This is a genomic window from Nonomuraea endophytica (assembly GCF_014203235.1).
GTDB lineage: Bacteria > Actinomycetota > Actinomycetes > Streptosporangiales > Streptosporangiaceae > Nonomuraea > Nonomuraea endophytica.
The window spans coordinates 1-54,757 of the sequence record NZ_JACHIN010000029.1 but is presented as its reverse complement, the minus strand read 5'-3'; the positions used below and the strand labels follow the sequence as shown (position 1 = coordinate 54,757).

At 69.8% G+C, this 54,757-nt stretch carries 46 protein-coding genes, 2 tRNA genes and 1 riboswitch; of the genes, 26 read left to right on the top strand and 22 right to left on the bottom strand.

The genetic code is table 11. The features are described 5' to 3' along the window. Positions 1 to 427: 427 nt before the first annotated feature. The 6 genes from HNR40_RS52075 to HNR40_RS52050 all read right to left on the bottom strand — a co-directional run bounded on the left by HNR40_RS52075 (position 428) and on the right by HNR40_RS52050 (position 8,624). Entirely contained in the window at positions 428 to 2,992 is a 2,565-nt protein-coding gene (locus HNR40_RS52075) for a valine--tRNA ligase (RefSeq protein ID WP_184976102.1), read from the bottom strand. 92 nt (positions 2,993 to 3,084) lie between these two features. After that, positions 3,085 to 4,365 (bottom strand): ATP-dependent Clp protease ATP-binding subunit ClpX, encoded by a 1,281-nt coding sequence (gene clpX, locus HNR40_RS52070; protein WP_184976099.1) that lies wholly within the window; start codon positions 4,363 to 4,365, stop codon positions 3,085 to 3,087. A 183-nt stretch (positions 4,366 to 4,548) separates the two neighbouring features. After that, positions 4,549 to 5,172: an ATP-dependent Clp protease proteolytic subunit gene (locus tag HNR40_RS52065; protein ID WP_184976096.1), complete on the bottom strand. Its 624-nt coding sequence runs from the start codon at positions 5,170 to 5,172 to the stop codon at positions 4,549 to 4,551. Between the two features lie 11 nt (positions 5,173 to 5,183). Beyond that, positions 5,184 to 5,816: a ClpP family protease gene (locus HNR40_RS52060; protein WP_184976093.1), complete on the bottom strand. Its 633-nt coding sequence runs from the start codon at positions 5,814 to 5,816 to the stop codon at positions 5,184 to 5,186. 391 nt (positions 5,817 to 6,207) lie between these two features. Next, positions 6,208 to 7,590: a trigger factor gene (tig, locus tag HNR40_RS52055; protein ID WP_184976090.1), complete on the bottom strand. Its 1,383-nt coding sequence runs from the start codon at positions 7,588 to 7,590 to the stop codon at positions 6,208 to 6,210. A gap of 167 nt (positions 7,591 to 7,757) precedes the next feature. Then, positions 7,758 to 8,624: a Sco1979 family transcriptional regulator gene (locus tag HNR40_RS52050; protein WP_184976087.1), complete on the bottom strand. Its 867-nt coding sequence runs from the start codon at positions 8,622 to 8,624 to the stop codon at positions 7,758 to 7,760. A 228-nt stretch (positions 8,625 to 8,852) separates the two neighbouring features. Here HNR40_RS52050 and HNR40_RS52045 point away from each other — a divergent pair, with 228 nt between their 5' ends. Then, complete coding sequence (locus HNR40_RS52045) at positions 8,853 to 9,320, top strand: ATP-binding protein (protein ID WP_184976084.1); 468 nt, start codon at positions 8,853 to 8,855, stop codon at positions 9,318 to 9,320. A 66-nt stretch (positions 9,321 to 9,386) separates the two neighbouring features. Here the strand turns inward: HNR40_RS52045 and HNR40_RS52040 are convergent. Next, positions 9,387 to 9,460, bottom strand: a tRNA-Pro gene (locus HNR40_RS52040). A gap of 89 nt (positions 9,461 to 9,549) precedes the next feature. Here HNR40_RS52040 and HNR40_RS52035 point away from each other — a divergent pair. Next, positions 9,550 to 9,623 (top strand) — tRNA-Gly (locus HNR40_RS52035). Positions 9,624 to 10,052: 429 nt separating this feature from the next. Continuing rightward, entirely contained in the window at positions 10,053 to 10,661 is a 609-nt protein-coding gene (locus tag HNR40_RS52030; RefSeq protein ID WP_184976081.1) for a nucleoside/nucleotide kinase family protein, read from the top strand. A gap of 5 nt (positions 10,662 to 10,666) precedes the next feature. On the opposite strand, the gene HNR40_RS56970 is transcribed toward HNR40_RS52030, so the two are convergent. Beyond that, a complete protein-coding gene (locus HNR40_RS56970) occupies positions 10,667 to 12,442 on the bottom strand; it encodes a trypsin-like peptidase domain-containing protein (RefSeq protein WP_184976078.1) in 1,776 nt (591 codons plus the stop codon). A gap of 57 nt (positions 12,443 to 12,499) precedes the next feature. On the opposite strand from HNR40_RS56970, the gene HNR40_RS52020 reads away from it, so the two are divergent. Beyond that, positions 12,500 to 13,360, top strand: coding sequence for an LLM class flavin-dependent oxidoreductase (locus HNR40_RS52020; RefSeq protein WP_246510872.1), 861 nt, complete (start codon positions 12,500 to 12,502; stop codon positions 13,358 to 13,360). Between the two features lie 28 nt (positions 13,361 to 13,388). Here the strand turns inward: HNR40_RS52020 and HNR40_RS52015 are convergent, their stop codons facing one another. Next, a complete protein-coding gene (locus HNR40_RS52015; protein WP_221341885.1) occupies positions 13,389 to 13,643 on the bottom strand; it encodes a hypothetical protein in 255 nt (84 codons plus the stop codon). A 17-nt stretch (positions 13,644 to 13,660) separates the two neighbouring features. After that, positions 13,661 to 14,470: an alpha/beta fold hydrolase gene (locus HNR40_RS52010; protein WP_312896869.1), complete on the bottom strand. Its 810-nt coding sequence runs from the start codon at positions 14,468 to 14,470 to the stop codon at positions 13,661 to 13,663. Positions 14,471 to 14,604: 134 nt separating this feature from the next. On the opposite strand from HNR40_RS52010, the gene HNR40_RS52005 reads away from it, so the two are divergent. Next, positions 14,605 to 15,924, top strand: coding sequence for a TrpB-like pyridoxal phosphate-dependent enzyme (locus HNR40_RS52005; RefSeq protein ID WP_221341884.1), 1,320 nt, complete (start codon positions 14,605 to 14,607; stop codon positions 15,922 to 15,924). 42 nt (positions 15,925 to 15,966) lie between these two features. Beyond that, positions 15,967 to 17,244: a dihydrolipoyl dehydrogenase family protein gene (locus HNR40_RS52000; protein ID WP_184976067.1), complete on the top strand. Its 1,278-nt coding sequence runs from the start codon at positions 15,967 to 15,969 to the stop codon at positions 17,242 to 17,244. 3 nt (positions 17,245 to 17,247) lie between these two features. Here HNR40_RS52000 and HNR40_RS58075 read toward each other — a convergent pair whose 3' ends face one another. Continuing rightward, on the bottom strand, positions 17,248 to 17,325 hold the full coding sequence (locus HNR40_RS58075) for a 50S ribosomal protein bL37 (protein ID WP_376773618.1): 78 nt from the start codon (positions 17,323 to 17,325) through the stop codon (positions 17,248 to 17,250). 134 nt (positions 17,326 to 17,459) lie between these two features. On the opposite strand from HNR40_RS58075, the gene HNR40_RS51995 reads away from it, so the two are divergent. The 5 genes from HNR40_RS51995 (at position 17,460) to HNR40_RS51975 (ending at position 22,147) form a co-directional block, all read left to right on the top strand. Continuing rightward, positions 17,460 to 18,239 carry a DeoR/GlpR family DNA-binding transcription regulator gene (locus HNR40_RS51995; protein ID WP_184976063.1) on the top strand — a complete coding sequence of 260 codons (780 nt, stop codon included), beginning with the start codon at positions 17,460 to 17,462 and terminating at the stop codon, positions 18,237 to 18,239. Then, positions 18,236 to 19,297: a galactose-1-phosphate uridylyltransferase gene (gene galT / locus HNR40_RS51990; RefSeq protein ID WP_184976060.1), complete on the top strand. Its 1,062-nt coding sequence runs from the start codon at positions 18,236 to 18,238 to the stop codon at positions 19,295 to 19,297. Before HNR40_RS51995 ends, galT begins: the two co-directional genes overlap by 4 nt. Positions 19,298 to 19,363: 66 nt before the next feature. Then, a riboswitch (cyclic di-AMP (ydaO/yuaA leader) is annotated at positions 19,364 to 19,500 on the top strand. Between the two features lie 6 nt (positions 19,501 to 19,506). Beyond that, a complete protein-coding gene (locus tag HNR40_RS51985) occupies positions 19,507 to 20,460 on the top strand; it encodes a coiled-coil domain-containing protein (RefSeq protein ID WP_184976057.1) in 954 nt (317 codons plus the stop codon). 74 nt (positions 20,461 to 20,534) lie between these two features. Beyond that, on the top strand, positions 20,535 to 21,587 hold the full coding sequence (locus tag HNR40_RS51980) for a scabin-related ADP-ribosyltransferase (protein ID WP_184976054.1): 1,053 nt from the start codon (positions 20,535 to 20,537) through the stop codon (positions 21,585 to 21,587). Continuing rightward, the gene (locus tag HNR40_RS51975; RefSeq protein ID WP_184976051.1) at positions 21,584 to 22,147 is read left to right on the top strand and encodes a type VII secretion system-associated protein; all 564 of its coding nucleotides are present in this window, start codon (positions 21,584 to 21,586) and stop codon (positions 22,145 to 22,147) included. The genes HNR40_RS51980 and HNR40_RS51975 overlap by 4 nt, the downstream gene beginning before the upstream one ends. On the opposite strand, the gene HNR40_RS51970 is transcribed toward HNR40_RS51975, so the two are convergent. The 4 genes from HNR40_RS51970 to HNR40_RS51955 form a co-directional block, all read right to left on the bottom strand. Continuing rightward, positions 22,133 to 22,480 (bottom strand): hypothetical protein, encoded by a 348-nt coding sequence (locus tag HNR40_RS51970; protein WP_184976049.1) that lies wholly within the window; start codon positions 22,478 to 22,480, stop codon positions 22,133 to 22,135. The two genes, HNR40_RS51975 and HNR40_RS51970, sit on opposite strands and share 15 nt — an antisense overlap. Next, entirely contained in the window at positions 22,477 to 22,872 is a 396-nt protein-coding gene (locus tag HNR40_RS51965) for a YbaB/EbfC family nucleoid-associated protein (RefSeq protein ID WP_184976046.1), read from the bottom strand. Before HNR40_RS51965 ends, HNR40_RS51970 begins: the two co-directional genes overlap by 4 nt. 54 nt (positions 22,873 to 22,926) lie before the next feature. Continuing rightward, entirely contained in the window at positions 22,927 to 23,598 is a 672-nt protein-coding gene (locus HNR40_RS51960) for a GAP family protein (RefSeq protein ID WP_184976043.1), read from the bottom strand. A 111-nt stretch (positions 23,599 to 23,709) separates the two neighbouring features. After that, complete coding sequence (locus tag HNR40_RS51955; RefSeq protein WP_184976040.1) at positions 23,710 to 24,066, bottom strand: MmcQ/YjbR family DNA-binding protein; 357 nt, start codon at positions 24,064 to 24,066, stop codon at positions 23,710 to 23,712. 11 nt (positions 24,067 to 24,077) lie between these two features. On the opposite strand from HNR40_RS51955, the gene HNR40_RS51950 reads away from it, so the two are divergent. Further along, positions 24,078 to 24,578, top strand: a complete 501-nt coding sequence (locus HNR40_RS51950) for a DinB family protein (protein ID WP_184976037.1) — start codon at positions 24,078 to 24,080, stop codon at positions 24,576 to 24,578. A gap of 5 nt (positions 24,579 to 24,583) precedes the next feature. Here the strand turns inward: HNR40_RS51950 and HNR40_RS51945 are convergent, their stop codons facing one another. After that, positions 24,584 to 25,891 (bottom strand): M50 family metallopeptidase, encoded by a 1,308-nt coding sequence (locus HNR40_RS51945; RefSeq protein WP_184976035.1) that lies wholly within the window; start codon positions 25,889 to 25,891, stop codon positions 24,584 to 24,586. Between the two features lie 154 nt (positions 25,892 to 26,045). Here HNR40_RS51945 and HNR40_RS51940 point away from each other — a divergent pair, with 154 nt between their 5' ends. After that, positions 26,046 to 26,648 carry a response regulator transcription factor gene (locus HNR40_RS51940; protein WP_184976032.1) on the top strand — a complete coding sequence of 201 codons (603 nt, stop codon included), beginning with the start codon at positions 26,046 to 26,048 and terminating at the stop codon, positions 26,646 to 26,648. Between the two features lie 481 nt (positions 26,649 to 27,129). On the opposite strand, the gene HNR40_RS51935 is transcribed toward HNR40_RS51940, so the two are convergent. Further along, the gene (locus HNR40_RS51935) at positions 27,130 to 28,245 is read right to left on the bottom strand and encodes a PP2C family protein-serine/threonine phosphatase (protein WP_184976029.1); all 1,116 of its coding nucleotides are present in this window, start codon (positions 28,243 to 28,245) and stop codon (positions 27,130 to 27,132) included. Positions 28,246 to 28,363: 118 nt separating this feature from the next. Between HNR40_RS51935 and HNR40_RS51930 the strand changes: the two genes are divergently transcribed. Then, positions 28,364 to 29,590, top strand: coding sequence for a GNAT family N-acetyltransferase (locus HNR40_RS51930; protein ID WP_184976026.1), 1,227 nt, complete (start codon positions 28,364 to 28,366; stop codon positions 29,588 to 29,590). A 489-nt stretch (positions 29,591 to 30,079) separates the two neighbouring features. Here HNR40_RS51930 and HNR40_RS51925 read toward each other — a convergent pair whose 3' ends face one another. Both HNR40_RS51925 and def read right to left on the bottom strand, forming a co-directional pair. Then, positions 30,080 to 30,589 carry an SDR family NAD(P)-dependent oxidoreductase gene (locus tag HNR40_RS51925; RefSeq protein ID WP_184976023.1) on the bottom strand — a complete coding sequence of 170 codons (510 nt, stop codon included), beginning with the start codon at positions 30,587 to 30,589 and terminating at the stop codon, positions 30,080 to 30,082. 10 nt (positions 30,590 to 30,599) lie between these two features. Continuing rightward, a complete protein-coding gene (gene def / locus HNR40_RS51920; protein WP_184976020.1) occupies positions 30,600 to 31,085 on the bottom strand; it encodes a peptide deformylase in 486 nt (161 codons plus the stop codon). A 100-nt stretch (positions 31,086 to 31,185) separates the two neighbouring features. On the opposite strand from def, the gene HNR40_RS51915 reads away from it, so the two are divergent. Next, a complete protein-coding gene (locus HNR40_RS51915) occupies positions 31,186 to 31,662 on the top strand; it encodes a ribose-5-phosphate isomerase (protein WP_184976017.1) in 477 nt (158 codons plus the stop codon). A 350-nt stretch (positions 31,663 to 32,012) separates the two neighbouring features. On the opposite strand, the gene HNR40_RS51910 is transcribed toward HNR40_RS51915, so the two are convergent. Genes HNR40_RS51910 through HNR40_RS51900 form a run of 3 tightly spaced genes read right to left on the bottom strand, consistent with a single transcriptional unit; the run spans position 32,013 to position 35,413 of the window. Then, positions 32,013 to 33,416, bottom strand: coding sequence for an aldehyde dehydrogenase family protein (locus tag HNR40_RS51910; RefSeq protein ID WP_184976013.1), 1,404 nt, complete (start codon positions 33,414 to 33,416; stop codon positions 32,013 to 32,015). A gap of 25 nt (positions 33,417 to 33,441) precedes the next feature. Then, positions 33,442 to 34,782 (bottom strand): DUF2254 domain-containing protein, encoded by a 1,341-nt coding sequence (locus tag HNR40_RS51905; RefSeq protein WP_184976010.1) that lies wholly within the window; start codon positions 34,780 to 34,782, stop codon positions 33,442 to 33,444. A 10-nt stretch (positions 34,783 to 34,792) separates the two neighbouring features. Then, a complete protein-coding gene (locus tag HNR40_RS51900; protein ID WP_184976007.1) occupies positions 34,793 to 35,413 on the bottom strand; it encodes a mycothiol-dependent nitroreductase Rv2466c family protein in 621 nt (206 codons plus the stop codon). A 91-nt stretch (positions 35,414 to 35,504) separates the two neighbouring features. Here HNR40_RS51900 and pepN point away from each other — a divergent pair, with 91 nt between their 5' ends. The 11 genes from pepN to HNR40_RS51845 all read left to right on the top strand — a co-directional run bounded on the left by pepN (position 35,505) and on the right by HNR40_RS51845 (position 54,556). After that, positions 35,505 to 38,069: an aminopeptidase N gene (pepN, locus tag HNR40_RS51895; protein WP_184976003.1), complete on the top strand. Its 2,565-nt coding sequence runs from the start codon at positions 35,505 to 35,507 to the stop codon at positions 38,067 to 38,069. A gap of 380 nt (positions 38,070 to 38,449) precedes the next feature. Then, positions 38,450 to 39,667 (top strand): ROK family transcriptional regulator, encoded by a 1,218-nt coding sequence (locus HNR40_RS51890; RefSeq protein WP_184976000.1) that lies wholly within the window; start codon positions 38,450 to 38,452, stop codon positions 39,665 to 39,667. Then, on the top strand, positions 39,664 to 40,602 hold the full coding sequence (locus HNR40_RS55875) for a carbohydrate ABC transporter permease (RefSeq protein ID WP_221341882.1): 939 nt from the start codon (positions 39,664 to 39,666) through the stop codon (positions 40,600 to 40,602). Before HNR40_RS51890 ends, HNR40_RS55875 begins: the two co-directional genes overlap by 4 nt. Next, a complete protein-coding gene (locus HNR40_RS51880; protein WP_184975997.1) occupies positions 40,595 to 41,416 on the top strand; it encodes a carbohydrate ABC transporter permease in 822 nt (273 codons plus the stop codon). Before HNR40_RS55875 ends, HNR40_RS51880 begins: the two co-directional genes overlap by 8 nt. Positions 41,417 to 41,429: 13 nt before the next feature. Beyond that, positions 41,430 to 42,686 carry an ABC transporter substrate-binding protein gene (locus HNR40_RS51875; protein WP_184975994.1) on the top strand — a complete coding sequence of 419 codons (1,257 nt, stop codon included), beginning with the start codon at positions 41,430 to 41,432 and terminating at the stop codon, positions 42,684 to 42,686. Between the two features lie 31 nt (positions 42,687 to 42,717). Next, positions 42,718 to 43,788, top strand: coding sequence for a glycoside hydrolase family 15 protein (locus HNR40_RS51870; protein WP_184975991.1), 1,071 nt, complete (start codon positions 42,718 to 42,720; stop codon positions 43,786 to 43,788). Then, the gene (locus HNR40_RS51865) at positions 43,785 to 45,986 is read left to right on the top strand and encodes a glycoside hydrolase family 31 protein (RefSeq protein ID WP_184975988.1); all 2,202 of its coding nucleotides are present in this window, start codon (positions 43,785 to 43,787) and stop codon (positions 45,984 to 45,986) included. The genes HNR40_RS51870 and HNR40_RS51865 overlap by 4 nt, the downstream gene beginning before the upstream one ends. Before the next feature lie 14 nt (positions 45,987 to 46,000). Continuing rightward, positions 46,001 to 49,240 (top strand): TIM-barrel domain-containing protein, encoded by a 3,240-nt coding sequence (locus HNR40_RS51860; protein ID WP_221341881.1) that lies wholly within the window; start codon positions 46,001 to 46,003, stop codon positions 49,238 to 49,240. Beyond that, complete coding sequence (locus HNR40_RS51855) at positions 49,237 to 52,080, top strand: TIM-barrel domain-containing protein (protein WP_184975985.1); 2,844 nt, start codon at positions 49,237 to 49,239, stop codon at positions 52,078 to 52,080. The genes HNR40_RS51860 and HNR40_RS51855 overlap by 4 nt, the downstream gene beginning before the upstream one ends. A gap of 76 nt (positions 52,081 to 52,156) precedes the next feature. Continuing rightward, positions 52,157 to 53,428, top strand: a complete 1,272-nt coding sequence (locus tag HNR40_RS51850; RefSeq protein WP_221341880.1) for a serine/threonine-protein kinase — start codon at positions 52,157 to 52,159, stop codon at positions 53,426 to 53,428. 177 nt (positions 53,429 to 53,605) lie between these two features. Then, entirely contained in the window at positions 53,606 to 54,556 is a 951-nt protein-coding gene (locus HNR40_RS51845; protein WP_184975981.1) for a hypothetical protein, read from the top strand. Positions 54,557 to 54,757 lie beyond the last annotated feature (201 nt).

Sequence of the window (54,757 nt, the reverse complement as noted above, 5' to 3'; positions counted from 1 at the left end):
AGCAAAAACTCATCATATTCCAGACGAGGTGTTGCATGAAATACTTCATGCACTGGCTTTTAACACACTGTTGAGTTCTCAAGAAACGGACGCGTACTCTCCAGTACTGCGAGAGGCGCACATTTCGTCTGCCTCTATCTTACCAGATCCAGATGACCCTGTCAAATCGGCCATCTGGGTGGATTTGAGGCAACCCCGCTAACTTACTCCAACATCGGGCCCTTGTCCAATCAAGCGGACGCAGCCGGAAGATCCGGATCAGTCGTTGGGATGGTCCAGAGCCTAGCAGCGTTCCGATGAGCTCCGAACCCGGAGGCTCATCGGGGCGTGCTCACCCTGCGTTGAAAACTGTAGCAGCCCAACACAGGTACAACGTCCAACTTCCCGGTAACGAATGAGTCTTCCCTCCATGCGTTACCGCCAAACATCATCCAGCCGGCAGGGCCGCGAGCTGCGCCTCCAGGCGCGCGATGTCCTCGCCGGACTGCGTCGCACGTGCCCTGACCTTGGCCACCACGTCTTCGGGAGCCTTGGCCATGAACTGCTCGTTGCCCAGCTTGGCCGACACCTGGGCGGCCTCCTTGCGTGCCACGGCGAGATCCTTCTCCAGGCGCTTGCGCTCGGCCACCACGTCGATGGCCCCGGCGGTGTCGATCTCGACGCTCACCCCGGCCACCGCGAACCGCGCGGTGGCGGAGAACCCGTCACCCGGCTCCTCCAGCCGCAGCAGCGACCGGATCGCGGCCTCTTGCGCGGCGAGAGCCGTACCGGAGAGACCGAGACGTGCGGCGACCCGCTGGCCCGGCTTGAGTCCCTGGTCGGAGCGGAAGCGGCGGACCTCGGTCACCAGCTCCTGGAGCGCGGTGATCTCGGATTCGGCCGCCGGATCGCGATAGCGCGGGTCGGCGACCGGCCACTGCGCCACCATCACGGACGTGCCGCCGGTGACCGCCTGCCACAGTTCCTCGGTGACGAACGGGACCAGCGGGTGCAACAGCCGCAGCAGCGCGTCGAACACGTGGCCCAGGACCAGGCGGGTGCCCGTGCGGCCCTCGGCGATCTGGATCTTCGCCAGCTCCAGATACCAGTCGCAGACCTCGTCCCACGCGAAGTGGTAGAGCAGGTCGGAGACCTTGGCGAACTCGAATTCCTCGAAGGCGGCGTCGGCCGCCTCGATCGTGTGCTGGAGCCGGGACAGGATCCACCGGTCGGCCGCGGTGAGGTCGGAAGGGAGCTCCCCGACCGCGGCGCCGTTCATCAGCGCGAACCGCGTGGCGTTCCAGATCTTGTTGCAGAAGTTGCGCGAGCCGGCCGCCCACTCCTCGCTGACCGCCACGTCGGCGCCGGGGTTGGCGCCGCGCAACAGCGTGAAGCGGGTCGCGTCGGCGCCGAAGCGGTCGATCCAGTCGAGCGGATCCACCACGTTCCCGAAGGACTTGGACATCTTCTTGCCGTATTGGTCGCGCACCATGCCGTGCAGGGCCACCACCTGGAACGGCGGCTGCCCCTCCATCGCGTAGAGGCCGAACATCATCATCCTCGCGACCCAGAAGAACAGGATGTCGTAGCCGGTCACCAGCACCGAGGTCGGGTAGAAGCGGGACAGGTCCGCGGTCTTCTCCGGCCAGCCCAGTGTCGAGAACGGCCAGAGCGCCGAGGAGAACCAGGTGTCCAGCACGTCAGGATCCTGGGTATACCCCGCCGGAGGCTGCTCGTCCGGACCCACGCAGACGACTTCGCCGGCCGGGCCGTACCAGACCGGAATGCGGTGACCCCACCACAGCTGCCGGGAGATGCACCAGTCGTGCATGTCGTCGACCCAGTCGAAGTAGCGCTTGGCCAGCTCCGGCGGGTGGATGCGGGTACGCCCGTCGCGCACCGCGTCACCGGCCTCCTTGGCCAGCGGCCCGACGTTGACGAACCACTGCAGCGACAGGCGCGGCTCGACCACGGTCTTGCACCGCGAGCAGTGTCCGACCGAGTGCACGTAAGGCCGCTTCTCGGCGACGATGCGGCCTTCCGCGCGCAGGGCGGCCACCACGGCGGGCCGCGCCTCGAAGCGGTCGAGCCCCTGGAACGGGCCGTGGGCGGTGATGACGCCGTGCTCGTCCATGACGGTCAGCGACGGCAGCGAGTGGCGGCGGCCGATCTCGAAGTCGTTGGGGTCGTGGGCCGGGGTGACCTTGACCGCGCCGGTGCCGAAGGCCGGATCGACGTGCTCGTCGGCGACGATCGGGATGCGCCGGCCGGTGAGCGGCAGCTCCACGTACGTGCCGACCAGGTGGGTGTAGCGCTCGTCGGCGGGATTGACCGCGACGGCGGTGTCGCCGAGCATCGTCTCGGCCCGCGTGGTGGCGACGACGACCTCGTCGGAATAGCGGATGGAGACGAGCTCGCCGTCGTCCTCGCTGTGCTCGACCTCGATGTCGGAAAGTGCGGTGTGACAGCGCACGCACCAGTTGATGATGCGCTCGGCGCGATAGATGAGCCCGTCGTCGAAGAGCCGCTTGAAGATCGTCTGGACGGCGCGCGACAGGCCCTCGTCCATCGTGAACCGCTCGCGGGACCAGTCGACGCTGTCACCGAGCCGCCGCATCTGGCCGAGGATGGCGCCGCCGGACTCCTCCTTCCACTGCCAGACCTTCTCCACGAAGGCCTGGCGGCCGAGGTCGTGCCGCGACAGGCCCTCCGCGCCGAGCTTGCGCTCGACGACGTTCTGGGTGGCGATGCCCGCGTGGTCCATGCCGGGCACCCACAGCGCTTCCTTGCCGCGCATCCGCGCGCGGCGCGTCAGCGCGTCCTGGATGGAGTGGTCGAGCGCGTGGCCGATGTGCAGCACGCCCGTCACGTTCGGCGGGGGCAGGACGATGGAGTACGGCTCGCGGGAGCTGCCCGGATCGGCGCGGAAGTAGCCTTCGGATTCCCAGCGTGAGTAGCTCCGGGTCTCGACGTCGGCCGGGGTGTACTGGGTAGGCAGCTCTGGCGTTGTCACCCGGCCAAGTTTAGTGCCGCCGTTGACGGGATCGTCTCCACATGGAGAAGCGCCCCACCAACAGGCGGGGCGCTTCGTCGTGCCGGGACGAGCTAGGCCGACTTCTCGCGCGGCGGACGCTGCTGCTTGGCCAACTGGTCACGCGGGACCAGCGTCGGGATCGCGTGCTCCAGCACGGACTCGCGGGTGATGACCACCCGGGCGACGTCCTGGCGGGAGGGCACTTCGTACATGACCGACAGCAGGACCTCTTCGAGGATCGCGCGAAGACCTCGGGCACCGGTGCCGCGCAGGATCGCCTGGTCGGCGATGGCCTCCAGCGCGTCGTCGGTGAACTCCAGCTCGACGCCGTCGATCTCGAACAGCTTGCGGTACTGCTTCACCAGGGCGTTGCGCGGCTCGGTGAGGATCTGGATGAGCGCCTCGCGGTCGAGGTTGTGCACGCTGGTGATGACCGGCAGGCGGCCCACGAACTCGGGGATCATGCCGAACTTCAGCAGGTCCTCGGGCATCACGTCGCCGAAGATGTCGACGGTGTCGACCTCTTCCTTCGAGCGGATGATGGCGTTGAAGCCGATGCCCTTCTTGCCGATGCGCGACTCGATGATCTTCTCGAGGCCGGCGAAGGCGCCACCGCAGATGAACAGCACGTTGGTGGTGTCGATCTGGATGAACTCCTGGTGCGGGTGCTTGCGGCCGCCCTGCGGAGGAACCGAGGCTGTGGTCCCCTCCAGTATCTTCAGCAGCGCCTGCTGCACGCCCTCACCGGAGACGTCGCGGGTGATCGACGGGTTTTCGCTCTTGCGGGCGATCTTGTCGACCTCGTCGATGTAGATGATGCCGGTCTCGGCCTTCTTGACGTCGTAGTCAGCGGCCTGGATCAGCTTGAGCAGGATGTTCTCGACGTCCTCGCCCACATAGCCCGCCTCGGTCAGCGCGGTGGCGTCGGCGATGGCGAACGGCACGTTGAGCATCTTGGCCAGCGTCTGCGCCAGCAGGGTCTTGCCGGAGCCCGTGGGCCCGAGCAGCAGGATGTTGGACTTCGAGAGCTCTATGCCCTCGTCTCTGCCGCGGTCGCCGGACTGCACCCGCTTGTAGTGGTTGTAGACCGCCACCGAGAGCGCCTTCTTCGCCTGGTCCTGACCGATGACGTAGGCGTCGAGGAACTCGTAGATCTCCCTCGGCTTCGGCAGATTGTCCCACTTGAGTTCGGAGGACTCGGAAAGCTCCTCCTCGATGATCTCGTTGCAGAGATCGATGCACTCATCGCAGATGTATACGCCGGGACCGGCGATGAGCTTCTTGACTTGCTTCTGGCTCTTCCCGCAGAAAGAGCACTTCAGCAGGTCTCCCCCGTCGCCGATGCGTGCCACCCCAGATACTCCTTTGCGTGGGACCGCCCTGCTCCCAAGAGCAGTGTTTCCGGACTTCCTCCGGACTTGGCCGAACCGCTCAGGTTTCGACGTTACCGTCTTCTGGGCCCTCAGTGAGCCCCCTAGCGGCGAGTCGCACCGGAACGTGCCCTATTGGGCAGCGCTCCGGTGCCTCACATCACATCAGGAAGCTACGGCCTGTGCCCGCTTCTTCCTGGTCGGGATGATGTCATCGATCAGACCATACGCCTTTGCCTCTTCCGCGTTGAGAATTTTGTCGCGTTCAATGTCGCGGCGGACTTCGGCGGGTTCCTTGCCGGAGTGCTTCGCCACCATCTCCTCGAGGAGCGTGCGCATGCGAAGGATCTCGCGGGCCTGGACCTCGATGTCGCTGGCCTGGCCGCCGCCCTCGGTGGAGGGCTGGTGGATCAGGATGCGCGCGTTGGGCAGCGCCAGGCGCTTGCCCGGCGTGCCGCCGGCGAGCAACACCGCGGCGGCCGAGGCCGCCTGTCCGAGGCAGATGGTCGAGATCTCCGGCCGGACATATTGCATCGTGTCGTAAATCGCCGTCATCGCGGTGAAGGAGCCACCGGGCGAGTTGATGTAGATGCTGATGTCCCGGTCGGGGTCAAGCGACTCCAGCGTCAGCAACTGGGCCATGACGTCATTGGCCGACGCGTCGTCGATCTGCACGCCGAGGAAGATGATCCTGTCCTCGAAGAGCTTGTTGTACGGGTTCATCTCCTTCACGCCGTAAGACGTGCGCTCGACGAAGGAGGGGAGAACGTAGCGGCTCTGGATGTTCACTTCAGCTCCCCCTAGGAGACGGCGCCCGCGGAGGGCACCTGCCGTGCGTTGCGCACGACCTGGTCGATGAAGCCGTAGTCCTTGGCCTCCTCGGCCGTGAACCACCGGTCTCGGTCGGAGTCGGACTCGATCTGCTCCAGCGTCTGGCCGGTGTGCGCGGCGATCCGCTCGGCCAGCGTCTTCTTCACGTAGAGCATCTGCTCAGCCTGGATGGCGATGTCGGCGGCGGTGCCGCCGATGCCGCCGGAAGGCTGGTGCATCATGATGCGCGCGTGCGGCAGCGCGTAGCGCTTGCCCCTGGCGCCGGCCGACAGCAGGAACTGGCCCATGGAAGCGGCCAGGCCCATCGCCACCGTCGCGACGTCGTTCGGCACATACTCCATCATGTCGTATATCGCCATGCCGGCGGTCACCGAGCCGCCAGGCGAGTTGATGTAGAGCCAGATGTCGCGGTCCGGGTCGTCGGCCGCGAGCAACAGGAGCTCCGCACAAATGCGGTTGGCGATCTCGTCGTTGACCTCCTGCCCGAGCACAATGATGCGCTCACGCAGCAGGCGCTGGTAAAGCTGGTCCTCAAGCCGGAAGGACGAGCCGTTCTCACGGCCTCGCGACTCGGGCTGATTGAAGGTCGGCGGGCTGGTCACAGCTTCACCTTCCGATGCGTCGTAACGATTGGCTTTGCTTGTGACCTTAACGCGCCTCGGCTAGCGGTCATGCCCCGTCTCCCCACCTGTTCGCTGTCGGCGCAGGTGGTTGGATGCCCATACTTTACGGCGCAGCCAGCTGAGCGCCTCCCACTTCAGCTAAGTTGCTCCCGATCTGCGGGCGCTTCTCACGTCGGACATGGTTCCCGCCGTTACGACGCACTCTTGACCGGTCTCCGTGCCCCACCCTGAGCCCGCCGGAAGGGCGCCGAGCCCGCCGTCCACCCTCCCGCCGCCCGGCGCCCTCCTGCGCCCCTCCGGGGCGCCGCGAGGACCGGGAACGGCGAAAGCCCCCGGCCATGACGACCGGGGGCTTTCGTGAGCCTTGGGATCAGGCGTCGGCCTTCTCCTCGGCCGGCGTGTCGGCCGGCTCCTCGACGACCTCTTCACCGTTGATCTCGGTGTAGATGGCCTTGAGGTCGATCTCGGCGCCCTCGGAGTCGACGATCTTGGCGGCGTCACCCACGACGGCCTTGGCCTTGTCGCGGACGATCTCGACCATGGCCAGCGTGAGCTGGTCGTTGTCGGCGAGGTGCTGGGCCAGCTGGTTGGGCTGGACGCCCATCTGCATGGCGCGGCGGACGACGAAGTTGGTCAGCTCCTGCTCGGAGACGCCCAGTTCCTCGGCCTTGACGATCTTGTCGAGGACGAAGCCGGTCTTGATGGCCTTCGCGGAGTTGGTGTCGAACTCGGCGAAGCGCTCCTCCTCCGTCGTCTGGTAAAGACGGAAGAAGGCGTCGCGGCTGAGGCCGGACTCGGCGATCTGGTGGTCGAGGTTGTGCTTGCGGGCGTCGACCTCGGCCTTGAGCGCGCTGTCGGGGATCGGGATGTCGATCTTCTCCAGCAGGGCGTCGAGGGCGTTCTCGCGCGCCTGGACGACCTGGTCGACCAGCTTGTTGCGGCGGGCGGTCTCGCGGATGCTGTCCTTGAGCTCCTCCAGCGTGTCGAACTCGCTGGCCAGCTGCGCGAAGTCGTCGTCGAGCTCGGGAAGCACCTTCTCCTTGACCGACTTGACGGTGATGATCACGTCAGCCTGCTCGCCGGCGTTGTCGCCGCCGACCAGCTCGGTGCCGAAGGTCTTCTCCTCGCCCGCGGACATGCCCACGAGCGCCTCGTCGAGGCCCTGGAGCACGGAGCCTGCGCCGACCTCGTAGGAGACCTCGTTGGCCTGCTGCTCCTCGATGTTGTTGCCGTCGATCTCGGCGCGCAGGTCCATGACGACGAAGTCGCCGTCGGCGGCCGCGCGCTCGACGCCGGTCAGCGTCGCGAAGCGCTGGCGCAGGCCGTCGAGCTGCCCGTCGATGTCCTCGTCGGAGACCGTGGCCGCGTCGACGGTGACCTCGGCGCCCGCGTAGTCGGGGACGTCGAAGTTGGGGCGGATGTCGACCTCGGCGGTGAACTCGATCTGCTCACCGTCCTCGATCTTCGTGACCTCGATGTCGGGCTGGCTGACCGGGAAGACGTCGACCTCGTCGACAGCCTGGCCGTAGAGCTTGGGCACCGCGTCGTTGAGGGTCTCCTCCAGCACCACCGCGCGGCCGAAGCGCTGCTCGATGATGCGGGCCGGCACCTTGCCAGGACGGAAGCCGGGCACGCGGACCTGCTGCGCGACCTTCTTGTATGCCGCATCCAGGCTCGGGCGCAGCTCTTCGAACGGCACCTCGACAGTGAGCTTCACCCTGGTCGGGCTGAGCTCCTCGACAGCGGTCTTCACGGGGTGGTCTCCTTGATCAAGCTTCGAGTGATGCGCGGGCGCGTCCATTCGGTACGGCTCACGCGCCGCGCCCACATGAGCGGCGCCGGGCATGCTCCGCTACGGCGGGATCCAACGCCGTTGGCCAGTCTAGGGCAGATGCGTACCCAACAACGACGTGACGGCGCTCAGAACTCGTCGGCGATCGTGCGCAGCAGCTCCACCGTCTCGTCCGGGGTGGTGCTGACGGCGCACAGGCGCTCCATGACCTCGGTGTAGCGGTCGACGTCCTCTCGCTTGTCGAGGTAGAGAGCGCTGGCGAGTTGTTCCACGTAGACCACGTCGGGCAGCTCGCGGTCGGGGAAGCGCAGGATGCTGAACGCGCCGCCCTCGGCGCTGTGCCCGCCGAAGTCGAAGGGCATCACCTGGACGGTGATGTTGGGCTGGCGCATCTGCTCGATGAGGTGCTCCAGCTGGGCCCGCATGACCTCCGCGCCGCCGATGGGACGGCGCAGCGCCGCCTCGTCGATCACCGCCCAGAAGACCGGGCCGTCGGGGCGGTCGAGCACGCGCTGCCGTTCGAGGCGCACGTCGACACGGCGGGAGATCTCCTCGGCGCTGATGCCGGCCGAACCGGCGGTGACCACCGCCTTGGCGTATTCCTTCGTCTGCAGCAGTCCGGGGACGAACTGCACCTCGTACGTCCTGATGCGCTCGGCGGCCTCTTCCAGCCCGACGTACGCCTGGAACCAAGAGGGCAGGATGTCGTTGAAGCGGTGCCACCAGCCCGGTTCGTTGGCCGTGCCCACGAGGTCGAGGACGGCGGAACGGGCCTGGTTGTCGCTGACGCCGTAAAGGGTCAGCAGGTCGGCTACGTCGCGCTCCTTGAAGCCGACGCGGCCCAGCTCCATCCGGCTGATCTTGGATTCCGAGCCCCTGATCAGGTGGCCGGCCTCCTCACGCGTGACGCCCTTGGCCTCCCTCAGCCTGCGGAGCTGGGAGCCGAGGAGGATGCGCAGCGCCGTAGGTCCGGAACCCGGCTGGTTCTGCGTCACACTGCCTCCAATACGTCCGGACACACAGTGACATCCCTCCGCCGGGTATGACAAGGTCTCAACCTCGTGTCCGGTTCGGCATATCCGGCCGAAGCGCCCATGCGGTTGCACATTGCACATGCACGTGCATTTGGGTCTTGCAGCTACGCGCGTCGTGACCCATGATGGCCTAGTGCATATTGGGCCAAACATGCACTAACCGATGGGCAAGCGGGAGGTAGCGGCGGGATGGTGGAGGACCCCCTGGCCACTGCCGACTGCCTGCAGATCACCCGCGAGGTCGGCTTCGACAGCCTGCTCAGCCGGGCCCATCCGTACACCACCTCGTGCCCGCTTCCCTTTCAGGCCGATTCGGTCAAGACCGCGCGTGACGTCACCCGCGATACCTTGCACAACTGGGGTCTTCCCGAACTGAGCGACGACGCCGCGCTGGTGGTCTCCGAACTCGTCACCAACGCCGTCCGCTACACCCGCGGCCACCACGGTCTCACCCTGCTGCTGATGCGCGTCGCCCCCCACGTACTGCTGGCGGTGGCCGACCCGAGCGACGAGGTGCCCACCCGCAAGGAGCCCGACTTCATCTCGGAGAACGGCCGCGGCCTCTACATCGTCGAGACCTACAGCCAGTGCTGGGGCTGGGACCCCCTGGACCGGGGCGGCAAGGCCGTCTGGGCCCTGTTTCGCACCGAACGCTGATCCTCAGCCGCGCAGTTAGACGAGCACGCCCCGTTCCTTGATCAAGGAACGGGGCGTTTCCGCAAGTCGGGGCGACAGGATTTGAACCTGCGACTTCTTGCTCCCAAAGCAAGCGCGCTACCAAGCTGCGCCACGCCCCGCTGCGCCCGGTGCGCAAGCTGCCCGAGACTCCGGTACGCTTACGCCCTGACGACCGGATGAAGTCTAGACCAGACTTGGACCGGCTCGCGCGGACGTAGCTCAATGGTAGAGCCCTAGTCTTCCAAACTAGCTACGCGGGTTCGATTCCCGTCGTCCGCTCCACCAGCCGAAAGGCCAGGTCAACCGCAATGGGTGACCTGGCCTTTCGGGTTCGTCAAGACGTCTTTTCGATCTTGCGTGCCCGATGGCCTCTCCTCGTGCCCGCTCCCCCACGCCGGCTCGTACCTTGTCCCAGATGCGACGGAAGCCCGCCGTTGAGTTCGGCCAGCGTGCCAGTCACGCGGACCGTCCGCGCGTCCAGGGGACATGCCGAGCAGACGGGATGATCAGGCAGGAGGGGAGTGTGCGTGCCGCGCGAGCCTGGGTGGCCGAGGTACCACTGTCCGTCCAACGTGACCATGAGTTGCGGCCACCGCGGCTCGCAGGAGCACGCCACATGCGGCATCGATCTCTCCACGTGTGATCCGATCCAGGGTCACGCCCGGGCACACCGGACCTCTGGTGAGGTCGAGGGGGCAATAGGGTCGTGGCATGGGGGTGCGGCCGATTTCGCCGGAATCGCTGGTTGATGAGCTGGTTCAGCGCATCGTGGAGTTGCCTCGGGACGTTCCCGCGCGGGTGATCGTGGACGGGGCGCCCGCCGCCCGGCCGGAGGTCTACGCGGACGCGCTGGCCGAGCCGCTCAGGGTGCTGGGGCGGCCGGTGATCAGGGTGTCGGCCTGGGACTTTCTGCGGCCCGCCTCGCTCCGGCTCGAGTACGGCAGGACGGACCCGGACGCCTTCTACGACGACTGGCTGGATGTGAAGGCCATCTCCAGGGAGGTCTTCAACGGCTCCGGCCAGGTGCTTCCCCGGCTCTGGGACAGTGTGGCCGATCGGGCGTTTCGCGTGCCGTACCAGGAGGTGCGGCCTGGCGGGGTGGTGGTGCTGGACGGGACGCTGCTGCTCGGCCGGGGGCTGGCGGCCGAGCTGAGCGTGCATCTGTGGATGTCCTCGGCGGCGCTGGAGCGGCACACCGCCGGGGAGGAGCGGTGGCGGCTGCCCGCTTATGAGCGGTACGAGCGGGAGGTCGGTCCGGTGCGGGCGGCGGACGTCGCGGTGAAGGTGGACGACCTTCGGCATCCTGCTTTGCTTGAGTAGCCGACCTACGTGAGGTGGCGTAGCAGGGCTCTGGCCACGTGCGGGTGGGACAGGTACTCGGCGACGTCGTGTGAGCGTTGCAGCGGGTTGTCGGCGGCGCGTTCGTCCACCTGGCCCTTCCAGTCGTCCTCCAGCGGGCAGCCGATGCTCACCGGGTCCGACTGTGACCAGACGTTGAGCCACTGGCCGACCCGGTCGGGGCGGTGCGGGCCGCCCGACAGCAGGCGGCCCTGGACGGCGTCCAAGCCCAGCGGGCTGCCCAACGTGACCAGGAGGGGGACCTCCAGGGCGTCCGGCAGGCGGGTGAGCAGGTCCATGGCGACGACGGTGCCCAGGCTGTGGGACACCAGGACCACCTGGCCGGAGGCCGGGAGGGTGCGTTCGACCGCGGCCAGTACGGCCTGCCGTACCGAGGAGTCGTCGAGATAGGCGGCCACGTCGCGGAAGACGGCGGCGATCAGGAGGTGGTCGAGGTTCGTGGCGGAGGCCAGCCAGGACAGGGCGCCCTGCACGCCGGTCAGCAGCCCTTCGCGGCGGCCGTCGGCCGGGCGGCCGGCGAGCGCGGCGGCCTCGCCGACGAGCTGCTCGTAGACGACGCGGGTGGTCGGGGAGGCGGGGGCCAAGGATTCCAGGGGCTCGGTGAGGGTGTCGCCGTAGAAGGGGAACCACGCGTCGGCGGGTTCCACCGTTGGCAGGCCGGCCAGGGTGAGGCCCTTGTTGAGGCCGGCTATCCATTCGCGGCGCATGGTCTGGGGGTCGCGGCCCGTCTGGCCCCGGCCGTGGAGGAAGACGAGGTGGCGGGTGCCGCCGAAGGCGGAGGGGCGGGCGGGTGCGCCGGCCTGCCGTACCGGGGCGATCGATTCCGTGGCGAGCGGGGCGGCGCCCAGCTCGGACAGCAGGCCGACGGGCAGGCCGGACAGGATGGAGCTGACGCGGACACCCTCGTTGGCGACCCAGGCGCCGTCCTCGCCGGGGACGCCGGAGTGGTGGAGCGCGACGACCTCCCACTGGTCGTTGAAGACGGGGGAGCCGGAGCTGCCAGGTTCGGTGTCGGCGCTGTAGTGGAGGAAGTGGTCGAGCTGCATGGTCAGCTCGTTGCGGCGGATCGTGATCTCCTTGAGGCGGCCGTTGGGGTGGCCGACGAGGTTGACCGGCTCGCCGGTGACGATCTTGCCCTGGCGGGCCATCAGGCGGTTCCAGCCGTACAGGTCGCCGGCGGTCCTGCCGTCGGCGGCGGGGACGACGCGGACGAGCGTGAAGTCGAGGTCCTCGTCGGTGGCGAACGCCGCCGACGGGTCGAGGCGGAAGCGGGTCCAGGCGGGCGGGTCGTTGTCGATGCTCATCTCGGCGCCGAACTCGACCTCGGCCTCGCCCGCGCTGTCCTGGTCGGGCAGCACGTGGTTGTTGGTGAGCAGCAGCGAGGGCGCGACCAGGAAACCGGTCCCGACGGGGATGGCGCGGCCGTTGGAGCCCTGGGTGATGCGGCCCACGGAGGTGATGGCCCGCGCTCCCCTGGCCAGGAAGTTGGCGGGCTGGAAGTCGGCCGAGACGCCGACGATGCGTTCGAGCAGGCGGTCGGGGCTCTGCTCGGAGAGGCGTTCCACGGTGGCGACGGAGACGGTACCGCGCTGGACGAGCCGCTCGGCCCTGGCGGTCACCTGGTCGGCGTCGTCCACGATGCGTTGCCCGGTCTGCTCCCGGCGGCGCTGGATGCGCGCGCGGTCATCCCGCTTGCTCGCGTATCGCGCCGCCGCTGCCCGGGTCTGTGACATGGCGTCCATGAGGCCACGGTGAGCCCGCTCCCGGCCGGGCGCATGAGTAGTCCCATACTCAGAGTCATGACGGACTTCGGGTACTTCCTGGTGCCGAACAGCGCCGATCCCCTCATCGAGTACGCGCAGCTCGCCGACCGGCTCGGCCTTGACCTGATCGGCGTGCAGGACCATCCCTACCAGCGCCGGTACGTGGACACCTGGACCCTGCTCAGCGTCATCGCGGCCAAGACCGAGCGGATCACGGTCTTCCCCGACGTGGCGAACCTGCCGTTGCGCCAGCCCGCCGTGCTGGCCAAGGCGGCGGCCAGCCTCGACCTGCTGAGCGGCGGGCGGGTGGAGCTCGGTCTTGGGGCCGGTTCGTTCTGGGATGCGATCGACGCGTACGGCGGGCCGCGCCGTAGCCCCAAGGAGGCGCTCGGCGCGCTGGAGGAGGCGATCACGGTGATCAGGGCCGTGTGGAGCGGCGAGCGCAACCAGCGCTTCGAGGGCGAGCACTACCACCTGCGCGGCGCCCAGACGGGACCGGCGCCCGCGCACGACATCGGCATCTGGTTGGGCACAGGCGGGCCGAGGGCGCTCGCGCTGACGGGGCGGCTGGCCGACGGCTGGGTGCCGTCGTCGGGGTGGGCGAAGCCGGAGCGGCTGGCGGAGATGAGCGCCCGGGTCGACGAGGCGGCGCTGGCGGCGGGCCGTGAGCCGTCCGACATCCGGCGTGTATACAACGCGGGCGGCACGATCACCGATGGCGCGACGGAGGGGTTCCTGAAGGGTCCGGCCGACCAGTGGGTGGACGAGCTGACGGATCTGGCCGTCGGCTACGGCATCGACGCGTTCGTCTTCTGGCCGGAGGGCGATCAGCGGGAGCAGCTCACGCGCTTCGCCGAGCAGGTGGTGCCGGCGGTGCGCGAGCAGGTGGCCCTGTGACCCAGGACCTTCCGGGGCCGCGGGTAGCTCAGGGAGCCGAGCGGGCGGTCCGTCCTTGATCCGTCTCCGTGGTGACGGCGGAGGCGGACAGGAGTGTCGCACCGGCGAGGCCGCCCCAGAGGGCGGCCGGGCCGTGGGCGGCGAGTGCGGTGATGACCGCCGGGGAGACGGCCAGGCCGAAGCCCGTGGAGAGCTGAAAGCGGGCGAGGGCGCGTCCCAGGTCGGGGCGAGCGCGCGGACCCCTGTCGAAGGCGGCGCCTGCACGCTTCCCGCAGGGGATCACTCCAGGGGAAGGGGGCTTCAGGGCCGGTCGAGGGCGGCGACCTCGCGTATGGCGGCGGCGACGGCGCGGAAGTCCTTGCGCAGGATGTTGCCGTGGTTGCTGGAAACCTTCGCGCTGATCTTGATGTTCGGGTTGCGGGCGGTCACCGCGGGGAGGCTGGCGCGGATCCGTTCCTGCTCGTCCCCCTTGCTCCCGAGAGACGCCCCCGACGCGAGCACGTAGCGGGCCGGGACGGTGATGTTGTCCAGCACGGGGCCGAGTTTTCGCTCGCGGGCGATCTCACCCGCCTCGATGTTGCTGTTCGCCAGCTGCTCGGCGGTCATCCTCGGGGCCACGCCGAACGGGCGCAGCAACAGCAGGAACCAGCTCAGCCGCCGCCACAACTTACGGATCCGCTTCTCCAGGGCCTCGTCGAGCCAGTCGTACGGCTGCGCGCCCTCGACCAGGATCGCGCCCACGGCACGGCCGGGATGGCGGCTGACCCAGTGCGCCGCGACGAACGCCCCATACGACCAGCCCACCAGCAGCGCCCGTTCCACACCCCTGGCCGCCAGAACGGCATCGACGTCCCGCACGTTCGTCTCGAACGAGTAGTCCGCCGAACGCTTCGATCTGCCGCGCGCCCGCATGTCGTAGGTGATGTGCCGCCACTCCGTCCCCAGGTCGGCGATGACCCGCCGCCATTGGGGCTGAACGCCGGCGTGGCCGTTGAGGTAGAGCACGGGGATGCCGGGACCGCCGGTGTCGGTCACGGCCAGGGCCGTATCGCCGACCGGCACCATGCCGGTCCACTTCGGAGGGGCGGGGGAAACGCTGTTCTTGCCCACGGAACACTCCCTTCAGCTATTCAGCGTTGCTATCTACCGGTATAAAGTAGCACTTACTACCGGTAGATAGCAACGTTGAATAGCTGAAGGACTGGGTCTGACCAACCGGGCTGCGCCGCAGTTCAATGGACCACATGGCACAAGAACCAATGCTTCCCGGCCACTGGTACAACATCGTTCCCGACCTCACCACGCCCCCTCCCCCACCGCTGCACCCCGCCACAGGGCAGCCGGTGGGCCCGGACGATCTGGCGCCGCTGTTCCCGATGGAGCTGATCGGCCAGGAGGTGAGCGGGGAGCGGTTCATCGAGATCCCGCAGGACGTGCTGGACGTCTACCGGCTGTGGCGGCCGACGCCGCTGATCCGGGCGCACCGGCTGGAGAAGGCGCTGGGCACCCCCGCGCGCATCTACTACAAGTACGAGGGCGTCTCCCCCGCCGGCTCGCACAAGCCGAACACCGCCGTCCCGCAGGCGTACTACAACAAGCGCGAGGGCGTGCGCAGGCTCACCACCGAGACCGGGGCCGGGCAGTGGGGTTCGGCGCTGGCGTTCGCGTGCGCGCAGTTCGGGCTGGAGTGCGAGATCTGGATGGTGCGCGCCTCCTACGACCAGAAGCCCTACCGCCGCTCTCTCATGCGCGTGTACGGCGCCGCCGTCCACGCCAGCCCGTCCCCGCTGACCAGCGCGGGCAGCAAGATCCTGACCGAGCACCCCGACTCCACCGGCAGCCTGGGCATCGCGATCAGCGAGGCGGTCGAGGTGGCGGGAGCCGCGGCCGACACCAGGTACGCGCTGGGCTCGGTGCTCAACCACGTGCTGCTGCACCAGACGGTCATCGGCGAGGAGGCGCTCAAGCAGATGCCGGAGATGCCGGACCTGGTCATCGGCTGCACCGGCGGCGGCTCCAACTTCGCCGGGCTGGCCTTCCCGTTCATGCGCGAGAGCCCGCGGACGTCCTACCGCGCGGTGGAGCCGGAGGCCTGCCCGTCGTTCACCCGCGGCCGCTACGCCTACGACTTCGGCGACACGGCCGGGTTCACGCCGCTGCTGAAGATGCACACGCTCGGCCACGACTTCGTGCCGGACCCGATCCACGCGGGCGGGCTGCGCTACCACGGCATGTCGCCGCTGCTGTCGCACATGTACGAGCTGGGCCTGTTCGAGGCGGTCACCAGGTCGCAGAGCGAGTGTTTCGAGGCCGGTGTGCGCTTCGCGCGTACGGAGGGGATCGTGCCGGCGCCGGAGCCGACGCACGCGCTGGCCGAGACGATCGCCGAGGCGCTGCGGTGCAAGGAGAGCGGCGAGGAGAAGGTACTGCTGACCGCGCTGTGCGGGCACGGCCACTTCGACCTCGGCGCCTACGACCGCTACCTGGCGGGCGAGCTGGAGGACTACGCGCTGCCGCAGGAGCGGGTCGACCAGGCACTGGCGAATTTGCCACATTCCGGGTGATCCCTGCGGTTTTCCGGGAGCCGGCGCGGTTATGTTCGTGAGATGGATGTCGATGTGATCGTGCTGGGGATGGGTCCGGGCGGCGAGGACGTGGCCGGCCGGCTGGCCGAGGCGGGGCTGCGGGTGGCCGCCGTCGAGTCGAACCTGGTGGGCGGCGAGTGCCCCTACTGGGGCTGCATCCCCTCGAAGATCATGATTCACGAGGCGGAGACCTCGCGCGAGTGGCCGGCGCTGGTACGCCGGGTGCGCGAGGCCACCGACTCCTGGGACGACAAGGTGGCCGCCGACCGCTTCACCGGCAAGGGCGGCCACCTGGTCAGGGGCCACGGGCGCGTCACCGGGCCGGGCGAGGTGACCGTCGGCGACCAGGTGCTGCGCGCGGCGCGCGGCATCGTGATCGCGACCGGTTCGCAGGCGGCCGTGCCGCCGATCGAGGGGCTGGCGGGCACGCCGTACTGGACCAACCATGAGGCGATCGAGAACGCCGAGCTGCCCGAGTCGATCATCGTGCTGGGCGGCGGCGCGATCGGGGTGGAGCTGGCGCAGATGTTCCGGGCGTTCGGCGTGGCGGTGACGGTGGTCGAGGCGGCCGACCGGCTGATCGCCCTGGAGGAGCCGGAGGCCGGCGCGCTGCTGGAGAAGGTCTTCACCGGACGTGGCATCGACGTGCGTACCTCGGCCAAGGTCGCGCGCGTGGACTACGCGGACGGCCGCTTCTCGCTCGCCGGCGCCGAGGCGGAGCGGCTGCTGGTGGCGACGGGCCGCCGGGTGGACCTGAAGGCGCTGGGCGTCGGCGCGATCGGGCTCGACGAGAGCGCGCGGGCGATCCCCGTGGACGCGCGGATGCGCGCGGCCGAGGGCGTCTGGGCGATCGGCGACGCGGTGGGAAAGGGCGCTTTCACGCACATGTCGATGTACCAGGCGAACATCGTGGTCAAGGAGATCCTCGGCGAGCCGGTGCACGAGGCCGAGTACCACGCCGTGCCCCGGGTGACCTTCACCGATCCCGAGGTGGGCGCGGTGGGCCCGACCGAGGCGCAGGCCCGCGAGCGGGGCCTGGACGTGCGGATCGCCGTGGGCGACCTGGGCACGCGCGGTTACATCGCCCAGGCCGAGGGGCTGGTCAAGCTGGTGGCCGCCGACGGCGTCCTGGTCGGCGCGACCGTCGCGGCGCCGCCGGGAGGCGAGGTCCTGGGCCTGCTGACGCTGGCGGTGCACGCGCGCGTCCCGCTCACCAGGCTCGACGAGATGATCTACGCCTACCCGACGTTCCACCGGGCGGTTTCGGCCGCCGTGAAGGAGCTCACCGCGGCCGGGTGACCGTCAGCGCGACGCGGGGCGCTTGCCGTGGTTGGCCTTCTTCTTCTTGCGTGCTCGGGACTTGCGGGCGCGCCTTGCCATCCGTCGTCCTCCTTTGAGCGGGCCGTTTTCCGGGTACGGCATGCGTATCCCAGACCAGGGCCCCCGGCAAGCGACCTCACATTCTTCAACATGTTCATGTCATAATCTGTTTGAACTTGTTGGAAGGAGGGCGCGTGCTCGCCCAGCAGCGGCAACAGACGATCCTCGAACGGGTCCGGGCCAGCGGCGGCGTCCGCGTGGCCGACCTCGTGCGCGAGCTCGGCGTCTCCGACATGACCGTCCGGCGCGACCTGGAGTCCCTGGCCGAACGCGGCCTGCTGGAGAAGGTGCACGGCGGCGCGACCACGCTTGGCCCCGGCTCCACGGAGGAGCCGGGCTTCACCGCCAAGTCCGCCCGCCAGCAGCAGGAGAAGGAGGCGATCGCGCGCCGCGCCGCCCAGCTGGTCGGGCCCGGCACCGCGGTCGCCCTGTCGGCGGGCACCACCACGTGGGCGCTGGCCCACCACCTGGTCTCGGTCCCCGACCTCACCGTCATCACCAACTCGGTCCCGGTCGCCGACGTCTTCCACCGCACCCCGCGCACCGACCGCACGGTGGTGCTCACCGGCGGCGTCCGCACGCCCTCCGACGCGCTGGTCGGTCCGGTCGCCGTCGCCGCGATCCGCAGGCTGCACGTGGACACGCTGTTCCTGGGCGTGCACGGGATGAGCGTGCGCGCCGGGTTCACCACGCCGAACCTGCTGGAGTCGGAGACCGACCGGGAGCTGGTGGCCGCCGCCCACCGCCTGGTCGTGCCGGTCGACCACACCAAGTGGAACATCGTCGGCATCAGCACGATCGCCGACCTGGCGGAGGCCGACGTCGTCATCAGCGACCAGGGCCTGCCCGCCGAGGCGCGCGCCGAGCTGACCGAGCGCGTCGGGGAACTGATCATCGCGGAGGGCACGCAGTGAAGCGCACCATCACACACCTGGCCGACGGGCGAGAGCTGATCTACTTCGACCGGCGCGACGACGCCGACCGCGGCGCGGTGGACCAGCGGCCGCTCGACCCCCGGCCGCTCGCCTCCGAGCTGCGCTACGACCCGCTGACCGAGGAGTGGATCGCGATCGCGGGGCACCGGCAGACGCGGACGTTCCTGCCGCCGGCCGACGAGTGCCCGCTGTGCCCGTCGTCCGACACGCGGGCCTCGGAGATCCCGGCGCACGACTATGACGTGGTGGTGTTCGAGAACCGCTTCCCCTCTTTCAGCGGAAATTTTGGGACTTATCACGACGTGGGCGGCTTGAGTGAGGTTCGGCCGGGTGCGGGGAGATGTGAAGTGGTGTGCTTCACCTCCGAGCACTCCTCGTCGTTCTCGCGGCTGAGCGACGCGCAGGTCGAGCTGGTCATGGAGGCGTGGGCGGACCGCACCGCCGAGCTGTCCGCGATCGACGGCGTGGAGCAGGTCTTCATCTTCGAGAACCGGGGCGAGGAGATCGGGATCACGCTGCCCCACCCGCACGGGCAGATCTACGCCTACCCCTATGTGACGCCGCGGACCAAGCTGCAGCTCACGGCGGCGCAGCGGCGGCCGGGGCTGTTCGCCGACGTGCTGGCCGCCGAACGGGCCGGGGAGCGGGTCGTGGCGGCCAACGAGCTGTGGACCGCCTTCGTGCCCGCCGCGGCGCGCTGGCCGTACGAGGTGCACGTCTATCCGCACCGGCAGGTGCCGGATCTCGCGGCGCTGACCGAGGCGGAGCGGGCGGCCTTCGCGCCGCTCTACACCTCAGTGCTGCGGGCGCTGGACGGGATCTTCGGGATGGCCATGCCGTACATCTCGGCGTGGCACCAGGCGCCGGTGCGGCACCTGCGTGAGCTGGGATATCTCCACCTGGAGCTGTTCTCGATCAGGCGCGCGCCCGGCAAGCTCAAGTACCTGGCGGGGTCGGAGTCGGCGATGGGGGCCTTCGTCAACGACGTGCTGCCCGAGGAGGCGGCGCGACTGCTTCGATCACAGGTAGATCACTAATTGGTTTCCTCTTGGAGTCGCGTTACCCGCCATTTACTACTAATATCCCTCACGCACCGGTTGTCACAGCCGTTGCCGCCTAATCCCGGGCGTGTTGCCCGGGAGCCGGGGACCCACCCTCACCTGGGGTGAATCCACTTCGGTGGTAGGGCATCTCCTGCCCGAACCCGTCAGCTAACCCGGCCGGCAGATGGAGAGGAATGCCCCACGTGGCGGTTGCGTCCCCCGCGACTTTGGCCATCGGTCTCATCACCGCCGCAGCTCTGGCGCTCACCCCCGCGACCGCGCAGGCCGCGCCCAAGCCGAGTGAGAAGCAGCTGCGGGCCGAGCTGAAGAAGCTCAACACACAGGTCGACAAGCTCATCGAGAGTTACAACGGCAAGCGCGTGGCCCTCGCCAAGGCGAAGGAGGCGGAGAAGGCCGCCCAGGGCCGCCTGGCCGCCGCCGAGACGGCGCTGGTCGAGGCCGAGCGGCGGGTGGCCGAGATCGCCCAGCTGCGCTACCAGGGCACCGGCACCTCGCTGCCCGGCTTCCTTTACACGCCTGACGCGCCGGGCGCGGCCGTACTGGAGCAGCTCACCGACGAGGAGCAGGCGGTCATCGCGGGCGTCGCCGCCGCCCGCGACGAGAAGAAGAAGGCCGCCGACGCGGCCGCCGCGCTCACCACCCAGATCGCCGGACAGGCGGACGAGGTGGACAAGGAGCGCGACGAGGCCGAAGGCGTCATCAAGGACATCAAGGACAAGCTCCAGGACCTCATGCCGTACGGCACCGGCAAGCGCAACAACGGCACCTGGTCCCCCGAGCTGCCCTCCGGCTCCGACAACATCACCTCCCGCATGCGGATCATCCGCGACGAGATCAAGAAGACCTTCAACCTGCCCTTCGAGGTCGGCTGCTACCGCTCGGGCGGCGGCGGCGAGCACCCGCTCGGCCGGGCCTGCGACTTCATGATGAGCACCGGCGGCTCCATGCCCACGGCCGCCAACCAGGCCCTCGGCGACCAGATCGCGGCCTGGGCGATCAAGAACAAGGACCGCTTCGGCGTGAAGTACGTGATCTGGAAGCAGCGCATCAACATGGGCTCGGGATGGCGGGCGATGAGCGACCGCGGCAGCATCACCGAGAACCACTTCGACCACCCGCACATCTCCATGAACTGAAGACCCGGCCCCGCGCGGCCCCGTCCCACTACAGTGACGCCTCGGATGTGATCACCGGGGCAAGGAGGGGCACAGTGGCGCTGCAGCCACCGCCGGGGCTGGCCATGCTGCTCAACATCGTCGTCTCGTGGCCGCTCGTCGACGAGGACCGGCTCTACGCGGCCGGAACGCAGTGGATCTCCTTCGCGATGACGGCGGTGCGCGTCTCCACGACCGCGGCCACGCACGCCGCCCGGACCACCGCGCGCAACGCGGGTGAGGGCGTCCGGGCGTTCGACGGCGAGTGGCGTGACACCTCCGGCCGCTCCGGCGACGCGGTCACCGCCGCGCTGCTCATCGGCGGCGCGTTACAGATCTCCGCGATGATCGTGCTCGCCATGAAGGTGGCGCTGATCGTCCTGCTCATGCGGCTCGCCCTGCACCTGTCGCGGCTGGTCGTGGCCTCGGGCCCCACCGCCGGCGCCTCGCTGGCCGCCGTGGGTCCCGCCGTGGGCGACGCCAGGACGGCCGCGCGGGAGATCATCCGCCGGATGGTCGAACTTCTGGAACGCAGCGCGCTGCGCCTGTTCGGACGCGCGTCCGCGCTGCTGCGCAAGCCGGCCACCAAGACGGGGTCCGGCGCGATCCCGCCGGGCAAGCGGCCGCCGACGCCCGTGCGCGGCCCCGGCAACCACCTCGAGTCGGCGGCCGACAAGAACGTCGACGTCGCGTCCATCACGCCGTACCCGATCTGGCGGCGTGACCGCCCGCCGGTCTACCGCGCCGAGGACAAGGCTCCCGACGAGGTCTTCGAGCGAGGGCTACGGCCGCGCGACCCGTCGATGACGAACCTGTCCGACTACGTGCTCAAGGCCAAGCCGTCCGCCTTCGTCGGGACCAGCACGCGCATGGACATCGACAACGTCGTCCCGCGCCGCTACGTCTACGAGGTCGACGCCCCCGGCGGGATCGACGTCCAGGACACCGTGAAGGCCGCGAGCCATCTGTCCCACGAACGCGAGATCGCCTTCCCCGGCGGAGTGCATCGGAGATACATCACCGGCGCCTGGCCGCAAGGGGTGCCCAAAACGCCGCAGAACTTCATCCCCAACCCGCACTACGACCCCTTCCCCGGAGGATCGCCGTGAACGACGTCCCACCGCCCCCGCCGATCACCGACGAATTGCGGCGGCAGGCCCGGCAGAGCCCGGGGACCTGGATGTACGCGATCGATCCGTTCTTCGACCCCGGTGGGGAGGTCCCGCCGTACGGGATCGTCGGGGCCTGGCAGGTCGACGCGCGCGGTGAGATCACCGGCGATTTCCAGCACAACGCCGGCTACCGGCCCTCCCCGGTCGCGCTGGGCCACCCCGAGCCCACCGACCCGCTCGACCGCGCCCTGCAGCTCGCCTCGACCGGCTACGCCACCGGCGACGACATCGTGCCGCTGCTGCTGGCGGCGGAGGTGATCGTGGCCGCCGGGCCGGGCGGCGGGGTGCCGGTGTTCGACACGGGCGAGGGCCGGGCGGCGTTCGCCTACACGGCCGGGGCCCACCTGCCGCGGAGCCTGCCTGACGGGGCCATGGACTGGCAGCGGCTGCGCGGGGGCGACCTGGTCGCACTTCTGCCCGCGGACGTGGGCGTCGTCGTCAACCCGGAAGGGCCCGCCGGTGTGCTTCTCGGCCCCGACGAGCTACGCCGGTCCTGACCCCTCCAGCAGCCGCCTGACGCGCGCGACCTCCTCCTCGACGCGCCGCTCGGCGGCCTTGTAGTTCGCCTCCATGACCCGCACGTCCTCGCCCGAGGTCACCTGCCGCTCCCCCAGCGCCTCGCAGACCTCCAGCGCCTTCTTGGTGACCTCGAGGTACGCGGCCTGGACCATGCTCCCGGGACCCTCGCCCCAGGGATCGCCCTGTCCCTCAAGACCGGCGCGCAGCTCCGCCACCGCCTCCAGCCACGTCGTGCCGGTCTGGCCGAGCCCCGCGCCGGTGCCGCGCAGGTCGGCATGGGAGACGTCCGGCCCCTGGTCGAACCCGCTCACCGCTCCTCCAGCCGACGCACGACCAGCTCCACCCCGTCGGCGAACTCCTCCAGCCGCCCCATCACACCGGCGTGCGCTCCGCCCATCGTCCGGGCGAGCAACTGGGGATCGACGCCCTCCAGTCCCGGCACGTGCGCCCGCAGGTCGTCCAGCGCGGCGTTGACCGCGCCGAGGATCTCCCGGGCGAGGTCCTCCGAGGCCATGCGCATCACCCGAGGGTTGAGATGAAGTTCCCGCAACCGCCCGTCCGGCCCGGCCACCACCCGCACCTGCCCGTCAGCCGCCACGCCGTCGCCCTGGAAGACGGCGTCGGCGGGCGCTTCCGCCGCCCGCTCCAGCGCCTGGATGGCCTGGGTCAGCATCTCGCCGATGGGGTGCCCGTTCTCGTGCATGAGCTCTCTCTATCGCACCCCTACCCGCGCGAACCACCCCATCGGGGTGAACACCTACTGGAACCAGTCGAACAGGCGGGCGGCGGCGTCGCGGGCGATGAGGAAGCCCACGATGGCCAGCGTCCAGCCGACCATGGAGGCGGCGTTCTTGAGGATCCAGTCGCGCAGCCTGGCCAGCTTCGGCTCCAGCCAGTTGCCCGCCAGGCCGCGCCCGGCCATGAGGGCCAGCGGCGGGAGCACCATCACCAGCACGTACCCCGCCAGCACCGGCCCCCACTGCATCGGCGTCAGCCCGGAGGCGGTCATGATGCCGATCGCCGCCAGGTACGGCGCCATCGTGGCCACCTCGACCACGCCCATCGTCAGCGCCAGCGACACCATCGTGCCCGGCCCGCCCAGGCGCGGCTCCCACTGCTTCTTCTGCTTCTTGGAGTCGAAGCGCCAGCTCAGCAGGAACAGGCCCACACCGACGACCAGTTGCACCCACAGGAACGTACGGCTCTGGAAGACGTCCCCGAAGTTCTCCAGCAACGCCGACAGGCCCAGCATGAGCGCCACGCCCACCAGGAAGTAGAAGAGCGTGATCGTGGCCAGGTAGATGATCATCCGGCCGACCTGCCTGCGGTCGGAGGCCAGCATCATCACCAGTGGCACACCGAGCGTGCCGAAACTCGTGCTGTCCACCAGGGCGAGCCCCACCAGCGTCAGGAGGACTGTTGTCGTCATGGTCACTTATCCTGCCGCCACGACCGGCGCCCCGACTCCTACGCGCGAGCCAATCCGGACTACACCTTTCTGCCTACAGTGTCTGCACTCCAGGGCGGACCGGCCGCCGCGTCAGGGCGCGTCGAGCTGCTTGACCAGGGTCTTGGGGGCGATCATCCGGTACGCGTCGGTGACGATCTCCTTGATCTCCGCCCAGTCGACCGCCACGTCCAGGTAGACGCCGAGCCAGCCCCGATGCCCCACGTACGGCGGGCGGAAGTAGTGCTCAGGATCCTCGGCCACCAGTTCCTGCTGCACGCCGGGCGGCGCGGCGCACCAGAAGCCGAGCCGGTCGTCGTGGTGATGGTCGGCGAACATGACGAACGTCTTCTTGTCCCGCACGAACCAGGTGGGCTCGCCGTGGCTGAGCCGTTCCGTCGTCTCCGGCAGGTCCAGGCAGAGTTTCCGCAGGCGTTCCAGCTGGTCCATAGTCTTAGGCTATGCGCATCGAACCACCCGTGGACGGCGACGAGCGAAGCACGCTGGAAGGCTTCCTCGACTACCACCGGCAGACACTCGCCTGGAAGTGCGAGGGGCTCACCGACGAGCAGTTGCGGACGCGGGCCCTGCCGCCGTCCACGATGTCGTTGCTCGGGCTGATCAGGCACATGGCGGAGGTGGAGCGCAGCTGGTTCCGCCGCCGCCTCGGCGGGCAGACGGATCTTCCGTTCATCTACGTCACGGACGAGGATCCGGACGCCGACTTCGACCGCGTCGACGAGGACGGCCGGGCGGGGGCGTTCAAGACGTGGGAGAGCGAGATCGCCGCCGCCCGCGAGGCGACCGCGGGAGTGCCGCTGGACGGGGTCGTGCACCGCACCCGCGAGCCGCTGACGGTGTCGGTGCGCTGGGTCTACTTCCACATGATCGAGGAGTACGCCCGCCACAACGGCCACGCCGACCTGCTGCGCGAGCGGATCGACGGGGCCACGGGCGAGTAAGAGCGTCAGCCGGACAGGCGGATCGGGTTGACCAGGTCGGCGTAGACGAGCAGCCCGGCCATGATGATCATCACCATGGCCAGCACATACGTCAGCGGCAGCACCTTGGCGATGTCCACGTGACGGGGCTCGGGTCGGCGGAAGACGCGGGCGAAGGCGCGCTTGAGCCCCTCCCACAGGCCGCCGGCGATGTGACCGCCGTCCAGCGGCAGCAGCGGGATCAGGTTGAAGACGCCGATCGCGAGGTTGAAGCCGGCCAGCAGGTTGATGAACGTGGCGATCTTCTCCTGGCCCGACAGCAGGTCGGAGGAGAGGATCTCGCCGCCCATCCGGCCCGCGCCGACGACGCCGACCGGGCCCTGCCGGTCGCGTTCCTCGCCGGAGAAGGCGGCGTGCCAGACGCCGACCATCTTCTCCGGCAGGTTGAGCAGCGACTTGGCCACCTGTCCCGTCAGGTCGACCATGTGCCCGGCCACGGCGCCGATGGACTGCTTCTCGTTGACCTGGGTGGGGGCGACGCCGAGGAAGCCGACGTTCTTGTCGATCTTCTTGGTGTCTTCCAGGTTCGGCCGGTCCTGGGCGATCAGGTTGACGTCGAGCGTCACCGGCTGGCCGTTCCGCATGATTCCGAGCTTGGCCGGGCCCGCGCCGTGGGCGCGGATCTTCCTGGTCGCGTCCTCCCACGAGGTGATCGTCACGCCGTTGAAGGCGACGATCTCGTCGCCCACCTTCAGGCCCGCCTGGGCTGCCGGAGTGGGCCGGTCACCCGGCTTGCACTCCGCGCGCTTCTCCGCGACCGGGATGACGCAGGTGGTGGTCATCGGCGAGACGATCGGCTTCTGGACGGGAGTGCCGAAGTACATCAGCACGATGGCGAAGAAGACGAAGGCCAGCACGAAGTTCATCAGCGGGCCGCCGGACATGATGATGACCTTCTGCCACCACTTCTTGCGGTAGAAGACCCGGCTCTCGTCGCCGGGCCGTACCTCTTCCTGCGCCATGTCGCGCGCGGAGTCGATGAGCCCCTGGAATGGCCCGGTCGAGGCCCTGCGCAGCTTCGTCGGGTCGTCGCCCGGGCGCGGCGGCAGCATCCCGATCATCCGGATGTAGCCGCCGAGGGGGATCCACTTGACCCCGTACTCGGTCTCGCCCTTCCGCTTCGACCACAGGGTCGGCCCGAAGCCGACCATGTACTGCGTCACCCGCACCCCGAAAATCTTCGCGGGGACCATGTGGCCGAGCTCGTGCAGCGCGATGGAGGCCGCCAGACCAATGAAGAACAAGGCGAATCCCGCGATGGTGAGCCAGATCATCTAGGGGCGCTCCAGGGTCACGGAAGGGCTTGACAACCCCAGAGTAGTCGAAGTCTCCACACCTGAACGGCTTGCGCACGCTTTGCGGAATCGACAGACTGCGTTGACAGTGCGCAGTCGCGCGATCACCCTGGGGTATGACGAAGGGAGCACGTTGATCCGGATCCTCGTTGCCGAACACCTGCCGCTCGTACGGCGAGGCTTGGTGTCCTCGCTGGAAGCCGAGGCAGACCTGTCGGTCGTGGCCGAGGTCGGCAGCGGCGAGGACGTGGTGCCCGAGGCCCTGACACACCTGCCCGCGGCGGTTGTAATCGATCTGGATCTGCCCGGCGGCGGGCTCGCCGTCACCACCCGGCTGCACGAGAAGGCGCCCGGCTGCAAGGTGCTCGTCGTCTCCGCCCACCCCAACGCGGGGCAGGTGCGGGGGGCGTTCGCGGCGCACGCGCTCGGGTTCATGAGCCTCGACGTCGGCCCGGAGCAGCTGGCCGAGGGCGTGCGGCAGATCGCGGCCGGCCGGCGGGCGGTGGACTCCGACCTGGCCGTCGCGGCGCTGGAGTCCGCGGCCAACCCGCTGACCCGGCGCGAACTCGACGTGCTGCGGATCGCGGCCGGTGGGGCGCGGTCCACGGAGATCGCCGATCAGCTGTTCCTCTCGGTGGGGACGGTGCGCAACCATCTGTCGCGCATCATGTGCAAGACCGGCGCCCGCAACCGGCTCGACGCGGTCCGCATCGCCAACGACTCCGGCTGGCTCTGAAAGTCTGTGCTTCTGAAGGGCTGTGCTTCCGGAGATTTCCGCAGGTGCGCGTCGTGAAGGTCTCGGCAGGTGCGTCGTGAAGGTCTCGGCAGGTGCGTCGTGAAGGTCTCGGCAGGTGGGCCTCGTGAAGGTCTCGGCAGGTGGCACACCAGCCGAGGCTTCGGCTGGTGCCCGCGGCCGGGCCCGGCGGCGGCCTCCCCCACGTTGGCCACACCGGCCACAAGCGCGCGGCCCGCGAGCGACCACGGGGCCACCTGGCTTCTGGCCGGGCCCCGGCGGAACCGCGCCGCTCCCCCGGGACCCGGGGATCATGGGCGGCTCTCAGCGGAGCTGCGGGACCTGCGAGTGCACGACGTTGCGCCTCTTTCCGCGGGTCAGGGGGATTGGTCCTCTGAGAATCTCAGGCCGCCACCGGCCCCTGCCAGTGACCGGGAACACTATCTGCGCATGAAGGAGCACACAGGGTCACCCGTGTGAAACGTCACGGCCGCCAGATCAGCACCAGCGCGCAGTCGTCGTTGTGTCCCGACGACATCGAGTTGACCAGCGCGCGGGCGCCGTCGCGGAAGCCGTTGGGCAGCAGCCGCTCGGCCTCGCCCAGCAGGCGGTCCAGGCCCGCGTCGATGTCGCGGCCCGGCTGCTCGATCAGCCCGTCGGTGTAGAGCAGCAGCGCGTCGCCCTTGCGCAGCACGCCGCTGTCGGGCTCGCAGTGCAGGTCGGGCACCACACCCAGGACCACGCCCTTGGCCGTGGCCACCTGCCAGCCGCCGCTGCCCGCGTCGAGCTTGACGACAGGCGGGTGACCGGCGGAGGTGATCGTGTAGGAGCCGGTGGCCAGGTTGATGCGTACGTGCACCGCCGTCACGAAGCCCTCGTCGCCGCGCTGGCGGTGAAGGTAGGTGTTGCAGGCCGGCAGGAAGTCGTCGACGGAGCCGAGCAGCCCGCCGAACGTCCCGGACAGCAGCAGCGCCCTGGTGCCCGCGTCGACGCCCTTGCCGGAGACGTCCACGAGCGCGATCTCCAGGTTGTCGCCGTCGCGCATCGAGACGAGGAAGTCGCCGCCGAAGGAGGAGCCGCCCGCCTGCTTGAGCACCACCTTGCCGCCCCAGTCCTTGGGCAGCGCGGGCAGTTCGCCCTGGCTCCTGAGCCGGTCGCGCAGCTCCAGCAGCATCGCGTCGCCGCGCAGGCCCTGCACGCCGAGCTTGCCGCGCGTACGCGCCATGAGCACGGCCAGCACCGTCGTGAACCCGATCGTCACCATGAGCCCGAGCCCGACCCTGCCGACGCCCAGCGTGATCGCGATGTAGCCCAGCGCCACGGCCACCACGACCAGCAGCTTGGCCAGGCTCCGCAACCTGAGCTGCAGCCCGCCCACCAGCGTGATGAGGATGAGCAGCGAGGGCGAGAACCACTCGGTCGACACCCGGGCGGCCAGACCTCCGACGACCAGAGTCAGCACACTGAGGGTGATCGTGAGATTCCGGTCACGGGCCAGCGGTCCCCGTCGGAGGAACCGGACAACGGGCACCAGAAACGGCACCCGCACGAGGAGCGCGCGGAGCCGTGGCGGGATCAGCGGCGCCGGACGGGAACTCATGATGCGGATGACTGTATCGGTCTCATACCCGTTTGGGCAGCCCACTTGACCAACGCCTTGATCATTACGCACGGATATTGGGTGGCCCTACCCCTTTGCCCGCTCTTACGGTTGACGGATGACGTACCCGATCCGTCCCATCGATGAGTCTGAGTGGTCCGCGTACTCCCGAGTACTGGGCGAAGGCTTCGGCTGGACCCCCGCCCCGGTGCAGAACGAGCGCTTCAAGGCCCAGACCGAGTTCCCCCGCACGCTCGCGGCCTTCGACGGCGACACCGTGGCGGGCGTGACCGCCATCTTCAGCCTGACCATGACCATCCCGGGCGGAACGCTGCCCGTCGCGGGCGTCACCGCCGTCAGCGTGCTCCCCTCGCACCGCCGCCGCGGCCTGCTCACCGCGCTGATGCGCCGCCAGCTCAACGACGTGCACGAGCGGGGCGAGGCCGTAGCGGCCCTTTACGCCTCCGAGTCGGCCATCTACGGCCGCTACGGGTACGGCAAGGCCGCGTCGGAACTCAGCGTGTCCATCAACAAGACCGGCTCCGCCTTCAAACGCGACGCGCCCTCCGACCCGGGCCTGCGCCTGCGGGTGGCGACCCCGGCCGACGTACGCGAACAGCTGGAGAACCTGCTCGCCGAGGTCATCACCCGCCGCCCCGGCCGCTATGCCAGGAACGAACACTTCTGGAACGGCGCCCTGGCCGACGAGGAACCCGACCAGAGCGGCAACGGCACCCTGCGCTGCGTCCTGGCCGAGGACGACGGCGGCGTACGGGGATACGCGTTGTTCCGCATCAAGTCGTCCTGGGACGACGACGGCATCCCGAACGGCGAGCTGAAACTCCACGAGATCGAGGCCAAGGACCCCGCCGCGCACGCCGCGCTGTGGCGCAGCGTCCTGGACCGCGACCTGGTCACCAAGGTCACCGCCGGCATCCCGGTCGACGACCCGATCACCGCACTCCTCGCCGACCCACGCCAGGTGCGCGCCGGATGGTCGGACGAGCTGTGGGTGCGCGTGGTGAACGTGCAGAAGGCCCTGGAGGCCCGCGCCTACTCGGCTCCCGTGGACGTCGTCATCGAGGTGGAGGACGACGTGTGCGAGTGGAACGCCCGCCGCTGGCGGCTCACCGCCGACACCACGAGCGCCTCCTGCAAGGCGACGGAGGAGCCGGCCGACATCACCCTGCCGGCGTCGGCACTGGGCACGGCGTACCTGGGCGACGGCCAGCTGACGACGCTCCTGGAGGCGGGCCTGCTGACGGAACACACGGCGGGAACGGTCCGCGCACTGGCCACGGCCATGTCATGGAACCCTAAGCCGTGGGCGGGGATGGTCTTCTGACGTAGTGTCGGGGGCATGGCACTGCAGAGCCTGCAAATAACCGCGATCACCGCGATGCGCGCGCGAGACGTGTCACGGCCGACCACGGAACAACAGGAAACCGCCGACCGCCGCCCCCTACGCGACGAAACCCCCCGCCGCGACCCCAAACGCCCCACCCCCCACCCCCACTAACCCCCACGCTTGTCCCGGTACCCGCGACGAACCGCGGGTCAGGGACCTACAGCGGCGCACCCCGACGGTTTCCCCGGCGCCGCGCGGTGGGGTGTGGGTCGGTGGCGTTCGGCGCCGTGTTACGGCGGGCGGGGTGGGGCACGGCGGGTGGGCAAGGGCGGAGTTGTTACGGCGGGGCACCCCGTGAGCCCTCACGACCATCGCTCGACAGAGCCCGGCCCACGACGGAGGGGCGGGCAAGCCAGGCTCCGCCGTAACACAGCAAAGGCCCTTAACGCAGCAAAAGGCCCGTAACACCAACAGGCCCATACAGACCTATAGGAAAAGTCCCCCCGTGGCGAGGAGGGTTTTGGCCTCCACCGCCGCCTTGCTCCCCGCGTACAAGGTGAGGCCGGGGGCGGGCATGGCGGTGTTGAGGGTGGAGAGGTTGATGATCCGGCCGCCGTCGCGCATGACGCGCGCGGCCCATGGGATGGCGAGGAAGGTGGCCTTGGCGTTGACGTTGAAGACGCGGTCGAACGTCTCGTCGTCGATGTCGGCGATGAGGGTGGGGGTGCTTTCGGCGGCGTTGTTCACGAGGATGTCGAGGCCGGGCAGGATCGTCTCGGCTTCGGCGAACAGCCGGTCGAGGTCGGCGCGGGCGCCCTGGTCGGCCTGGATGGCGTGGGCGCCGGTCGACTCGGACACCTCTCGGGCGGCGGCCGCGTCGCTGCGGTAGGTGAAGACGACCTGGGCGCCGTCGGCGGCGAGGCGTTCGACGACGGCCCGGCCGATGCCACGCGAACCGCCTGTTACCCATGCTCCTTTGCCCGAAAGATCAGTCATAGGACCAAACCTACGCCCGCAGCATGATCTTGCGGGCGGCTTCCTTGGTCAGATGGTCGATGTACAACTTGCCGTCCAGATGGTCCGTCTCGTGCTGGAAACAGCGGGCCAGGGAGCCGCGGGCCTTGACGCGCAGCGGGCGGCCGAGCCGGTCGAGTCCCTCGATGGTGACGCCGGCGGCGCGCGGGGTCTGGGCGTACTGGGGCTTGCCGGTCGTGCGGTCGGGCACCGACAGGCAGCCCTCCTCGTCGATGACCGGGGCGGGATCGTCCACGGTCAGCACCGGGTTGAGCACGTGGCCCTTGCGTCCGCTGATGTCGTACACGAACAGCCGCCGCGACACCCCGATCTGCGGACCGGCCAGGCCCACGCCGTCCACCGCGTACATCGCCTGGAACATCTCGTCGATCAGCTTGCGCAACTCCTTGTCGAAGTCGGCGACCGGCTCGGCCGGTGTGCGCAGGACGGGGTCGCCGATCACGCGGATCTCACGCATGGATGCTCCGTAAGGGTTGCCGTAGACGAACGCTGATTACCTTAGCCAGCGCGCGGTCAGGTGCGGCCTGCCGTGGCGGACCGTGTGGAAGACTGGTCCGGTGCGTGTCTACATCGGTGCCGACCATGCCGGCTATGAGCTGAAGAACCACCTGGTGTCCTGGCTGAAGGACACGGGCCACGAGGTCATCGACTGCGGCCCCGCCGTCTACGACGCGGAGGACGACTACCCGGCGTTCTGCCTGCGCGCGGCCGAGGGCGTGGCCGGCGACCCGGGCAGCCTGGGCATCGTCATCGGCGGTTCCGGCAACGGGGAGCAGATCGCGGCCAACAAGGTCCGCGGCATCCGCGCGGCGCTGGCATGGAGCGAGGAGACGGCCCAGCTCGCCCGCGAACACAACAACGCCAACGTGGTCAGCGTGGGGGCGCGCATGCACACCGCGGAGGAGGCGACCCGGTTCGTCGAGGTCTTCCTCACCACCACCTTCAGCGGCGCCGAGCGCCACAGCCGCCGCATCGCCCAACTCGAAACCTACGAAACCATCGGCCAGCTGCCGGCGCTCCCCGAGATCTCCTAAAGGTCCTTTTTCTGCGTTACGGGCCTTTTGCTGCATTAAGGGCCTTTGCTGTGTTACGGCGGAGCCTGGCTTGCCCGCCCCTCCGTCGTGGGCCGGGCTCTGTCGAGCGATGGTCGTGAGGGCTCACGGGGTGTCCCGCCGTAACAACTCCGCCCTTGCCCACCCGCCGTGCCCCACCCCGCCCGCCGTAACACGGCGCCGAACACCGCCGACCCACACCCCACCGCGCGGCGCCGGGAAAAGCGTCGGGGTGCCGCACTGTGAGGTGCTGCCGCATCGTCGCGCTCACGGGGGCTGTGCCCCGTAGGGCGCTGTCGGCGTTTGCCGCGGTAGGGCGGGTGGGTGGTGGGTCAGAGTTGGAGACTCTTGGTTTCCAGGTACTCGTCCAGGCCGAGTTCGCCCATTTCTCGGCCGATTCCGGATTGTTTGTAGCCGCCGAACGGGGCCTGGGGGTTGAAGGAGCCTCCGTTGATGGCTACCTGGCCGGTGCGGAGGCGGCGGGCCACCGCTAGCGCGCGGTCTTCGGTGCCGGCCCATACCGCGCCGGACAGGCCGTACTTGGTGCCGTCGGCTATCTGGACGGCTTCGTCTTCCGACAGGTACGGGATGATCGACAGGACCGGGCCGAAGATCTCCTCCTGCTCGATCGTCATCCCGGGCGACACCGCGGCGAAGATCGTGGGCGTCACGTAGAAGCCTCTGGGGTGGGGGGAGTCGGTGCCGCCGTGTACCAGGCGGGCGCCTTCTTCCTGGCCTCGGTTGATGTAGTGGACGACGCGGTCGCGCTGGGCGGCCGAGACGAGGGGGCCCAGGCGGCTGGTCTCGTCGAAGGGGTCGCCGACCGTGTATTTGCCGGCGGCCTCTGTCGCCAGGTGCACCGCCTCGTCGTACTGGTCGCGGTGGACGAGCATGCGGGTCCATGCCGAGCAGGTCTGGCCGGAGTTGACGAAGCAGTTGGCCACGCCTACCTTCACCGCCACCTGCAGGTCGGCGTCGGGGAGGATGATGTTGGCGGACTTGCCGCCCAGTTCCAGCGCGACCCGCTTGACCGTCTCGGCGGCCAGGGAGGCCACGCGGCGGCCGGCGGCGGTGGAGCCGGTGAAGGAGACCAGGTCCACCTCGGGGTGGGTTGCCATGGCCTCGCCGACGACCGGGCCGCGGCCGCTGACCAGGTTGAAGACGCCCGGCGGCAGGCCAACGGCGTGGAAGACGTCGGCCAGCGCGTATGCCGCCAGCGGGGCGACCTCGCTGGGCTTCAGGACTACCGTGCAGCCCGCTGCCAGGGCCGGAGCCACCTTGCAGATGATCTGGTGGAGCGGGTAGTTCCACGGGGTGATGGCGGCCACGACCCCTACGGGCTCCTTGACGATCAGGGAGTTGGCCACGCGCTGCTCGCGCGGGTGGGTTTCGGCCAGTTCGGCGTAACCGGCCAGGACGCCCGCCGGCATCAGCGTCTGCACCTTCAGGGCGAAGCCGAGCGGCGCGCCCATGTCGGTGGCGATGGTCTGGGCGATCTCCCCGGCGCGCTCGGTCAGCAGGTCGGCGGCGGCGGCCAGCAGTTTGCCGCGCTCGCCGCCGTCGGTCGCCGACCAGGAGGGGAAGGCGGCGCGTGCGGCTCTGACGGCGGCCTCGACGTCGTCGGGAGCGCCCGCCGGCACCCGATCGATGATCTCCTCTGTCGCGGGATTGACGACGTCGATCGCCTCTCCCGACGCGGAAGCGGTCCAGGCACCGCCGATATAGAGCTGACGCATAGCCCCCATCCTCGCGCGCCGGCCGTCACATTGCGAGGGCTTGGCACATCACGTGGTGGGCCTGCTCCACCGCGCGCACGTCGCATTCCGGCTGGACGTGAGTGCGGGCCGTGGCCAGGACCCTGTCACCTTCTTCCAGCAGCGTACGGCGAAGCGCCGGGGAAAGCGGCAGATGTCCGAGATCCTGGAAAACTCGCAGGATTCGCACCAGCACCACGGGGTTGTCCCTGGCCGACACCCGGATCATCCCGAAGGCGTGCTCGGCCAGCCTGGCGGTGTCGGTGCGCCAGGTGACCAGGCGTACCCGTCCGCGCCGGTCGGTGCGGCCTTCGGGTTCGGCCGGGATCGGGATGAGCCGGCGGAAGGCCTCGCCGAGCCATTCGACGCAGGCAAGCCCGGTGTTGGTGTCGTTGATGGCGCGGGACAGCGCCCGCAGGGCGATCTCCACGATCCGGTTGACCGGCCCGACGACGGTGGAGCCGGTGCGGGGCAGCGGGCACAGGGTGATCCAGCGGTCCATCCGCCGCAGGTCGCGGCGGGTCAGGGTGACGGGGGTGGAGGTGACGGCCACGGGCGTGCCCTGGATGACGAAGGTGCCGGGCAGGTGGACGAGTGTGACGACCGTGTCGCGGCGTACCGCCCACCGCACGATCGGGCGGTCGTGGACGAGGTCCAGGTAGCCGGAGCGGGCGGCCAGGATCGCGCTGCCGTCCCCGGCGGGCGGGTCGGCGGGGGCGCCTTCGAAGTCGCGGTGGAGCAGCCAGTCGACCTCGCGTACCAGCCGGGGCAGGACGACGGGGATGCGGACCTCGCTGACGACCGCCTGGACGAACAGCACGAGCATCACCAGGCAGGCGCCGGTGAGCAGCTGGGTGGCGAACAGGCCGAGCGACGGGATGACGACGTCGCGGCTCATGGAGCTGGTGGTGCGGTTGCCGAAGATCCAGGTGCCGAGGAACAGCCCGATGGTGACCTGGACGACCCGGTTGCGCAGGAAGTCGCCGATCAGGCGCGGGCCGAGCTGGGATGAGGCGAGCTGGACGGCGACCAGCGTGAGCGAGATCAGCAGCGTGATGGAGCTGATCAGCGCGCCGGTCAGGGTCGAGAGGCTGCCCTTCACGCCCTCCTTCAGGTCGCTGAGGGTCGTGGCGTTGGCGGGCAGGGTGAACTGATGAAGCTCGAACTCCTCCAGGAGCGCCTGCGCGGCCGTGCTGCGTTCCAGCGCCACCTGCAGTTCCTCGACCGCGTACGCGCCGAGGTAGGCGCCGGACATCATCAGCAGCGGCACGAACCAGATCGTGTCCCGCAGGCGCTCCCCACGCGGCTTCAGCGAGAGGTAGGCGCCGATTCCCCCGAACCGTCCCACGCAGGGGGTTCTACCCGAATACCGGCTCCTTGGTACGCGTGCGCTTGAGCTCGAAGAAGTCCCCGAACCCGGTCACGAGTTGCACGCCGTCCCAAAGCCGGCCGGCGTCCTCCCCGCGCGGGATGGAGGTGATGACGGGTCCGAAGAAGGCGTTGGCGCCGGCGCGGATGACCGGGGTGCCGACTTCCTGGCCGACCAGCCCGATGCCCTCGTTGTGGGAGGCGCGCACGTCGTCGTCGTACTCCTCGGAGTTCATGGCGGCGGCGAGTTCGGGGTCAAGGCCGGCGGCGGTCAGCGCGGATTCGACAAGTTCGCGCAGCTTGCCGAGGCGCTTGATGCCGCGCTCGTTGTGCAGCCGGGTGCCGAGTTCGGTGTACAGGGGGCCGACGGCGGCCTCGCCGTACTTCTGCCTGGCCGCGGCGACGACACGGACCGGCTCGATGGCCCGCGCGATCTGCTCGCGGTAGGCCTCGGACACATCTTTGCCCTCGTTCAGCACGTTGAGGCTCATGATGTGCCAGCGGATCTCGATGGGCCGGACCTGCTCCACCTCGATGAGCCAGCGGGAGGTGACCCACGCGTAGGGGCAGAAAGGATCGAACCAGAGATCTACAGGAGTCTTCTCAGTCACGCAGGGTCATAACCTGGAGTGGAATGAAGGCTATTCCCATCATGGGAAGATTCCGGCAAACCCCGATGAAGTGGTGTAGAAGGAGCGGAACTTGGCAGGGAACCTTACCCGGGACGAAGCACGCGAGCGCGCCCGGCTGCTCAAGGTCGAATCGTACGAGGTCGCGCTCGACCTGACCGAAGGCGAAGAACGATTCGAGAGCGTGACGACCGTCCGCTTCAACGCGCAGCCGGGCGCCTCGACGTTCATCGACCTGCACGACGCGCGCGTGCGCCAGGTGACGCTGAACGGCGTCGACCTCGACGCCGCCGCCTATGACGCGGAGAAGGGGCGCTTCCCGCTCGACGGCCTGGCCGAGAGCAACGAGCTGCGCATCGACGCCGACTGCACCTACACGCGCTCAGGCGAGGGCCTGCACCGGTTCGTCGACCCGGTCGACCAGAAGGTCTACCTGCACAGCCAGTTCGAGACCGCCGACGCGCACCGGATGTACGCCTGCTTCGACCAGCCCGACCTGAAGGCCACCTTCCAGCTGACCGTGCTGGCGCCGGCCGACTGGGAGGTCGTCTCCAACGCAGCCGCGGACAGCGTCGAGCCGCTGCCCCAGGAGGGCGGCAAGCACGGCAGCGTCCACGCGGACAACAAGTGGACGTTCCCCGCCACGGCCGTCATGTCCACCTACATCACGGCACTGGTGGCGGGGCCTTACCACAAGGTCACCTCCGAGCACGACGGCATCCCCCTGGGCGTCTACTGCCGGGCCTCGCTGGCCGAGCACCTCGACGCCGACAACATCCTCGAGGTCACCCGGCAGGGCTTCGACTTCTTCCACAAGGTGTTCGGGGTCCGCTACCCGTTCGGCAAGTACGACCAGCTCTTCGTGCCGGAGTTCAACGCCGGCGCGATGGAGAACGCGGGCTGCGTGACGTTCCTGGAGGACTATGTCTTCCGGTCCCGCGTCACCGACGCCGTGGTCGAGCGCCGCGCCGAGACGATCCTGCACGAGATGGCGCACATGTGGTTCGGTGACCTGGTCACCATGCGCTGGTGGGATGACCTGTGGCTGAACGAGTCGTTCGCCACCTACATGTCCGTGCTGTGCCAGGCCGAGGCCACCCGCTGGGGCCAGGGCGCGTGGACGACGTTCGCGAACGTGGAGAAGTCCTGGGCCTACCGCCAGGACCAGCTGCCGAGCACCCACCCGATCGCCGCCGACATCGTCGACATGCAGGCGGTCGAGGTCAACTTCGACGGCATCACCTACGCCAAGGGCGCCTCGGTGCTCAAGCAGCTGGTCGCCTACGTCGGCCTGGACAACTTCCTGGCCGGGGTCCGCGACTACTTCAAGGACCACGCCTGGGGCAACACCGAGCTCAAGGACCTGCTGGGCGCCCTGGAGCGCACCTCGGGCCGTGACCTGTCGTCGTGGTCGAAGGAGTGGCTGGAGACCTCCTGGGTCAACACGCTGCGCCCCTCGTTCACGGTGTCGGCCGACGGCCGGTTCGAGAGCTTCGAGGTGCTGCAGGAGGCTCCGGCCGACTACCCGACGCTGCGCTCGCACCGGGTCGCGATCGGCCTGTACTCGCTGGTGGACGGCGTGCTGACCCGGACCAAGCGGGTCGAGCTGGATGTCGTCGGCGCGCGTACCGCGGTGGCCGACCTGGTCGGCGAGCAGCAGCCGGACCTGGTGCTGGTCAACGACGACGACCTGACGTACGCCAAGATCCGCCTGGACGAGCGGTCGCTGCGCACGCTGGTCGACGGCGGCATCACGAAGTTCGCGGACTCGCTGCCGCGCGCGCTGTGCTGGTCGGCCGCCTGGGACATGACGCGCGACGGCGAGATGTCCACGCGCGACTACGTCAGGCTGGTCGTCTCCGGCGGCGGCACGGTCAAAGACCTCACGGTCCTGCAAACGGTGCTGCGGCAGGCGCGCCTGGCCGTCCAGCAGTACGCCGACCCGGCCTGGCGGCCCGAGGGCCTGGCCCGGCTGGCCACGATGGCGCGTGAGCTCATCGCCGGGGCCGAGGCGGGCTCGGACTACCAGCTGGCCTACGTCCAGGCCTTCGCCGGCGTCGCCGTCGGCGCGGGCGACCTGGACGTGCTGGCGGGCATCGTGGACGGCTCCGCCGTACCGGATGGACTGACCGTCGACGCGGACCTGCGCTGGACGCTCATCCACGCGCTGGTGTCCGGCGGGCGGCTGGGCGAGGCGGACATCGCCGCCGAACTCGAGCGCGACGCCACCGCGACCGGCGAGCGCTCGGCGGCGCTGTGCCGGGCGGCGATCCCCACGCCCGAGGCCAAGCAGGCCGCATGGACCGCGATCGTCGGCGGGGAGCTGGCCAACGCCGTCTTCCGCACGACGGTCGGCGGGTTCCAGGACCCGCACCACCCCGAGCTGCTCGCGCCGTTCAGGGAGAAGTACTTCGCCGAGGTCGGCCGCGTCTACAAGGAGTGGAGCTTCGACGTCGCGCAGGGCTTCGCTGTGGGCTGCTTCCCCGCGCTGCAGGTGGAGCAGGAGACGCTGGACGCCGCCCAGGCCTACCTGGCCGGGGGCGACGTTCCGCAGGCACTGCGCCGCATGATCCTGGAAGGTGAGGACGGGGTCCGGCGCGCGCTGCGCAACCGGGCCACGGACGCCGCCGCCTCCTGACCATGGGCACAGCGAAGCCCCCGCCGGGTCCCGTCCGGCGGGGGCTTCGCCGTTCCCCCTCGTGCGTGAGGCGGCTGTCGGCACAGCCTCGTGCGGGCGCCGGCCGAAACACGGGCACTGGCCGAAAGACTGGCACTGGCCCAAGCGGCGCGGCCGCTGACATGACCGCCGCCGCCGTGGCCAGTACCGCCCCCGTGCCCTGATGGGCAGGTGGTGCGTCCCCCTGCCTTCACCTTGGGGGGCGGGCGCGGTGGCGGGCTATCTCTAACCTTCCAGGTTCACAAAGTCCGCACTTGTCCCCTCTTGACAGGTGAGGAGCGCGGGCCGCATATTTTCACCACTAACTTTATGACTAAAGAAAGTCGAGGGCAGTCGAAGGAATGGCAGGCACAGACCGCGGCGACCTCACCCGGACGGCGATCCTCGCCCTGCTGGGCACGGTGGGACCGCTGAGCCGTACCGAGATCGCACGGGAGCTGGACCTCAGCCCCGCGAGCGTCACGCAGCTCACCCGCGAGCTGATGGGCTCGGGCATGCTGGAGGAGCTCGACCTCAAGCCGTCGCGCGGCGGCCGGCCCGCGCAGCGGCTCGGCCTCGTCGGCAGCGCGGGCCGGGCGCTCGGCGTGAAGGTGACCGCCGACCACCTGGTGCTCGTGGACGTCCGGCTCGACGGCGAGGTGCTCGGCTCCTGGGAGCGGCCCTTCGACCCGGCCGCCCCCGGCTGCCTCGACGAGCTGGGCGCGGCCATCGCCTCGGTGCTGGAGGAGATCGACGGCGCGCCGCCGCTGCTCGGCGTCGGCGTCGGGGTGCCGGGCAGCGTCGAGGACCAGGCCGTCGGCACCGTGAACGCGCCCACGCTCGGGTGGCAGGCCATGCCCGTCGGCGACCGGCTGCGCCGCCGCCTCGACCTGCCGGTGCTGGTGGAGAACGACGTCAACGCCCTCGCCGCGGCCGAGCGCCTGTACGGCAGAGGCCGCACCCACCGGGACTTCCTCGTGCTGACGATAGGCCGGGGCGTCGGCGCCGCCGTGGTGGCCGACGGGCGCGTGTACCGCGGCGCAAGGGGCGGCGCGGGCGAGTTCGGCCACGTCCCCGTTGCCGCCGACGGGCCGGTGTGCGGCTGCGGCGCGACCGGGTGCCTGGAGGCGTTCGTGGGCGCGGCCGGCCTGGCCGCCGCCGCCCGCGCCAAGGGCCTGCCGACCGGCGACCCGGCGCGGGTCACCGAGGGCGCGGCCATCAGGGAGCTGGGACGGGCGGCGGTCCACCCCGGCCCGGCGCGCGAGGTGTTCGCCGACGCGGCAACCATCCTCGGCCGCGCCACCGCCGGGCTGGTGAACGTGGTGGACCCCGAGGTCGTGGTGGTCCTGGGCGAGGGCACGGCGCAGTGGGCGCACTGGAGCGAGAGCTTCCACGCGACGCTGCGCGCGCACCTGCTGCCGGGGCGGCGCGACATCGCGGTCGAGGTGGAGAGCTGGGACGACACGAGCTGGGCGCAGGGCGCGGCGGCGCTGGTGCTGGCCACCCCGTTCGACGCGGCGGGGGCGGCGGGCGAGCAGGGCCGCCTGGTGCGCGCCCGGCTGATAGGAGCCGCGACGTGACCAGCCCCCAGACCACGACGGCACCCAAGACCGCCGTGCGCGCGGCCCCCGCGAAGCCCGTCTCACCCAGGCGCGGCGGCAAGTGGCGCTACGCCGGGACCGTGGCCGTCTTCCTGCTCCCCAGCGCGATCCCCCTGATGCTCTACACGATCATCCCGATGCTGGGCTCGCTCTGGACGAGCCTGCACGAATGGGACCTGATCACCGACATGCACTGGGTCGGCCTCGGCAACTACGCCGAACTGCTGAGCGACCCCCAGACCCTGACCGCGTTCGGCAACACCCTGTACTTCATCGCCGGCTACCTCCCGCTCGTCTACGCCGGCGGCCTGGGCCTGGCGCTGCTGCTCAACCGGGCGATGCGCGGCAGGAGCCTGCTGCGCGGCATCTACTTCCTGCCGGTGATCACCAGCTGGGTGGTCGTGGCGCTGATGTGGAAGTGGCTGCTCAACCCGGCCAGCGGCCTGGTCAACTGGGCGCTCGGGCTGGTGGGGATCAGCGGACCCGGCTGGTGGACCGACCCCGACTGGGCGATGCCCTCGGTGATCCTGGCCTCGGCCTGGAAGGACCTCGGGTTCGTCATGGTCATCCTGCTGGCCGGTTTGCAGGCGATCCCGAAGGAATACCAGGAGGCGGCGCTCGTGGACGGCGCGTCGGCCTGGCAGCGCTTCCGGCGGATCACGCTGCCGCTGCTGTCGCCCTCGACGTTCTTCGTGGTGGTGATCTCGCTGATCAACGGCTTCCAGGTCTTCGACCAGGTGCGGATCATGGCGGGCGGCAACGCGCAGGTGGTGGTCACGCAGATCTACGACCTGACCTTCCGGTACGGCAGGGCGGGCATGGCCTCGGCCCTTTCGTGGCTGTTGTTTGCCTTCGTGCTGATCGTGACCGCCGTCCAGATCAGGGCGCAGCGCAGGTGGGTGACCTATGGGTAGGGCGAAGCTCGGCCGAGTAAGCCGGTATCTGCTGGTGACGCTGGGCGCGGCGGTGATGTTGTTCCCGTTCGCCTGGGCGGTCATCACCTCGCTGACGCCGGGTGACGCGGTGCTGGCCGTACCGCCGGACTTCACGCCGGACGGCGCGGGGCTGGACGCCTACCGCAAGCTGATGGAGACGCTGCCGTTCTGGCGGATCCTGCTCAACAGCGTGTGGATCGGCGTGGCCTCGACGGTACTGCAGCTGCTGACCAGCGCGATGGCGGCCTACGCCTTCGCCAGGCTCCCGTTCCCCGGTCGCGGGGCGCTGTTCAGCGTGTACCTGGCGACGCTGATGATGCCGCTGCCGGTGCTGGTCGTGCCGCTGTTCATCGAGATGCGGACGCTGGGCCTGGTCGACACCTACTTCGCGCTGCTGGCGCCGACGATCGCCTCGGCGTTCGGGGTGTTCCTGCTACGGCAGGCGATCAACCAGGTGCCGAAGGAGTTCGACGAGGCGGCCGTGCTGGACGGCGCCGGCCACTTCCGGATTTTTCTGTACATCGTGCTGCCGCTGATCCGGCCGGCGCTGGCGACCTTCGCCATCTTCGGCTTCATGGCCAGCTGGAACAGCTACCTGTGGCCGCTGATCATCATCAAGTCGCCGGAGTTCATGACGCTGCCGCTCGGCCTGGCCACGCTCCACGGCCAGTTCACGACCGAGTGGGACGTGGTCATGGCCGGCTCGGTGATCAGTGTGGTGCCCATCCTCATCCTCTACGTCTTCGCGCAGAAGCACGTCATCGCCAGCGTGGCCCAAACAGGGCTCAAGTAAAGGAAACACGGATATGTCGCGAAAGATCATGACCACTCTGGTCGCCACGGCGCTGCTGGCCACCGCGTGCTCCCAAGGATCGGCCACCAAGGCCCCCACCGGCGAGGGCGGCAAGACGACGCTGCGCTACTTCACCTTCTCGGCCGCCCCCGACCACGTGAAGGACCTCGACGCGATCACCGCGGCCTTCGAGAAGGCCAACCCGACCATCGACGTCGTGGTGGAGACCGCCCCCTACGACCAGTACTTCACCAAGCTCCAGACCAGCATCGCCGGCGGCACCGCCCCCGACACCTTCGAGCTCAACTACGAGAACTTCGTCACCTACGCAGGCGGCGGCTCCCTGCTCGACCTGGGCACGGTGGCCGGCGACGGCGACAGCTCCGCCTACGCCGCCGAGTCGCTCAACTCCTTCAAGCACGACGGCAAGCAGTACGCGCTGCCCGCCTCCTTCTCGACCGTCGTGCTCTTCTACAACAAGGACCTGTTCGAGAAAGCCGGGATCGAGCCGCCCACCGCCGACTGGACGTGGGCCGACGAGCAGGCCGCCGCCGAGAAGCTGACGGACAAGAAGGCCAAGGTGTACGGCGACTACCAGCCGGTCCAGTTCTTCGAGTTCTACAAGACGCTCAAGCAGACCGGCGGCGAGTTCCTGGCGGCCGACGGCAAGAAGTCCGCCTTCAACTCCCCCGCCGGCGTCAAGGCCGCCACCTGGCTGGTGTCCAAGGTCGGCAAGACCATGCCCACCGAGGCCGAGATCGGCGGCACCGCCGACTACGACACCAACCTGTTCAAGTCCGGCAAGCTCGCGATGTGGCACAACGGCATCTGGCAGTTCGCCGGGCTGAAGGACGTGCCGTTCGAGTGGGACGTCGTCGTCGAGCCCGGTGACTCGGCCAAGGCCAGCGCCGTCTTCCACAACGCCGTCGCCGCCTCGGCCACCACCAAGAACGGCAAGGCCGCCTACGCCTGGGCCAAGTTCCTCAGCTCCTCCGACGTCGCGGCCAACACCCGCATCGCCTCCTCGTGGGAGCTGCCGCCCGTCTCCGACCAGCAACTGCTGGCCGGATACCTCAAGGACCCCAAGCCCGCCAACCGGCAGGCCGTCTTCGACTCGCTGAAGTCGATCGCGCTGCCTCCGGTCATCAAGCGCCAGCAGGAGATGCAGGACGCGGTGACCAAGGAGCTGACCGAGGCCGCCGCCGGCCGCAAGTCCGTCGACGAAGCGCTCAAGTCCGCCGCCGCCAAGGTCGACGCCCTGCTGGGCTGACCGAACAGATCTGCTGAGGAGTTCCGCACCCGTGTCCCTCGTCGCCCACAGCCTCGACGTGATCCGCAGGTACCAGTCGTCCAGCGGGGCCTACCCGGCCTCGCCGTCCTTCTCCGCCTACCAGGGCTTCTCCTGGTTGCGCGACGGCGCGTTCATCGCCGAGGGGGTGAGCAGGCACGGCGACGCCGACGGCGCCGCCGCCTTCCACCGCTGGTCGGCGGGGGTCATCGCGGACCGCGCCGGGCAGGTCGAGTCGCTGGTCTCCCGCGAGGGCCCGATCCCGCCCGGCGACATGCTGCCCACCCGCTTCACCCTCGACGGGCTCAACGGCGACGACGGGTGGTGGGACTTCCAGCTCGACGGCTACGGCACCTGGCTGTGGGCGCTGGCCGAGCACACCCGCCGCCACGGCGCGGTGCCGGAGACCGAGAAGGGCGTGCGCACCGCCGCGCGCTACCTGTCGGCCTTCTGGGCGCTGCCCTGTTACGACTGGTGGGAGGAGCACGTCGAGCAGCGGCACGTCGCCACGCTCGGCTCCATCCACGCCGGTCTGCGCGCCGCGCGGGCGCTCGGCGTGCTCTCCCCCGCAGAGGGTACGGCCGCCGCCGAAGCCGTGGCCGGGATCGAGGCGCTCGTGTCGGCCGAAGGCGTCGTGGACGGACGGCTGCGCAAGTGGCTGGGCAGCGACGCGGTGGACGGCAGCCTGCTGGCCTGCGTGGAGCCGTTCGGTCTCTACCCTGCCGATCACCCGGTCGGCGCGGCCACGGTCGCCGAGGTGGAGCGGCAACTGGCCCGCGACGGCGGCGTCTACCGCTACCTGAAGGACACCTTCTACGGCGGCGGCCGCTGGGTGCTGCTGGCCGGGTTCCTCGGCTGGAACCACGCACGGGCCGGACGGCCGGAAGAGGCCCGCCGCTACCTGGACTGGATGGCCGCCCAGGCCACCCCGTCCGGCGACCTGCCCGAGCAGGTGTCGGACCTGCCGCTGGCCCCGGAGTACGAGCAGGAGTGGCTGGACCGCTGGGGCACCGTGGCCACGCCGCTGCTGTGGTCGCACGGGATGTACCTGATCCTCGCCGACGAGCTGGGAGTCTCCGCATGATCCGCCACCGGCCCTTCGGCTCCGGCCACCCGTACGCGCTGACCGAGGACCAGCGGGTGCCCGCGTCGCCGCTCGCCGGTGAGGCGGTCGAGCTGCGGGTGCGCGCCTCGGCCAAGGTCACCTCGCTGGTGTGCGAGTGGCACGAGGAAGGCGCATCCGCGACCAGCCTCACGCTGACCCGCACGGGCGGCACCCAGCCCGCCGACGCCCAATCGGGTGACGCCCAACCCGACGGGGGGCATCTGGCCGCCGCTCAGGCGAGGGCGGCGCGGGCAGCGGCGGGGTCGTGGAGTGTCACCACCCCGGCGCTGGAGGCCGGCCGGCGGTACCGCTACCGGTTCCTGGCGCGGCTGGCGGACGGCGGCAGCCGTTCGAGCAAGTGGTTCGAGGTGACGGCGGCGGTCTGGTCGGAGGGCGGCGGGAAGCTGCACGGCGAGCGGATCGTGCCCGGCAGCGTGCGGTGGCTGAGCGACGGTGACGGCGTGCGGCGGGTGCGGTTCGAGCTGGAGCTGGGCCGCGGCGAGCACGTCGTCGGGTTCGGTGAGCGCTTCGACGCCGTGGACCAGCGCGGGCGCGCGCTGGACGCGGTGGTGTTCGAGCAGTACAAGGCGCAGGGCGAGCATGGCAGGACCTATCTGCCGATGCCGTTCGCCCTGGTGGTGGGCGGGCTCGGCTGGGGCTTCCACGTGGTCACCAGCCGCCGCACCTGGTACGAGATCGGCGACACGATCCGGGTCGAGGCCGAGGTCGGGCCCGAGGCGGAGCTGACCGTGCGCACCTATGACGGCGGCCCCGCCGAGGTGCTCGACGCCTTCCTGGACGACGTGGGGCGGCCGGTCGAGCTGCCCGCGTGGGTGTTCAGGCTCTGGGCCAGCGGCAACGAGTGGAACACGCAGCAGCGGGTGATGGCCGAGATGGACCTTCACCGCGAGCACGACATCCCGGTGGGCGCGCTGGTCATCGAGGCGTGGAGCGACGAGAGCACGTTCACCGCCTTCCGCGGCGCCGCATACGAGCCGGCCGAGGAGCCGCACCGCTACGCCGACTACACCTTCCCGGCCGACGGCCCGTGGCCCGACCCCAAGGGCATGGTCGACGAGCTGCACGAGCGCGGCGTGAAGGTGCTGCTGTGGCAGATCCCGCTGCAGAAGACCCGCCCGCACCCGCGCCATCAGGCGGCGGTGGACGCGCGGCAGCTCACCGAGCGCGGCTACGGCGTGAAGGAGGCCGACGGGCGGCCCTACCGCAACCGCGGCTGGTGGTTCCCGCTGGCGCTGATGCCGGACCTGTCCTCGCCCGAGGTGCGGGACTGGTGGACGGCCAAGCGCCGCTACCTGGTCGAGGAGGTCGGCGTCGACGGCTTCAAGACCGACGGCGGCGAGCACGCGTGGGGCCACGACCTGCGCTACGCCGACGGCCGCTCGGGCGCTGAGGGCAACGGGCTGTTCCCCGTGCACTACGCGCGGGCGTTCGGGGATCTGCTGCGGGCCTCCGGCAAGGCGCCGGTGACGTTCAGCAGGGCCGGGTTCACCGGGTCGCAGCCGCACGGCGCGTTCTGGGCCGGGGACGAGGACTCGACCTGGCAGGCGTTCCGGAACTCGATCCGAGCCGGGATCACCGCCTCCGCCTGCGGGATCGTCTACTGGGGGTGGGATCTGGCCGGGTTCTCCGGGGAGGTGCCGGGGGCCGAGCTCTATCTCAGGGCGGCGGGGACCTCGTGCTTCATGCCGATCATGCAGTATCACTCGGAGTTCAACCACCACCGCACGCCGAGCCGGGATCGCACGCCGTGGAACGTGGCAGAGCGCACCGGTGACGAGCGGGTGCTGCCGGTCTTCCGCGGGTTCGCGCATCTGCGGGAGCGGCTGGTGCCGTACCTGGTGGAGGAGGCGCGCAAGGCGGTCGGCGGCGGCGCGCCGCTGATGCGGGGGCTGTTCTTCGACCACCCGGACGACCCGGCGATCTGGCGCTTCCCGCTGCAGTACAAGCTGGGGGACGCGTTGCTGGTCGCGCCGGTCACCGAGCCTGACATTTCGGAAATCTCGGTCTATCTACCTGAAGGCGCGTGGGTCGACGTCTGGACCGGCACGCGCCTCGACGGCGGGCAGGAGGTCACGTTGCCCGCTCCCCTCGACCGCCCGCCCGTGCTCTGCTCCGCCGAGCGCTGGCCCGAGCTCTCCGCCGTCTTCTCCGTCTGAGAGGTGCACCACCCGTGATCCGCTTACGGTCGGGCGTCGTCGTCGCGGCGATCGTCCTGCTTGCCTCACTCGTCACCGTCCCCGCGTACGCCATCGACGGTGTCTTCCACAACCCGACCGGCATCGACGACCTGTACTCCAGCGAGCCGCACGAGCGCACCCCGCGCGACCCGATGGCCGGGGAGGCGGTGACGGTCAAGGCGACCACCTGGCCGATCGAGCCCGGCCAGACCGTCTGGGCCACCTGGACCAAGAACGGCGTCAACCAGACGCCGGTCGGCGCCGCCTGGGACTACAACAGCGGCAACAACAGCTACTGGAAGATCAACCTGGGCAGCTTCGCCCGCGGCGACAAGATCAGCTACACCGTCAACGCCGACGTGAACGGGGGCGGGCAGAAGACCGTCGGCCCGTTCGCGTTCACCGTCACCTCGTGGAGCTCGCCGACCAACGTCACCGGCTTCACCAACAACGGCACCTCGGTCGACGTCACGACCGGTGACAGCGTGGGCGACCTCACGCCGAAGATCCGCTTCGCCTTCCCGGCCGCCGAGCGCTTCCGCACCCAGGTCGCGCCGAACGGCCAGGGCCTGAACATCTCCGGCACCTCCGGCTACACGGTCTCCGACTCGGCCGGCACGCTGACGATCTCCACCAGCGCGATGGTGCTGAAGATCCAGAAGTCGCCGTACCGGGTGTCGGTCTACAAGTCCGACGGCACCACGCTGATCACCCGCCAGGACGCGGCGAACCTGCGCTGGGCCAGTGACGGCGCCACGACCGTGACCAAGATCGAGGACGCGTTCAGCTCGCCTTCCGGCGAGCGCTTCGAGGGGTACGGCGAGCGCTACGACCGCCTCGACCAGCGCGGCACCGAGATCCACAACTACGTCTACAACCAGTACCGCGACCAGGGCGCCACCCGGCGCACCTACCTGAGCGTGCCCTTCTTCCTGAACTCCGCCGGCTACGGCCTCTACGTGAACACCAGCCGCTACGCCCGCTTCGCCCCCGGCGACCGGGCCGCCTTCACCGTGGACACCGGCGGCGCCCTGAACTCCACGCTCGACTACCACCTCTTCACCGGCACCCCGGCGAAGATCGTGGACGACTACACGGCGGTCACCGGCCGCCCGCAGCTGCCGCCCAAGTGGGCGTTCGGCGTGTGGATGTCGGCCAACGAGTGGAACACGCAGGCCGAGGTGGAGAGCGAGCTCGACAAGGTCACCACGAACAAGATCCCGCACACCGCCCTGGTGCTGGAGCAGTGGAGCGACGAGGCCACGTTCTACGTCTGGCACGGCGCCACGTACACGCCGACGCCCGGCAGCGGCAAGCTCTCCTACGCCAACCTGAGCTTCCCCGCCGGCACCGCCTGGCAGAACCCCAAGGCCATGGTCACCAACGCCCACAACAAGGGCGTCAAGGTGATCCTCTGGCAGATCCCGGTGCTGAAGGAGAACTTCGACAGCAACCCGCCGACCGCCCCGCAGCAGCACCTTAACGACAGGGCCTACGCGCAGGCGCAGAACTACGTCGTGAAGAACCCGACCAACGGCCCGTACCGCATCCCGACCGGTCAGTGGTTCGGCGACAGCACGGTGCCCGACTTCACCAGCGCGGCGGCGACCAGCTGGTGGATGAGCAAGCGCGACTACCTCATGGACGAGGTGGGCATCGACGGCTTCAAGACCGACGGCAGCGAGGCGATCTTCGGCAGGGGCGTGCAGTTCGCCGACGGCCGCAAGGGCGACGAGATGCACAACGCCTACCCCAACAGCTACACCCAGGCTTACAACGCCTACGTCAAGGGCAAGAACGCGCAGAACACGATCTTCAGCCGGGCCGGGACCGCGGGCGCCCAATCCAACTCGATCTTCTGGGCCGGTGACCAGAACTCCAGCTTCCCCGCCTTCCAGGAGGCGGTGCGGGCGATGATCTCGGCTGGGCAGTCGGGCGTGCCGTACACGGCGTGGGACCTGGCCGGCTTCACCGGCGACTTCCCGAGCGCGGAGCTGTATCTGCGCAGCTCGGCGCAGGCGGTGTTCTCGCCGGTCATGCAGTATCACTCGGAGAAGGCCAACCCGTCGGTCTCCGAGGCGCGCACGCCGTGGAACGTACAGGCGCGCACCGGCAACACCACGGTGGTGCCGACCTTCCGCAAGTTCGCCAACGTGCGGATGAACCTGATCCCCTACCTCTACACCGAGGCCAAGGCCAGCTCGGTCACCGGCGCTCCGATGATGCGCGCGATGAGCTACTCCTTCCCCGGTGACGCGACGGCCGCGCAGCAGGACCAGCAGTACATGTTCGGCTCGCAGCTGCTCGTGGCGCCGGTCACCGCGCAGGGGGCCTCGTCCAGGAACGTCTACCTGCCCGCGGGCGAGTGGTACGACCTGTGGAACGGCGGGCGCTTCACCGGACCCGGCACCAAGTCCTACACCGCCGGGCTGGACACGATCCCGGTCTACGCCAAGCCGGGGGCGATCATCCCGCTGAACCTCAACGCGGACTACGAGCTGGGCGGCGAGATCGGCAACAGCGTCTCCAACTACACCAACCTCGCCTTCCGGATCTATCCGGCGGGGTCCACCTCGTACTCGTATTTCGAGGATTCGGCGGGCGTGAGCCGTACCATCTCCAGCGCCGAGAACTGGGGCGCGCACACGGCCACGGTCACGGTCCCCGCGCTGACCACCACCAGCACGCTGCAGGTGGCCTCCACCAAGCCCACCACGGTCACCGGCGCCACGGCGCGCGCCACGCTCGCCGACCTCAAGGCGGCCTCCGAGGGCTGGTGGTGGGACCCGGTCCAGCAGCTCACGCACGTCAAGCTGGCCAGTGCCGCCGGCAACCGCACGATCGTGCTGAACGGCGTGGACAAGGCCGCCTACGAGGCCGAGTTCGCCGCCGGGACCGGCACGAGCACCAACAACGACCACCCCGGCTACACCGGCACCGGCTTCGTGGACGGCTTCGCCCAGGCGGGCGACGCGGTCACCTTCCAGGTGAAGGCGGACGCGGCGGGCAGCCACCAGCTGAAGTTCCGCTACTCCACGACCGTCGCGGCCACCCGCACCGTCTACGTGGACGGCGTCTCGGCCGGCACCCTGTCGCTGCCCGCGCAGCCGAACTGGGACACCTGGGGCACGGCCACGCTCCCGGTCAGCCTGACCGCGGGCGCCCACACCATCAAGATCGAATACGCGAGCAACGGGATCAACCTCGACAACCTGGTGGTGGCCCGGCCATGAGACGCTCACGGATCCTCCTGACCGTGTTCATTACCGTGCTGCTGGCCCCGCTGCTCATCGCCCTGCCCGCGCAGGCGGCGGTGCAGCGGGTCCAGTTCACCAGCGGCTCGACCTACCTGATCGTGGAGTTCCTCGAAGACGACCTGGTGCACTTCGAACTGGCCAACGGCACCAGCCCGGGGACCGGCGCGCCGCTGTTCACCACGCCGCAGATCGCCAAGAAGGACTACACCGGCCCCACCAGCTTCAACCAGTCGGGCAACACGCTCACCACGGCCGCGATGAAGGTCGAGGTCACCCCCGGCACGCTGTGCGTGAAGGTCTCCGACCCCACCCGTCAGCTGTACGAGGCCTGCCCCCGCAACCTGGGCCAGGCGTGGAAGGGCCTGAGCCTGACCAAGGGCCAGATCCAGAACGCCTACGGCCTCGGCGAGCAGTTCTTCATGGGCGGCAGCGCCGACGGCGACTGGGTGGGGCGCACCCGCACCCCCGGCGGCCAGTACGGCAACGCCATGGCCTACGACACCGACAACGGCCCGGTCGGCAACGCCCAGATCCCGGTGCTGTTCGCGGTAGGCGCGAGCAACCTCAACTACGGCCTCCTGCTCGACCAGGTCTACAAGCAGGAGTGGAACCTGACCGGCGACCCCTGGACGGTCGACACCTGGGGCGACCAGCTCAGGTGGTACACGATGACCGGCGCCGACCTGCCCGACCTGCGCAAGGACTACCTGGAGCTGACCGGCCGCCCGCCGGTGCCGCCGAAGAAGGCGCTGGGCCTGTGGGTGTCGGAGTTCGGCTACGACAACTGGGCCGAGATCGACAACCGGCTCACCGGCCTGCGGACGGCGAAGTTCCCGGTGGACGGCTTCGTGCTGGACCTGCCGTGGTTCGGCGGGGTGACCGCCGGTTCCGACAACACCCGCATGGGCTCACTTTCCTGGGATACATCCGCCTTCCCCAACCCATCCACCGCTATTTCCGATTATCAGGCGAACAAGGGCATCGGCCTGATGACCATCGAGGAGTCCTACATCGGCAAGAACTTGCCGGAGCACTCCGACATGGCCACCCGCGGCTACCTCAACCGGGCGGGCTGCGCGACCTGCGCCCCCTCCTACCTCACCACCAACGACTGGTGGGGCCGCGGCGGCATGATCGACTGGACTCAGGACGCCGCCGGAGACTACTGGCACACCACCAAGCGCAAGCCGCTGATCGACCAGGGCGTCCAGGGCCACTGGCTCGACCTCGGCGAGCCCGAGATGTACGACGCCGGCGACTGGACCGCCGGAGTCCTGCCCGGCAAGCACGCCCACGCCGACTACCACAACGTCTACAACCTCAAGTGGGCCGAGAGCATCGCCCGCGGCTACGCGAGCGGCACCACCAAGCGCCCCTTCCTGCTGGCCCGCTCCGGCGCCGCCGGCATGCAGCGCCACGGCGTCGCCATGTGGTCGGCCGACATCGGCTCGAAGCTGACCGCGCTGGCCCAGCAGCAGAACGTCCAGATGCACATGTCGATGTCCGGCATCGACTACTTCGGCTCCGACATCGGCGGCTTCCGCCGCGAGATGCTCGACTCCGACCTCAACGAGCTCTACACGCAGTGGCTGGCCAACGGCGCCTGGTTCGAGGTGCCGGTCCGCCCGCACACCGAGAACCTGTGCAACTGCGCGCAGACCTCCCCCGACAAGATCGGCCACGTGGCCAGCAACCTCGCCAACCTCCGCCAGAGGTACGAGCTCACGCCCTACTACTACTCGCTCGCGCACCGGGCCAACCGGACCGGCGAGCCGCTGGTGCCGCCGCTGGTCTACCACTACCAGAACGACCCGAACGTGCGGGAAATGGGCAGCGAGAAGCTCATCGGCCGCGACCTTCTCGTCGGCGTCGTGGCCGGCAAGAACGAGCGAAAGAGAAACATGTACCTGCCCGCGGGGACATGGTTCGACTACCGCACGGGCGAGAAGCTGACCAGCACCGGCCAGTGGTTCAACGACCGGCCGCTGTGGGTCGGCGGCGAGTTCCGGCTGCCCGCCTTCGCCAGGGCGGGGGCGATCATCCCCAAGATGTTCGTGGACGACAAGACCATGAACGTGCTGGGCAGGCGGACCGACGCCACCACCCGCGACGAGCTGGTCGCCCGGGTGTACGCCGATCCGGCGGCCTCGAACTTCACCCTCTACGAGGATGACGGGGCCACCACCGCCTACCAGGGCGGGGCCGTACGGACGACACTGCTCGGACAGCAGGTCAGCGGCTCGACCGCGACCGTCACGGTGGCCGCGTCCAGCGGCACCTACACGGGCGCGCCGGCCGCGCGGCGCAACGTCGTCGAGCTGGTCACCGACACCCAGGCGTCGGCGGTCACGCTGAACGGCACGCCGCTCACCCAGCACGCGAACAAGGCCGCCTTCGACGCGGCCGCGAGCGGCTGGTACAACGCGGGCGGCAACCTCGTCGTGGCCAAGTCGGCGAGCGTGAGCGTCACCACGGCCAAGACGTTCGCGTTCACGCTCGGCCAGGCGCCGGTGTCGGTGACGTTCTCCTGCGCCAACGGCACCACCACGCCCGGCCAGTCCGTCTACGCCGTGGGCGGCGTCCCGCAGCTGGGCGACTGGTCGGTCGCGAGCGCCGTCAAGCTGTCGCCGACGGCGTACCCGACCTGGACCGGCACGATCGGCAAGCTCCCGCCGAACACCCCGGTCGAGTGGAAGTGCGTCAAGCGCCAGGAGGCGGGTTTCCCGGACACCGCCGACCAGTGGCAACCGGGCGCCAACAGCGCCTTCACCACCCCCGCCACCGGCAGCGGCGGGACCACCACCGGCGCGTTCTGAACAATGCGGGCGCTCCCCTCTTCCGGGGGGCGCCCGCTTCTTGATTCGTGCGTGGCGGGCAGGCGCCGGTGTTAGCGTGGAAGACGTGCTCGGCGCGGGGACCACACTCAACGATCGCTACCAGCTGACCACCCTGATCGGTGGTGGCGGCATGGGCGAGGTCTGGCGTGCCACCGACACGGTCCTCGGCCGCGAGGTCGCGCTCAAGGTGCTCACGCCGGCCCTGAGCGAGAACGCCACCTTCGCCCAGCGCTTCCAGAACGAGGCGCGGGCCATGGCCACCCTGCGCCACCCCGGCGTCGTCGACGTCTACGACTACGGCCTGGCCAGGGTCGGCGAGCGCACGCTGAGCTACCTGGTGATGGAATACGTCGAGGGCGAGTCGCTCGACCGGGCGCTCGACCGCGAGCCGCTCACCCCCGCCCACACGATGCGGCTGGTCGCCGAGGTGGCCGACGCACTGTCGGCGGCCCACGCGCAGGGCATCGTGCATCGCGACGTCAAGCCGGGCAACCTGCTGCTGCGGCCCGACGGCCGGGTGGCGCTGACCGACTTCGGCATCGCCCACTCGGTCTCGGCAGGACAGCTCACCGCCACCGGCGCCATGCTCTGCTCGGCCGGCTACTGCGCGCCGGAGATGGCCACCGCCAGCGACGTCACGCCCGCCGTCGACGTCTACGCGCTGGGCGTGGTGGCCTACGAGTGCCTGACGGGGCGGCTGCCGTTCGACGGCGACACCCCCGTGCAGATCATCTACAAGCACCTGCACCAGTCGCCGCCCACGCTGCCCGACGACATCCCGCCGGGCCCGCGCGCCGTGGTGGCCAGGGCGCTGGAGAAGACGCCCGACCGGCGCTGGGCCTCGGCCGCCGACATGGGCGAGGCCGCGCGCCGGGCGCTGGCCGACCCGCACGCGTCGCCCGCGCCGCGCCGCCGCCGGGCGCTGATCGGCGCGCTGACCGTGTCGGTCGCGGTGCTGGCCACGGCGGCCGTGGTGGGCTCTCTCTGGTTGCGCCCGGTGACGCCGCTGGAGCAGCAGAGCATCCTGCCGCCCGGCAGCAACGCCACGGTGGCGCCGCCGACCGAGCGCGAGCCGGTCAAGGGCAAGCCGGCGCTGCCGCCGGCCAAGACCTCGCCCAGCCCCAAGCCCACCCCGACGGCCACGAACGAGCCGGAGCCGACCCCGACGAAGCCGACCCCCACGGTCACTCCCACCGCCGAGCCGACCCCGACCGCGGAGCCCACGCCCACGGCCGAGCCCACGACGCCCGGGCCGGAGGAGCCGACCGTCGAACCGACCGGTCAGCCGGGCGAGATTCAGTGCGTCCGCGAGCCCTGCCCGTCGTGATGGAAGGTGCTCGACTTCGGGTTCTGATCTGTCCAGTGCATATCCATGACAGCTAGTGCATCGCTCCGGGCCCTCGCGGACCATCTCTAAGCTTGCAGGGTGACCGTCAGAACAGACCGCGCGCTCCCTGGTCCCGGGGCGACGCGGGTGGTTTCCGAGCCGTGAGAGAGTGATCGCGTGGATACGACTCGTGACCTGCTTGTCGCGCTGGCCCACCGCTATGCCTTCGCCGACCTCGGCGCGCTCGCCTCGGACGAGGAGGTGGCCGCCGTGTGCGAGTTCGGGCAGCGGCTGCTCTCCCTGGACGCCGAGGACTTCGCCGTCGAGGCGAGAGGCGTGCCGGCCGACCTGAAGCGCCGGGCGCGAGCCTGCCACATGCCGCAGACGCCCCGTGAGACGCCGCGCGGCGCCCTGGAGTCGCTGCGCCCCGCCTACGGCCTGCTGCTTGAGGTCATCGCGATCCGGTGGCACCGGCGCGAGTTGAGCCCGATGATCGCCGCGGTGCACATCGCCAGCGAATACCTCCCGCTGCTGGCCTTCGAGCCGCAGCTCGGCCACGCGGGCGACCCGGCGCGCTGGCCGGACGGGCTGAGCGCCGACGGCAGCAGGTTCGGCGTGATCGGCGACCGCGACTGCGACCACACCAAGTCCGAGCAGTCGGCGACCAACCGCACGCTGCGGGTGGCCAGTGAGCCGCCCGAGGGCTGGCGGGCCTACTTCGACCGCCAGCACAGCCAGGTCGCCGGCGCGCTCGCGGTGTGCGTGGCCACCTGCCGCAAGCCCTGCACGGCCATGGACTGGATCGCTCCCGAGCCGCGCCGCGAGCTCGGCACCCGCGCCCGCAGCGCGCTCGCCTTCGCCGAGACCCCGCTGGTACGGCTGCGCCACGCCGCCCCGGTGGGCCACGGCTTCGGCGTGCCCTCGCCCGAGGAGGTGCTCGACGCGTGGGAGCGCAGCCGGGCGGCGCTCGACAAGAACGACGTCGGGGCGGCGGCACTGAAGGACGACGGCTTCCCGCTGCCGGGCCTGCCCTCGTTGTTCTCCGCGATCGCCGACCACCCGATCGCGCCCGCGACCCTGCTGAAGGGCGTCAGCGACCACGTGGCCGGGCTGCTGGTCCGGGGATAGCAGGACCGGGTGCGCAGGGCTGCTGGCCCAGGGGTGGCAGGACCGGGCGTGCAGGGGTGATCAGGCCGGGGTAGCAGGGATCAGGTGCGCGGGGGTGATCAAGCCGGGGGTAGCAGGGATCAGGTGCGCGGGGGTGATCAAGCCGGGGGTAGCAGGGATCAGGTGCGCGGGGGTGATCAAGCCGGGGGTAGCAGGGATCAG

Excerpts from the sequence above, each read along its gene's own strand:
- HNR40_RS51875 (WP_184975994.1), top strand. The coding sequence starts at position 41,430 with ATGTCGCGAAAGATCATGACCACTCTGGTCGCCACGGCGCTGCTGGCC.
- HNR40_RS56970 (WP_184976078.1), bottom strand. The coding sequence starts at position 12,442 with ATGGACGCCATGTCACAGACCCGGGCAGCGGCGGCGCGATACGCGAGC.
- HNR40_RS51910 (WP_184976013.1), bottom strand. The coding sequence starts at position 33,416 with ATGCGTCAGCTCTATATCGGCGGTGCCTGGACCGCTTCCGCGTCGGGA.
- HNR40_RS51855 (WP_184975985.1), top strand. The coding sequence starts at position 49,237 with ATGAGACGCTCACGGATCCTCCTGACCGTGTTCATTACCGTGCTGCTG.
- HNR40_RS51950 (WP_184976037.1), top strand. The coding sequence starts at position 24,078 with ATGCGCATCGAACCACCCGTGGACGGCGACGAGCGAAGCACGCTGGAA.
- HNR40_RS52005 (WP_221341884.1), top strand. The coding sequence starts at position 14,605 with ATGGCACAAGAACCAATGCTTCCCGGCCACTGGTACAACATCGTTCCC.
- HNR40_RS51935 (WP_184976029.1), bottom strand. The coding sequence starts at position 28,245 with ATGAGTTCCCGTCCGGCGCCGCTGATCCCGCCACGGCTCCGCGCGCTC.
- HNR40_RS52000 (WP_184976067.1), top strand. The coding sequence starts at position 15,967 with ATGGATGTCGATGTGATCGTGCTGGGGATGGGTCCGGGCGGCGAGGAC.
- HNR40_RS51965 (WP_184976046.1), bottom strand. The coding sequence starts at position 22,872 with ATGCACGAGAACGGGCACCCCATCGGCGAGATGCTGACCCAGGCCATC.
- HNR40_RS51930 (WP_184976026.1), top strand. The coding sequence starts at position 28,364 with ATGACGTACCCGATCCGTCCCATCGATGAGTCTGAGTGGTCCGCGTAC.
- HNR40_RS51890 (WP_184976000.1), top strand. The coding sequence starts at position 38,450 with ATGGCAGGCACAGACCGCGGCGACCTCACCCGGACGGCGATCCTCGCC.
- HNR40_RS51960 (WP_184976043.1), bottom strand. The coding sequence starts at position 23,598 with ATGACGACAACAGTCCTCCTGACGCTGGTGGGGCTCGCCCTGGTGGAC.
- HNR40_RS58075 (WP_376773618.1), bottom strand. The coding sequence starts at position 17,325 with ATGGCAAGGCGCGCCCGCAAGTCCCGAGCACGCAAGAAGAAGAAGGCC.
- HNR40_RS52045 (WP_184976084.1), top strand. The coding sequence starts at position 8,853 with ATGGTGGAGGACCCCCTGGCCACTGCCGACTGCCTGCAGATCACCCGC.
- HNR40_RS51955 (WP_184976040.1), bottom strand. The coding sequence starts at position 24,066 with ATGGACCAGCTGGAACGCCTGCGGAAACTCTGCCTGGACCTGCCGGAG.
- HNR40_RS52020 (WP_246510872.1), top strand. The coding sequence starts at position 12,500 with ATGACGGACTTCGGGTACTTCCTGGTGCCGAACAGCGCCGATCCCCTC.
- HNR40_RS51925 (WP_184976023.1), bottom strand. The coding sequence starts at position 30,589 with ATGACTGATCTTTCGGGCAAAGGAGCATGGGTAACAGGCGGTTCGCGT.
- HNR40_RS51865 (WP_184975988.1), top strand. The coding sequence starts at position 43,785 with ATGATCCGCCACCGGCCCTTCGGCTCCGGCCACCCGTACGCGCTGACC.
- def (WP_184976020.1), bottom strand. The coding sequence starts at position 31,085 with ATGCGTGAGATCCGCGTGATCGGCGACCCCGTCCTGCGCACACCGGCC.
- HNR40_RS51880 (WP_184975997.1), top strand. The coding sequence starts at position 40,595 with ATGGGTAGGGCGAAGCTCGGCCGAGTAAGCCGGTATCTGCTGGTGACG.
- HNR40_RS51945 (WP_184976035.1), bottom strand. The coding sequence starts at position 25,891 with ATGATCTGGCTCACCATCGCGGGATTCGCCTTGTTCTTCATTGGTCTG.
- HNR40_RS52030 (WP_184976081.1), top strand. The coding sequence starts at position 10,053 with ATGGGGGTGCGGCCGATTTCGCCGGAATCGCTGGTTGATGAGCTGGTT.